The organism is Streptomyces sp. NPDC060049 (genome assembly GCF_042736715.1).
Taxonomy (GTDB): domain Bacteria; phylum Actinomycetota; class Actinomycetes; order Streptomycetales; family Streptomycetaceae; genus Streptomyces.
The window spans coordinates 225,460-272,019 of sequence record NZ_JBHWVV010000011.1; the positions used below are offsets into that span (position 1 = coordinate 225,460).

Below are 46,560 nucleotides of genomic sequence, written 5' to 3' on the forward strand. Positions count from 1 at the left end.
GGTCCGCGTGGGCGGAGTAGAGAGTGCGGGCGTGCCGGGTGCAGCCCTCGGTGGCGCGCATGGCCAGTTCGGCGGCCTCGGCCATCTCGGGGGACGCCACGGCCTCGGCACCGAGGAGCCGGCGCAGCGTGGAGTCGGCGGCCCGCAGTCTGGCGTCGAGGACCTGCTGGGGGGTGGCGGTGTCCCAGACGGCGGGCAGGTGCCGGGCGACGAGGTCGTGGCGGTAGTTGTAGAAGGTGGCGGTCACGGTGCCCGCGCCGACGGCGCCCATGGCGGCGGCCCGGGAGGCGAGGTTGACAGCGTGGGGATCGGTGATCCCGAGGGCTGCGAACTCCTTTCGGAGGTCGGGCGAGAAGTAGACGGTGGCGTGCAGCGGGTTGATCGCCGCGTGCCAGCAGTGGCGGGCGGCGCGCGCGGGAATGGTCATGCCGGGAGACTACCGACTGCTTGGTATGCCCGGAAGAAGGGGTGCCCCGCGGGCCGTCCTCACCCCCGGGAACCTCGCCCCGCGCCCTACTGGCGGACCGTCACGGGACGCGTGGCGCACACGCCCCGTGACGGCCGAATGACGATCATGTGGCAGGAGGGCCCATGGACATGACGTGAGGCGCCGGGCGTGAATACGGTCGAACGGAAGCCACTCCCCTATCCATTGGAGTTCCAAGGTGCACCGCAAAGTCATCGCCCCGAGCGTGCTCGCCGCTTCCCTGCTGCTGGTGATCCCGGCGTCGGCGGCGAGTTCGGGTCCGGGAGCCCCGGGTATCGGCGACCCCTATTACCCGGCCAGCGGCAACGGCGGGTACGACGTGTCCCACTACGACCTGCGCCTGCAGTACCAGCCCAAGACCGATCTGCTGGAAGGCACCGCCACCCTGCTCACCACCGCCAAGCAGGACCTGTCGCGCTTCAACCTCGACTTCGGCCTGGACGTCAGCGAGATCCGGGTCAACGGCGTCAAGGCGAAGTTCGCCAGGTCCGCCGACCACGAGCTGGAGGTCACCCCGGCCTCCCCCCTGCAGCGGGGCCGGCAGTCCAGCGTGGTCGTCAAGTACGCCGGCAAGCCGTCGGAGTTCAAGGTCGACGGCTGGTCGGCCTGGCAGCGCACCCCTGACGGCGGCATCGCCGCGCAGGAGCCCGACTCGGCAGTCTGGTGGTTCCCGAGCAACGACCACCCGCTCGACAAGGCCACCTTCGACATCTCGGTCAACGTGCCCGACGGCACCCAGGCCATCAGCAACGGCGTGCTGCAGTCGCAGAGTTCGCGCCTGGGCTGGACCCGGTACAACTGGCGCTCAAACAAGCCGCAGGCCACGTACCTCGCCACCCTGGCGATCGGCAAGTTCGACGTCACCACCGACAAGACGTCGAGCGGGCTGCCGATCCTGAACGCCTACAGCCAGGACCTCGGCGACAACGCGGGTGCGGCCCGGGCCAGCGTGGAGCGGACCGGCGAGGTCGCGGAGTGGCTGGAGGGGGTCTTCGGCCCGTACCCCTTCAACGCGCTGGGCGGCTACGTCCCGAACGTGCCCAGCGGATTCGCCCTGGAGACGCAGACCCGGCCGTTCTACAGTCCCCGGCAGTTCGCCAACGGCGCGAACGTCTCGGTGGTCGTGCACGAACTGGCCCACCAGTGGTACGGGGACAGCGTGTCCGTCGAGGGCTGGAAGGACATCTGGATCAACGAGGGCTTCGCCCGCTACAGCCAGTGGCTGTGGTCGGAGAAGGAGGGCGAGGGCACCGCGCAGGAGCTCGCCGACTGGGCGTACGGGCTGCGCGGGGCCGAGGACCCGTTCTGGCAGGTCAAGCCGGGCGACCCGGGCCCGGACAACCAGTTCCACGGAGCCGTCTACGATCGGGGGGCGATCGCCGTGCAGGCGCTCCGCAACGAGATCGGCGACGAGAGGTTCTTCCAGATCCTCAAGGGCTGGCCGACCGAGCGCGCCTACGGCAACGCCAACGTCGGCGACTTCGTCCGCTACGCCGAGAAGATCTCCGGCAAGCCGCTCGCACAGCTCTTCGAGACCTGGCTCTACACGCCGGGCAAGCCGGCCCTCGCCCCGTCGGCGGCCGGGTCGCCCGCGGCCCGCACCCTCGGCGCACCGGCCGCGCCTGCGGCGGAGCCGAAGTCCTGGAAGAAGATCGCCGCGACGGACTCCGTCCACGAGGGCCACTGAGCGACGGCCTTGCGGGGCCCGCGCGCCGGTACCCCTCAGAGGGTGCCGGCGCGCCGGCGGGCGCGGGCGGCCCGGGCGATCGGCAGGTAGCGCAGACGCTCCGGCAGCAGGGGTACGAGGACGCGTACGGCCGCGCTGAACAGGCGCAGCCGACGCTCCTGGGACCGGGTCCAATTCAGGCCGATGGCGGCACGGGCATCGGGCGGCATGTAGCCGACGGTGACGAAGGCGCGGAAGTTCAGGAAGGCCGCCCGGAGCACGGGCCAGGTGAGGCGCAGCAGGAGCCGGACCGCCGGCGGGCCCCCCTCGGGGCGGGGCAGCGGCGCATCGGTGGCGACGAGCTCGCGGGCGACCTTGGTCGGCTCAATCTCTTCGGCCAGCATCCGGTGGTAGTACGGCCAGTACTCCTCGATGGTCTGCGGCATGTCGCGGTCGCGGAGGCCGAGGATCCGGCCGACCTGGAGCCACTCCCGGTAGAGCTGTCGCTCCTGGGCGGGGGTGAAGGGGCGCAGCAGGTAGCGCCCGGCGTAGAGGTAGACGGGGAAGCCGGTGGCGTGCACCCACGCGTAGCAGGCGGGATCGAGGGAGTGGTAGCGGCGCCCCCGGGTGTCGGTGCCCTGGATCTCCTTGTGCAGCCGGCGCACCCGGCGTCCCTCGGCGGCGGCGTCCGCTCCGCCGTACACCCACAGCTGGACGGAGCGCAGGGACCGCTCGCCGCGGCCCCACGGGTCGGTGCGGAAGACGGAGTGCTCGTCCACGCCGGCCCCGATCGCGGGGTGGGCGACCTGCAGGGTGAAGGCGGCGGGCAGCATGAGCAGTGCCCGGACGTCGCCGGCGATTGTCCAGAGCACGCCACCGGGCGGCGGCGGCTGCGGATCCTCACGGCCGCCGGCCGTACGGCGCCGCGCGGGGTCCGTCGCGGGGCGGTCCGCCGGCCCCTCCACGGGGTGCTCCGTCGTGCTCATGCGCGTGCCCCTTGGGTGTGGATCTCGCCGTCATCCCAGTATGCCGGGGGTTCGGCCCCTTCCGCCGGGGCCACCGACCGCGCATGCTGCGGCCATGGACCTGTCCCCCTCCGCCTGGCTGGAGGCCGCGATCCCGTACGTGCTGGCGGCCGCGGCCGTCACGCTGGCCTGCGTCGCCGCGTTCGCCCTCGCGGTCTTCGCGGTACTGCGCTCCGTCCAGCGGCGCCGCCCGCCCCGGCGGCTTGGGGACGACGTCTGCCGGGACCCCGCGCCGGACGGCCTGGCCGCCTTCACCTGGACCCCGCCGGCGGACTGACGGCTCCGTTCCGCCGGCGCCCCCACGTTGTCGTGGTCCGGACAGAAAGTCGTGTCACGGGTGTTACCCAGAGGTAACCGTGGCTGCTTGGATGGCGGAGCCGATCTTCCCCCACAGGAACGAGGGAGACCTCCATGCCGCACAACCCGCCCCGCAAGGCCCGCACCGCCGCCACCGTCGTCGCCGCGATCGCCGTCGGAGCGCTCGCCGCCACCACGGCTCCGGCCGCCACCGCCGCGGAGACCGCCGCCGCACCGCGGCTCAGCGTCCTTTCGTACAACGCGTTCCTGATGAGCAAGAACCTGTACCCGAACTGGGGCCAGGACCACCGGGCGGCGGCGATTCCCCGGGCCTCCTTCTTCCAGGGCCACGACGTGGTCGTGCTCCAGGAGGCCTTCGACAACGGCGCCTCGGACGCGCTGAAGTCCAACGCCTCCGCGCAGTACCCGTACCAGACCCCCGTCGTGGGCCGCAGCAAGAGCGGCTGGGACGCGACGGGCGGCGCCTACTCCTCGACCACCCCGGAGGACGGCGGCGTCACGGTCCTCAGCAAGTGGCCGATCCTGCGCAAGGAACAGGTCGTCTACAAGGACGCCTGCGGTGCCGACTGGTGGTCCAACAAGGGCTTCGCGTACGTCGTGCTGAACGTGAACGGCGCCAGGGTCCACGTGGTCGGCACCCACGCCCAGTCCACCGACCCGGGCTGCGGCGCCGGCGAGGCGGCCGAGATGCGCGCCCGTCAGTTCCGGAACATCGACGCGTTCCTGGACGGCAAGAACATCCCGGCGGGCGAGCAGGTGATCGTGGCGGGCGACATGAACGTCGACTCGCGCACCCCCGAGTACGCCTCCATGCTGGCGGCGGCCGACCTGGCGGGCTCCGACACCCGCACGGGCCACCCGTACTCCTTCGACACCGCGCTGAACTCGATAGCGAACTACCGCTACCCGACGGACCCGCGCGAGGACCTGGACTACGTGCTCTACCGCAAGGGCAACGCCCGCCCGGCGAACTGGGAGAACAACGTGGTGAAGGAGGAGTCGGCGCCCTGGACGGTCTCCAGCTGGGGCACCTCCTACACCTACGACAACCTTTCCGACCATTACCCTTTGATCGGTCGCTGACCGGCCCCGACGGGTGCCCGCCGCGATCCGGCGGGCACCCCCGGCCCTACTCCGCGCCCTGGTGCGGCTGCTCGTACAGCCCCTCGATCAGCGCTCCGTACTTCTCCCGGATCACGCGCCGGCGCAGCTTCAGCGAGGGGGTCAGCTCACCGGACTCCGGTCCCCACTCGCCGGTCAGCAGCCGGTAGCGCTTGATCTGCTCGGTGCGGTTGAGCCGGGCGTTGGCGGCCTCGACGGCGCGGGCGACCTCCTCCCGTACGGCCGGGTGCGCGGCCAAGTCCTCGGGCGTGACGGCCTCGATGCCCCGGGCCGCCGCCCAGGCCGGGGCCAGCTCCGGATCCAGGACGAGGAGGGCGACGAGGTAGGAGCGGCCGTCGCCGTGCACCAGCGCCTGTCCGATCAGCGGGTGTTCCTTGACGGTGTTCTCCACCAGGGCCGGTGAGACGTTCTTGCCGTTCGAGGTGATGATCAGCTCCTTCTTGCGGTCCGTCAGCCAGAGGAACCCGTCCTCGTCGAGCCGGCCGACGTCACCCGTCGGGAACCAGCCCTCCCCGTCGGCGGCGCTCTCCACCGACCCGTCCGGGAGCAGGTATCCGCCGAAGACCGTCTCGCCGCGCGCGAAGATCTCCCCGTCGGCGGCGAGCCTCAGCTCCAGCCCCTCGATCGGGCGGCCCACCGAGCCCAGCCGGAAGCCGTCCGGGCTGTTGACGGTGCACACGCCCGAGGTCTCGGTCAGCCCCCAGGCGTCCATGATGGTGATCCCCCAGCCCGCCCAGAAGCGGACCACGTCGATCGGCATCGGCGCGGTGGCGCTCGCCGTCCAGACCAGGCGGTCCATCCCCGCCAGGCACAGCAGCGGGTCCAGCACCCGTTCCTTCGCGGCGGCGTACGAGGCTTCGAGCCCTGCCGGGACCTCCTGTCCGCGCTCCCGGTGGGCCGCGCGGGCCCGCGCCAGGTCGTTCGCGGCCTCGATGGCGAGCCGCTGCTCCTCGGGGAGCCGTCCGAGCACCGCCCGTACGGAGGCGGCCAGCTTCTCCCACACCCGCGGGACACCGAAGAACTGCACCGGGTGCAGCTCGCGCACCGCCGCCGACACGGCAGCCGGGTCGGCGCACAGCCGGACGTGGGCGGCCCGCAGCAGCGGCAGGTAGATGCCGAGGACGCGCTCGGCGATGTGCGCGAAGGGCAGGTAGCAGACGTGCTCGGCGTGCTCGGGCAGGTCCACGTGCCGGTCGAGCCGGACCGCCTGCAGCATGACGTTGCGGTGGGTGAGGCGCACGCCCTTGGGGTCGCCGGTCGTGCCCGAGGTGTAGACGACGGTCAGCGGGTCCTCGGGGCGCGACTCCTGCCATGCCTTCTCGAAGGCGTCGGGACGGTACCCGCGGGCACCGCCGTCGGACAGCGAGCCGTAGGTGCGGTGCGGGCCCGCCTCGGCGGCCTCGGCCACGACCAGCCGCTCCAGAGGGACTCCGGGGTCGGCCAGCAGGGGCTCCCACCGGGCCAGTTCCCGGGCGCCCTCGACGACGGCGAGCCTGGCCCGGCTGTGGCGGGCTATGTGGGCGATCTGCTCGGGCGCGGAGGTCCCGTACACGGTGACGGGGACGGCTCCGAGGTGGACGAGGGCGAGGTCGGTGAGCCAGTGCTCGGGGCGGTTGCCCATCATCAGCAGGACGTGTTCGCCGCGCCCGACGCCGAGGGCGGCGTAGCCGCAGGCGAGGACGGCGACCTCCCGGCGGACGTCGGACCAGCTGAGGGTGGACCAGCCGTCGCCCTCGCGCCACGAGAGGGCGGGCAGATCGCCGTGCTCGGCGGCGTTGCGCGCCAGCAGGTCGGGCAGGACGAGCTCGTGGGGAGGTGCGGGCAGTCGCAGTTTCGTGGGCATGGGCAGCTCCTGGCCGTTTCACATCGTTGGTGCGACAGCAATACTGTTGAACCGCGGTACGGGAACGAACTGTGCCGATGAACGGCGTGCTGATCAGAGAGCGAGGCGGAGACCATGACCACCCAGGCACCCGAGCCGGCGCTCACCGTCGACGAGTTGGCCGCCAGGGCGGGCGTGACCGTCCGCACCGTACGGTTCTACAGCACCCGCGGCCTTTTGCCCCCTCCCGTGATCGGACCCCGTCGGGTGGGCCACTACGGCCCGGAGCACCTGTCGCGTCTGGCGCTGATCGAGGAGCTCCAGCACCAGGGCATGACCCTGTCGGCCATCGAACGCTACCTCGACGCCCTGCCCGACGACCTGAGCGCGCACGATCTGGCCATCCACCGGGCGCTGGTGGCGACATGGGCCCCGGACGCGGCGCTGAAGGCCTCGCGCGCGGAGCTGGAGAAGCGGGCCGGGCGGGCCCTGACGGAGAACGACATCCGGCGGCTGACCGCGATGAACGTGCTGGCCCCGGCTCCGGAGGGCTTCCGGGTGGACGTGGGGCTGCTGCGGCTCGGGGTCGCGCTGCTCGACGTACCGATCGCCCACGAGACGATCCTGATCGCGCGCAAGGTGCTGCTGGAGCACGCGCGGACGGCCGCGCACGAGCTGACCGCGCTGTTCCGCGACGAGGTGTGGGGGCCGTTCACCGAGGGCGAGAGCGACCCGGAGCGGGTGGAGTCGATGAAGGCGCTGTCCGCGCACATGCAGCCGATGGTGGTGCAGGCCCTGGTGACGGCCTTCCAGCGGTCGCTGCGGGAGGAGCTGCGGGCGGCGTTCGTGTCCGGCGAGGCACCCGGCGGGGCGTAGCCGTAGTCCGAAGCCCTGCTTTGGCGGAGCATGCCCGTTCTCAGTACGCTGGAGAGAAGTCTGCGCCCGCCGGCCCTTGCTCTGAGCGGGTCGGCCCCAGCGGCCCCAGCACATTCTGCCGCTCAAGGCGGCGGCAACCCCTGCACGTAACGGGCAGGTACTTCCATGGACCTCAACACCATCAGCGAAGTCGTCCGGCGACCGTCCGGCCGACCCGGCGCCGCCTGGCGCGAGGGCGATGCCTGGCTCGCGGGCGGGACGTGGCTGTTCTCCACCGAGCAGCCTGGCCTGCGCCGCTTGGTCGACCTGACAGCCCTGGGCTGGGATCCCCTCGTGCCGAGCGAAGCGGGCCTCGAGATCGGGGCCACCTGCACCATCCGGGACCTGTACGCCTTCACACCGCCGGCCGACTGGATCGCGGGCCCCCTCATCACGCAGAGCTGCGAGGCGTTCCTGTCCTCGTTCAAGGTCTGGAACGCGGCGACCGTCGGCGGAAACATCTGCATGTCCCTGCCGGCCGGCCCCATGATCACGCTGACGGTCGCGCTCGAGGCCGAGTACGAGCTGTGGGCCACCGACGGGTCGGTGCGCACCGTGGACGCCCTCGACTTCGTGACCGGGAACAACCAGAACGTCCTCGCTCCCGGGGAACTGCTGCGGCGCATCCGCATTCCGGCGCGCGCCCTGCGGGGGCGCACCGCACACCGCCTCTTCTCTCTGACCCGGCTGGGCCGTTCGACGGTCTTCCTCGTCGCTACGCAAACGCCGGGAACGAACGGCCTGTTGCTCACCGTCACCGCCGGCACCACACGCCCGGTGCGCATCGCCTTCGACACCGTGCCCGATGCCCGCGCCCTGCAGCAGAGCATCAACACCATCCCTGCCGACGTCTGGTTCGCCGACCCCAACGGAACCCCGGACCACCGCCACCACCTCACCCTGCACTTCGCCGAAGAGATCCGCCGCGAACTCACTGCTGGGGGCCCGGCATGACCTACACCGTGAACAGCAGGAGCTTTTCCGAGGAACCGGACCCCGGCCAGTGTCTGCGTACGTTCCTGCGCGCACTCGGCCACTTCGGCGTCAAGAAGGGCTGCGACGCCGGCGACTGCGGCGCGTGCACCGTGTGGCTGGACGGCGCTCCGGTCCACAGCTGCATCACCCCCGCCTTCCGCGCGGAAGGCCATGAGGTGACCACGGTCGAGGGCCTCGGATCACCCGGCGACCTGCATCCCGCGCAGCGCCGGTTCCGGGACGCCCCGGGATTCCAGTGCGGGTTCTGCACCGCAGGGATGATCATGACCTCGGCGACGTTCACCGAGGCCCAGAAGGCGGACCTGCCCCGGGCGTTGAAGGGAAACCTCTGCCGTTGCACCGGCTACCGGGCGATCGAGGACGCGGTGAAGGGCGTCACCGGTGTGCAGAGCGCCGCGCCGGGACGGGCCGTCGGGACGAGCGTCGGTGCGCCGGCGGCCGACGACGTGGTGACCGGTCGCGCCGAATTCACGATGGACACCCACAGGGAAGGGATGCTGCACCTCAAAGTGCTGCGCTCGCCCCACGCGCACGCCCGCATCGTCTCGATCGACAAGACCGCCGCGCTGGCGGTCCCCGGCGTGCATCGCGTCTACACCTGGGAGGACGTGCCGCGCAGGCGCTTCACCACGGCGATCCACACCGACCACCTCGTCGATCCGGACGACACCTACATCCTCGACCACACGGTCCGCTTCGTCGGCCAGCGCGTCGTCGCGGTGCTCGCCGACACCGTCGGGGCGGCCGAGGAGGGCTGCCGGAAGGTGGCGGTGGAGTACGAGGTGCTGCCGGCGGTCTTCGACCCCGAGAAGGCCATGGCCGACGGGGCCCCGCAACTGCACGGCTCCGAGGACCCGTTCGCCCGCGACTACGTCCACAACCTCCTGCTGGAGATCCACTCGCACATCGGCGATGTCGACGCGGGCTTCGCCGCGGCCGACGTGATCCACGAGGGCACCTACTTCTCACCGCGCGTGCAGCACGCCCACCTGGAGACCCACGGTTCGATCGCGTGGATGGAGGACGGCCGGCTGAACGTCCGCACCAGTTCGCAGTCCCCGTCGATCGCGAAGGTCAAGCTCGCCTACCTGTTCGCGCTGCGCCCGGACCAGCTCCGCGTGTTCTGCAAGCGCGTCGGCGGCGGCTTCGGCGGCAAGCAGGAGGTCATCTCGGAGGATCTGGCCGCGCTCGCCGCGCTCGACACCGGGCGGCCCGTCTGTTTCGAGTACACGCGCGAGGAAGAGTTCACCACGGCTTCGCCCCGGCATCCGATGAAGCTGACGGTCAAGCTCGGCGCGAAGGCCGACGGTACGCTCACCGCCTTCCAGGTCCGCAACCTGTCCAACACGGGCGCCTACGGCAACCACGGCGGCGAGACCCTGTACGCGGGCGGCGCCGCCGTCATGATCTACCGCTGCCCCAACAAGAAGTACGACGCCTTCTCCGTCTACACGAACACCGTTCCGAGCGGCGCCCTGCGCGGTTACGGAATGACCCAGCCGGCCTTCGCCGTGGAATCGGCGATGGACGAACTGGCCCTCGCCCTGCACATGGATCCGCTCGAACTGAGACGCCGCAACATCGTGCGCCCCGACGAGCCGCTCGTCGCCCTGCACGACGGTCCTGACGACGTGGTGTTCCACGAGGACGGGCTCGGCAAGTGCATCGACCTCGTGGCCGGCGAGCTGGCCCGTACGGCCGACCAGCCCTCCCCCGGCCCCGGATGGCTCGTCGGGGTGGGCGTCGCCAGCTCCCTGCACGAGACCGCGCCCCCGACCGAGCACGTCTCCGAGGCCTGGCTCACGCTCGGCGACGACCTCGTGTACGAACTGGCCGTCGGCACCGTCGAATTCGGGGAGGGCACGTCGACCGCGCACGTCCAGATCGCGGCCAACCAGCTGGGTACGAAGCCGTCGCGGATCCGCCTGGTGCAGTCCGACACCGACCGCACGGGATTCGACACCGGGGCCTTCGCGAGTGCCGGACTGTTCGTGGCGGGCAACGCGGTCCTCCGGGCGGCCAACGCGGTGCGCGACCGCATCCTGGACTTCGCCGCCACGCACACGGGCATCCACGTCGTGATGTGCTCGATGGACGACGACGGCGTCGTCTGCGGGGACGAGCGCGTCTCGCTGGCCACGCTCGTCGCCGAGGCCCGGGCGCGCGGCATCCGGTTCACGGCCGCCCGCAAGGCGTACGGATCGCCGCGCAGCGTCACCTCCAATACGCAGGGCTTCCGCGTCGCCGTCCACCGGGTGACGGGTGAGATCCGTGTCCTGTACAGCGTCCAGGCGACCGATGCCGGTGTGCTCATCAACCCGCAACAGGTCCGGGGACAGGTGGAGGGCGGCGTCGCCCAGGGCATCGGATTCGCACTGACCGAGAACTTCCAGATCGACGCGGACGGCGTCATGGCCAACCCGAACCTGCGCAACTACCGCATCCCCGCCTACGCCGACGTGCCGCGCACCGACGTGCTCCTGGTGGGCTCGTCGGACTCCGTCGGGGCCATGCGGTCGAAGGGGATGGCGGAGTGCTGCATCAACCCGGTGGCCCCCGCGCTGGCGAACGCGGTCCGCGACGCCACGGGCGTCCGCTACCGCGAGCTGCCCCTCACCCCGGAGCGGATCTACGGCCGGCTCGTCGAGAGCCGGTCGGCGCGGACGGGCACGCGACGATGACGACGGAACGGCAGACGGACGCCGCGGCGACGGTCATCATCGGCCGGAGGGTCCGCCCCGGCATGGATCGGCAGTACGCGAAGTGGCAGGACGACGTCAACGCCGCCGCCGCCCGGTACCCCGGACACCTCGGTGTCCAGGTGTCCCCGCCGACCGCCGTGCAACCCGACTGGGTGATCGTCTACCGGTTCGACTCGGTGGCGCACCTGCAGGCCTGGATGAACTGCGCGACCAGGCAACGGCTCCTCGACGCCGGCGAGCCGTACTTCGACGGTCCCGCGACGCAGCAGGTGATCAGCGGTGGCACGCAGCCGACGGATCCGCTCGTGACCGTGGTGGTGACCCACCGCGTCCGTCCGGACACCGTCCACGACTTCCTCGCATGGCAGCGCCACATGAGCCAGGAGGAGAGCAAGTTCGAAGGGTTTCGCGGCACCGAGATCTTCCGCCCCATCGAAGGCGTTCAGGACGAGTGGACCACCCTGTACCGCTATGACAACGCCGAACACCTGGACGCGTGGCTGACGTCGGCGAAGCGGCAGGAGATGCTCGCCGAGGGGGAGAAGTTCGACGACTTCAAACTGCGCACGATCGACAACTCCTTCGGCAGTTGGTTCGCCTTCGAGGAGAACGGCAAGGAAGCCCCGCCGCCCTCCGAGACGAAGACGGCCGTCGCGGTCTGGGTCGGGCTCTACCCGACCGTCGTGATGCTGAGCCTCGTCCTGCATCCGCTGGGCATGCCGCTCTGGTTCGGACTGCTCGTGGGGAACCTGCTGTCGAGCTTCATCATGAGCTTCTTCACGATGCCCCACTACGTGAACCGGCTGCTCAGGCGGTGGCTGTGGCCCCCACCGGACGAACCGCGGGCCAGGACCAACCTCGTCGGCGGCGCCGTCGTCACCGCGCTGCTCGTGTTCTGGGTCGTCGTCTTCTACCTCGTGACGGAGGTGTTCTGGACGCTGCCCTGACGCGGGCCACCGTGGGGGAAGGCGGGCCGGGAGCGCCCGGCCCGCCTTCCCCCTCACGGCGCTAGTCGGCGTACGTCTCGCCGCGCTCGGCCTTCTCCACCAGGGAGGCGGGCGGGGTGAAGCGCTCGCCGTACCTGTCGGCCAGCTCGCGGGCCCGGGCCACGAAGCCGGGCAGGCCGCCCTCGTAACCGTTGACGTACTGGATCACGCCGCCCGTCCAGGCGGGGAAGCCGATGCCCATGATGGAGCCGATGTTGGCGTCGGCGATCGAGGTGAGCACGCCCTCGTCGAGGCAGCGGACGGTGTCCAGGGCCTCCGAGAAGAGCATCCGCTCCTTCATGTCCTCGAACGGGATCTCGTACCCCTGCTCGGTGAAGTGCTCGCGCAGGCCCGGCCAGATGCGGGCGCGCTTGCCGGCCTCGTCGTACTCGTAGAAGCCGGCGCCGCCGCTGCGCCCGGGGCGCCCGAACTCGTCCACCATCCGGTCGATGACGGTGTCGGCGGGGTGCTCGGCCCACGCCCGGCCCTCGGCCTCGAAGGCCTTGCGGGTCTCGTTGCGGATCTTGCGGGGCAGCGTGAGCGTCAGCTCGTCCATCAGGGAGAGCACCTTGGCCGGGTATCCGGCCTGCGCGGCGGCCTGCTCGACGGAGGCGGGCTCAATGCCCTCTCCGACCATCGCGACGCCCTCGTTGATGAACTGGCCGATGACGCGCGAGGTAAAGAAGCCGCGCGAGTCGTTGACCACGATCGGGGTCTTGTTGATCTGGCGCACGAGGTCGAAGGCACGGGCCACGGCCTCGTCGCCGGTGCCCTCGCCCTTGATGATCTCGACGAGCGGCATCTTGTCCACGGGCGAGAAGAAGTGCAGGCCGATGAAGTCCGCGGGCCGCGAAACCCCTTCCGCGAGGCCCGTGATGGGCAGCGTGGAGGTGTTGGAGCACAGCAGCGCGTCCGGGGTGAGGAACTCCTGGATCTCCTGGAACACCTTGTGCTTGAGGGCGGTGTCCTCGAAGACGGCCTCGATGACGGCGTCGCAGCCGGCCAGGTCGGCGGGCTCGGCGGTCGGGGTGATCCGGGCGAGCAGCCCGGCGCGCTCGGCCTCGGTGGTGCGGCCGCGGGACAGGGCCTTGTCGAGCAGCTTCTCGGAGTACGCCTTGCCCTTGGCGGCCGCCTCGGGCGTGACGTCCTTCAGCACCACCTCGATGCCCGCGCGGGCGCAGGAGTAGGCGATGCCGGCGCCCATCATTCCGGCGCCGAGTACGGCCACCTTGGTGACCTTGCGGGGCGCCGCGCCCCGCGGGCGGCTGCGGCCGGCGTTGACGGCCTGGAGGTCGAAGAAGAACGCCTGGATCATGTTCTTGGCGGTCTGTCCGGTGACGAGCTCGGTGAAGTAGCGGGCCTCGATGGTCAGCGCGGTCTCGAAGTCCACCTGGGCGCCTTCGACGGCGCAGGCGAGGATGTTGCGCGGGGCCGGGTAGGGGGCGCCGTTCAGCTGCTTCTTCAAGTTGGCCGGGAAGGCCGGCAGGTTGGCGGCGAACCGCGGGTTGGACGGCGTACCGCCCGGGATCTTGTATCCGGGGACGTCCCACGGCTGCTTGGACTCCGGGTTCGCGTCGATGAAGGCGCGCGCCTTGGCGAGCATCTCCTCGGGCGTGGAGGCCAGTTCGTGGACCAAGCCGTTGTCCAGGGCGCGCCGGGGGTTGTACTGGGTCCCCTGCAGCAGCACCTTGAGCAGCGCGTCGGCGATGCCCATCAGGCGCACGGCGCGGGTGACGCCGCCGCCGGCGGGGAGCAGGCCGAGCGTGACCTCGGGCAGGCCGATCTTGGAGCCGGGCACGTCGAGGGCCACGCGGTGGTGGGATGCCAGGCAGATCTCGTAACCGCCGCCGAGGGCCGCGCCGTTGATGGCGGCGACGACGGGCTTGCCGAGGGTCTCGATGCGGCGCAGGGAGCTCTTGATCGCGGTGCCGGTGTCGAAGGCCAGCTGCGCGTCCTCGGGGCGCAGGCGGATCATGTCCTTCAGGTCGCCGCCGGCGAAGAAGGTCTTCTTGGCGGAGGTGAAGATGATGCCGCGGATGGAGTCGTTCTCGGCCTCGGCGCGCTCGGCGATCGCGGCGATCGAGTCCTTGAAGGCCTGGTTCATCGTGTTGGCGGACTGGTCGGGGTCGTCGAGGACCAGGGTGACGACGCCGGTCTCGTCCTGTTCCCAGCGGATCGTGGTGGACTCGCTCATGTTCGCTACTTCCGTGTCAGGGGTGGGATCAGGGATCAGGACGGATCAGATGCGTTCGACGATGGTGGCGACGCCCATGCCGCCGCCGACGCAGAGGGTGACGAGCCCGTAGCGCTTGTCCTGGCGCTCCAGTTCGTCGACGACCGTGCCGAGGATCATCGCGCCGGTGGCGCCGAGGGGGTGGCCCAGCGCGATGGCGCCGCCGTTGACGTTGACCTTGTCCAGGGAGACGCCCATGTCCTTGACGAAGCGGAGCACGACGCCCGCGAAGGCCTCGTTGATCTCGATGAGGTCGATGTCGTCGATGGTCAGCCCGGCCTTGGCGAGGGCCTTGCGGGTGGCCGGGGCGGGACCGGTGAGCATGATGGTGGGCTCGGAGCCGGAGACGGCGGCCGAGACGATCCGGGCGCGGGGCGCGAGGCCGTTGCGCTCGCCCGCCTCGCGGGAGCCGATCGCGACGAGCGAGGCGCCGTCGACGATGCCGGAGGAGTTGCCCGCGTGGTGGACGTGGTCGATCTTCTCGACCCAGTGGTACTTCTGCAGCGCGACGGCGTCGAAACCACCGAGCTCGCCGATGTCCGCGAAGGACGGCTTCAGCTTGGCGAGGGTGTCGGCGGTGGTGCCGGGGCGGACGAACTCGTCGTGGTCCAGGACGATCAGGCCGTTGCGGTCGGTGACCGGGACGACCGACTTGGCGAAGCGGCCGTCCTTGATGGCGGCGGCGGCCCGCTCCTGGGACAGGGCCGCGTACTCGTCCACATCGCGCCGGGAGAAGCCCTCGATGGTGGCGATCAGGTCGGCGCCGATGCCCTGCGGGACGAAGTCGGTGTCCCAGCCGGTCATCGGGTCGTTGAACCAGGCTCCGCCGTCCGAGGCCATCGGGACGCGGGACATCGATTCGACGCCGCCCGCCAGGACCAGGTCCTCCCAACCGGAACGGACCTTCGCGGCGGCCAGGTTGACGGCTTCCAGACCGGAGGCGCAGAAGCGGTTCTCCTGGAGTCCGGCCACGGTGTCCGGCAGCCCGGCGGCGATCGCCGCGATCCGGGCGATGTCGGAGCCCTGGTCGCCGACCGGACTCACGACGCCGAGCACGATGTCGTCGATGGTGGCGGGGTCCAGGCCGGGGTTGCGCTCGCGCAGGGCGTGGATGAGGCCGACGACCAGGTCGATCGGCTTGGTGCCGTGCAGGGAGCCATTGGCCTTGCCGCGGCCGCGCGGTGTGCGGATCGCGTCGTATACGTAAGCTTCGGTGCTCACTGGTCAAGCCTTTCGGGGGTGCGGAGGCGAGGTCGGGGAGAGGTGGCGCGGGAAGGGGCGGTCCGCGGGGGTCAGCCCAGCAGGGAACGGCCGATGATCTCCTTCATGATCTCGGTCGTACCGCCGTAGATGGTCTGGATGCGGCCGTCGGTGAAGGCCCGCGCGACGCGGTACTCGGTCATGTACCCGTAGCCGCCGTGCAGTTGCAGACAGCGGTCGGCGACGCGCTTTTGCAGCTCGGTGGCCCACCACTTCGCCATGGAGGCGTGGACGTGGTCCAGTTCCCCGTTGGAGTGGTCGGTGATGCAGCGGTCCAGGAACGTACGGGTGACCGCGCACTCGGTGGCCATCTCCGCGATCTCGAACCTGATGTGCTGGAGCTTGGAGAGCGGCCGCCCGAAGGCCTCGCGCTCCTTCACGTAACGGGTGGTGATCTCCAGCAGGTGTTCGGCAGCGGCGATGCCCGCCATGGCGATGCCCATCCGCTCCTGCGCGAGATTGGTCATCAGGTGGACGAAGGCGCCGTTCAGCTCGCCGAGCAGGTTCTCCTTGGGGACGCGCACGTCGTTGAAGAACAGTTCGGCGGTGTCCTGCGCCTTCTGGCCGATCTTGTCGAGGTTGCGGCCGCGCTCGAATCCCTCCGTGCCGCGCTCCACGACCAGCAGCGACATGCCGTGCGCCCCGCCCTCGGGGGTGGTCTTGGCGACCACGACGACCAGGTCGGCGAGGATGCCGTTGGAGATGAAGGTCTTGGAGCCGTTGAGCACCCAGTGGTCGCCCGCGTCCTCGGCGGTGGTCCGGATACCCTGGAGGTCGGAGCCCGCGCCCGGCTCGGTCATCGCGATGGCGGTGATGATCTCGCCGGAGCAGAAGCCGGGCAGCCAGCGGCGCTTCTGCTCCTCGGTGGCCAGGGAGGTCAGGTACGGCCCGATGATGTCGTTGTGCAGTCCGATCGCGAGTCCGGCGGCGCCCGCCCGGGTGAACTCCTCGGCGATCACCGCCGCGTAGCGGAAGTCGGTGTTCCCGCCACCGCCGTACTCCTCCGGGACGGCGAGGCCGAGCAGCCCCTGCCGGCCGGCGGCCCGCCAGGCCTCCCGGCTGACGATCCCGTCCTTCTCCCACTGCTCGTAGTGCGGCAGCACCTCCTTGGCGAGGAAGGTGCGCACGGTCTCGCGGAACGCCTCGTGGTCGGCGTCGAAGATCCGGCGTTGCATGGAAGGGCTCCCTAGGGGTGTCTAAAGCCAGTTCTTGACGGTTTCGACGAGCCGCGCGGGCTCGGGGCCGACGGGCATGACGTTGAGCATGGTCACCCCGGCGGCCCGTTGAGGATGGCCGAGCCGATCTTCATCCGTTCGGTGCGTGCGGCCAGGTACCCCGTGATCGTCGGGGCGTCGAAACCCAGGGCCTCGGCCACCCACACGGCGTCGAGCCCGGCCGCCTCCAGCACCGCCGCCCCGTCGGCGGCCCGGCGCGGGTCCCCGGCGTAGTCGATCAATGGAGGGCTCCATCAGCCCTCCTTGCCCAGCAGCCCCGGCACGTCCCAGTCCGCGGCCACGGACTCCGTGTGCGCACCCGGCAGCGCGGGGCCGCCCACGGCGGCGGTGGGGGTCGCGGAGAAGCGCGGCGCCGGCGCGGGCTGGGTGATCCCGGCGGCCTCGACGAAGGTTCCCCGGGCGGCCAGGTGCGGGTGGCTCGGGGCCTCGCGGAGCGAGAGCACGGGCGCCACGCAGGCGTCGGTTCCCTCGAAGACCGCCGTCCACTCCTCGCGGGTACGGGACTTGAAGCGCGCGGCGACGCTCTCGCGGAGCTCGCCCCAGCGGGCCAGGTCCTTGCGGGCGGGGGCCTGCTCCTTGATGCCGAGGAGCTCCACGAAGGTGTCGTAGAACTGCTGCTCGAGCGCCCCGACCGCCATGTGGCCGCCGTCGGAGGTCTCGTAGGTGCCGTAGAAGGGGCAGCCGCCGTCCAGGAGGTTGGCCCCGCGCCGGTCCTGCCAGCCGCCGGCCGCCATCATCCCGTGGATCATCGCCGTGAGGTGGGCGGTCCCGTCGACGATGGCCGCGTCGACGACCTGGCCCGCGCCGCCGGCAGTGCGGGCGTGCTGGAGTGCGGCCAGCACACCGATGACGAGGTAGAGCGAGCCGCCCGCGTAGTCCCCGACCAGGTTGGCGGGGACGGCCGGGGGCTCCCCCGGCTTGCCGATCATGCCGAGGGCACCGGTGACGGCGATGTACGCGATGTCGTGCCCCGCGGTGCGGGCGAGCGGGCCGTCCTGGCCCCAGCCGGTCATCCGGCCGTAGACGAGCCGCGGGTTGCGGGCGTGGCATTCGGCGGGGCCGACGCCGAGGCGTTCTGCGACCCCGGGGCGGAAGCCCTCGATGAGCACGTCGGCTCGCTCGACCAGGTCCAGTACGCGGGCGGGGCCGTCGGCGGACTTCAGGTCGACGAGGACGGAGCGCTTGTTCCGGTTGGTGATGTCATAGGCCGGGTCGACCGCGAGCCCGCCACCGCCGGGCCGGTCCACCCGTACGACGTCGGCCCCCAGGTCGGCGAGGAGCATGGCGGCGAACGGGCCCGGCCCGATGCCCGCCAGCTCGACGACGCGCACGCCCGCGAGCGGGCCGCTCCCGCCGCCGCCACCGCTCCCGGGCACGTTCCCTGTCACTGCCATCGAGCCCCCAGCATCCCCGTGGCACCACTGCGGCCACTGTGTGACACAACTGATGTAACACCAGTGATGCTAGGAACCTGTTCCACTCAGCACAAGAGCAAGCGCTTAGTCGGTTGGCGCGTTTCCTCCGGCGATCCGCGAGTCGAGTTCCTTGAGGTGCCGCTTGAGGGCGACGGTGCGGTAGCTCTCCTCCACCCACTCGCACAGCACCTCGGCGGAGGGCGCCCCCTTCTCCCCCAGCGGCACGGACACCCAGCCGGCCTTCCCCAGCCCGTATCCGGTCGGCTCCGCGCCGGGCGCGGTCATGGCGTGACCGTGCAGCGCCTCGTCCTTGAGCTTCACGGAGATCCCCGGCGGCTGCGGGCCGTCGGCGTTCCCGAGGAAGACGAAGATCTTCTTGTTGACCTTCACGACACAGTCCTCGGGGCCCCACGGGAACTCCTCCCCGGCCTCCGGCAATCCCCGGGCGAACTCCCGGACCGCCTCCCACTTGCGCACCGCAGCCTTCACGCGAACCTCCACTCGCCACGATTCGCCCGCTCGCACGGACCGTCGGTCCCCACGCTAGCGGCGGGCACCGACGGCGGCCGGACGGCGGTACCGCGCGGGCTCCCGACGAACCCCGGACCGATGCGAACGTGCGTGCGGAAACCCGGGTGATCCACCGGCACGGAGCTAGATAGGGTGAGCACGCTTTCGGCCCTGATCAAGGGCCCGCAGACATTTGGGGGGCTCGGTGTCATATCGCCGACTCGTAGCATCCGCGACCATCCTCGCGGCAGGCATATCTCTCATACCGGGTCTGGCCCACGCGGCCGATCCCGTCAGGCCCGGCGCCCGCGGGGTGACCACTCCCGACGTGGACCTCAAGGAGGCCGCGGCGGCGAACTTCAAGACCTTCACGAGCCCCGCCGAGCGTTCGGTCCGCAAGACCACCGCGCCCGCCGGGGGCAACGCCACCCCGCAGTCCGTGCTCGGCAACGAGGCCCTCACCGTCGGCCTGCAGGCCTACAACACCTCCGCCCACGCGGTGAAGCTCAACACCACGGTCACCAACCTGCCGGGCGTGCAGGCCACCGCCGTCATCGACTGGGGCGACGGCACCACGAGCAACGAGAACGCCCTCGGCAGCACGACCATGACCACCCGGCACAACTACGAGGAGATCGGCGCTTACACCATCACGGTCACCGTGACGGAAAGCGCCCACAACACCTCGGCCAAGAACTCGGTCGCGTTCCTCACCGCGGGCTCGGAGTTCACCCCGTACAGCCCCACGCGACTGCTGGACACCCGGGACGGCACGGGCGGCGCGAAGGCCAAGGTCGCCCCGCACACGTCGACCCGCCTGAAGATCGCCGGTTACGGCACGATCCCGGCGGGCGTCACGGCGGTGGCCCTCAACCTGACCGTCACCAACACCACCAGCGAAGGCCACGTCACGGCGTTCCCCTCGGGCTTCCCGAAGCCGATCACTTCGAACGTCAACTTCGTCCCCGGCCAGACGGTCCCCAACCTCGCGATCGTGCCCGTCGGCGAGGACGGCTACGTCGAGCTGTACAACGGCGGCTGGGAGTCGATCGACCTGATCGCCGACGTCACCGGCTACTTCACCACGGCCGCCTCCAGCGGCTACACCCCGATCGGCCCGATCCGCTTCGCCGACACCCGCGCGGGCCTCGGCACCGCCAAGGGCCAGGTCGCCGGGCAGAAGTCCTTCGGCCTCCAGATCGGCAACAGCCACGGCGTTCCGGCCGGCATCACCGCCGTGGCGCTCAACGTGACCGTCACCAACCCGCGGGACGCCGGCCACCTGACCGCCTACCCGAGCGGGCAGCAGGCACCCACCGCGTCCAACCTGAACTTCACCGCCGGACAGACCGTCGCCAACTCGGTGATCGTCCCGGTCGGCCAGGACGGAAAGATCAACATCCGCAACGGGGCGTGGGCCGGGACCGACGTCATCGTCGACGTCGTCGGCTACTACAGCCAGGCGGGCGAGGGCGCGTACCTGCCCGTCGAGCCGGAGCGCGTGTTCGACACCCGCGACCCCGAGGGCGGCGTCTTCGGAGTGCTGCCGGGCCGCTGGTACATCTGGTGGGACTTCTCCTCCAAGTGGCCGGACGACTCCGCCTACGTGCTGAACACCACGACGACCAACACCCGGGGCCCCGGCTTCCTCGCGGTCGCGCCGGACCCGAACGCCCGCTGGATGTACGACCAGGGCTCGGAGTCCGCGCCCCCGATCCCCACCTCCTCCACCCTCAACTTCACCGCGGCCAAGACGGTCCCGAACCTGGTGCAGGCGAGCACGGGCAACAACGGCATCATCGACTTCTTCAACGAGTCCGATGCCGACATCGACCTGATCGTCGACATGTTCGGCTACTACGACAAGAACTGATCCACCGGCGAGCGGGTGAGCACACAGCGCCCCGGGAGCGGCCGTCAGGCCGCTCCCGGGGCGCTGCCCGTCGCACGGCGGCCACGCGCTAGCCTCAGCCACCACCGACACCGTCTGGGAGGCTCCCGATGAACGCCGATGTTCGACAGGAACCGCGCACCGCCGCACGGGAGTACGACCTCGTGCTCTTCGGCGCGACCGGGTTCGTGGGGGCACTGACCGCCGAGTACCTCGCGGCGCACGCCCCCGCGGGCTGCCGGTGGGCCCTCGCCGGACGCGACCTCGCGAAGCTGGAGCGGCTGCGCGAACGGCTGACCGCCGTCGAGCCGCGCTGCGCGGACCTCCCGCTGCTGCGCGCCGACGCCCAGGACACCGCGGCCACGCGCGAACTGGCCGCCTCCACGCGGGTACTGGCCACGACCGTGGGACCGTACGTCTGGCACGGGGCCGGACTGGTCGCCGCCTGCGCCGAGGCGGGCACCGACTACGTCGACCTCACCGGCGAGCCCGAGTTCGTGGACCGGATGTACGTCGAACACGACGCCCGGGCCCGGGAGACCGGCGCACGCATCGTCCATGCCTGCGGCTTCGACTCGATCCCGGCCGACCTCGGGGCGTACTTCACGGTCGGCCTGCTGCCGGCCGGCGTGCCGCTGCGCGTGGACGGCTTCCTGCGCTCCAACGCCCTCGTCTCGGGCGGCACCCTGACCACCCTGCTCACCGCGATGGGCCGCGGCCCGCAGCACCTGGCCGCCGCCCGCGCGCGCCGGCTGCACGAACCCCGGCTTCCGGGCCGGCGGGTACGGGGTCCCGTGGGCGCGCCGCGCTTCAGCCGGGAGACCGGCGCCTGGGCGCTGCCGCTCCCGACGCTGGACCCCCGGATCGTGGCCCGCTCGGCGGCGGCGTTGGAGCGGTACGGCCCGGACTTCCGCTACCGGCACTACGCCTCCCTACGCCACCTGCCCGTCGCGGTGGGCGCCACGGCGGCGGCCGGCGGGCTGGTCGCGCTGGCGCAGGTCCCGCCGGTGCGCCGCTGGCTCGCCGGCCGCTGGGAGCCGGGCCGGGGCCCGGACGCGGAGCGGCGGGCGCGCAGCTGGTTCACGGTGCGGTTCGTGGGCGAGGGCGGCGGCCGCCGGGTCTTCACCGAGGTGTCGGGCGGCGACCCGGGGTACGGGGAGACCGCGAAGATGCTGGCGGAGTCGGCGCTCTGCCTCGCCTACGACGCCCTGCCCGAGGCCTCCGGGCAGCTCACCACCGCCGTGGCGATGGGCGACGCCCTGCTGGACCGGCTCCGGAAGGCGGGCATCCGCTTCCGGGTGGCGGCCACCGACTGACGGTGGCCCGGACGGTCAGGCGGGCCCTGCGGTGGCTTCGCGCAGGGCCCGCCGGCACAGCGAGTCGGAGTGCCGGGTGGTCTCCGGGAGGCGGAAGCGGGGGCTCAGCGCGAGGGCGTGCGCGCAGGCGTTGTCCAGCGAGACGCGGTGTCCGACGGAGACGTACACGGGCTTGATCCCGTCCTGCGTCCGCAGGGCACGCCCGACCACCTCGCCGTCGGCCGCGCGCAGCGGTGAGGTGTCCCCGCGCCGGGCTCCCGGTTCCTCGTAGGTGAAGGTGAACGGATTCTTCGCGACACCGATGGCGGGCAGCCCGGTGACCACGCCGAGGTGGCAGGCCAGGCCGAAGCGGCGGGGGTGGGCGAGGCCGTAGCCGTCGCAGACGACGAGACCGGGCGTGACGGTCAGCGCGTCCAGCGCGGCGAGGACGGTCGGCAGCTCGCGGAAGGCGAGCAGTCCGGGCACGTAGGGGAAGCTGACGCGGCCGACGGAGGTGGCCTCCTCCACCACGCGCAGGGTGGCCGCGTCGAGCACGACGGCCGCGGCGGCGACGAGGTCGCGCTCGTCGTCGTAAGCGACGTCCACCCCCGCGATCAGCCCTTCGCCGGGCGGGGGGCCGGCCTCGGTCAGTACGACACGGCCGCGCAGTTCGTCTTGTACCGCCGTGGCCTCGGCCTCGTCGGCGGGGGTCTTCGCACTCGTCATAGTGGTGCGAGAGTAGCCTGGCGATCATGTTCGTCATGGAGCTCACCTACACAGCACCCGTCGAAGCCGTCGAAGAGGAGATGGACGCGCACATCGCCTGGCTGGACGGCTACTACGCGGCCGGGATCTTCCTCGCCTCGGGCCGCAAGGTCCCGCGTGACGGCGGCGTCATCCTCGCCGGCGGAATCTCGCGCGCGGAGATCGAGAAGATCGCGACCCAGGACCCCTTCAGCGTGGCGGGCGTCTGCTCCTACCGCATCACCGAGTTCATCGCGACGAAGACGTCGGCGGACCTGGCGACGGTACGGGAGAACCCGGTGGCCTGAGCCGCCCTTCCTGATCTCGCGGGCATGCTTTGGGCCTGTGGAGTGATCGGGAACCGGCCGTACTTCGACCGCTCCGGAGCGTGCCGACCGTCCTGAATTCCCCACACCTCCGTCACTCTGTGCGATCGCACGGTCTGGTTCCGGCCACTCGGTGACACAGCTCACTCCATTTGGCGTGCACGGATTCCCCGAATCCGGCGTCTATCCCGTTGCCGGGCCCCACCCACGGCCCGGCGAAAGATCCGCCGCAAGGGAGCGAGCCTTGATCACTGTCATCGAGCAGGCCGTGCAGGCCCGACTGGTTGCCACCGCGCCGAAGGTCGACACCATCCCGGTCACGTTCTGCTACGACCGGTCGGATCCCTTCGCCGTCCGCATGGCCTTCCCCGCGCCCGCCACCCTGGAGGGCGTCGAGGTCTCGTGGACCTTCGCCCGAGAGCTGCTGGAAGCCGGGCTGGACCGCCCGGCCGGCTGCGGGGACGTGCGCGTGCGCCCGTACGACGCCGACCGGACGACCGTCGAGTTCCACGCTCCCGAGGGCGTCGCCATCGTGCTGATGGTGACCGCCGAACTGCGCCGCTTCCTGGAACGAGCCTCGACCGTCGTGCTGCCCGGCCTGGAGCACCTGTACCTCGACATGGACCAGAGCCTGGCCGAGCTGATGCGCGGCTCCTGCTGAGCCGCGTCGCGGGCGCCTCCCCACAATTCGATTGCGGCCGGCCCTGGGCCGCCCGTAGCTTCGTGGACGCCCCACTGCCGTCGAAACGGAGCAGGACATTGCTCGTCTGAGGTCCGAGACACCGATCCCCCGTCATCCGCGTCATCCGCGTCATCACCGCCGCCACCGTCCACACGGTGGCCGCCGACGGTCAGGTCCGCTGTCTCACCACGTTGCACGCACCATTCACGCAACCTGGAGGCCTCCATGGGTCCTGCTCCCTCATTCATCACGTGTTCCGCCCTGTCCTTCGACTGGCCCGACGGAACCCCCGTCTTCGACGGTTTCCACCTGGCAGTCGGCCCCGGCCGGACCGGCCTGATCGGCCTCAACGGCTCCGGGAAATCCACCCTGCTGAAGTTGATCGCCGGTGAACTGACCCCTTCCAGTGGCCAGTTGACCGTCGCAGGCACGATCGGGCACCTCCCGCAGTCGGTCACCTTCGACACCGCCCTGCGCGTGGACGAGGCTCTCGGCGTCCACGCCGCCCGGGCCGCTCTGCTCGCCATCGAGGCGGGCGAGGCCACCGGGGCGAACTTCGCGGCCGTCGGCGACGACTGGGACGTGGAGGAACGGGCGCTGGCCACGCTCGACCAACTCGGCCTGGGCCGGATCGGCCTGGACCGCACCGTCGGCGAACTGTCCGGCGGAGAATGCGTACTGCTGCGCCTGGCCTCCCTGCTGCTGGCCCGACCGGACGTCCTGCTGCTGGACGAGCCGACCAACAACCTCGACCTGCGGGCCCGCCAACGGCTCTACGCGGCCGTCGAGTCCTGGGCCGGGGTGATGGTCCTGGTCAGTCACGACCGGGAGCTGCTGGAGCGGGTCGACCAGATCGCCGACCTGCACGACGGTGAAGTGCACTGGTACGGCGGCAACTTCACCGAGTACGAGGCCCTGCTCGCGGCCGAACAGGAGGCGGCCGAGCGGATGGTCCGGGTCGCACAGGCCGACGTACAGCGCCAGAAGCGGGAACTGGCCGACGCCCAGGTCAAATTGGCCCGGCGCAAGCGGTACGGCCAGAAGATGAACGACACCAAGCGCGAGCCGAAGATCGTCATGGGCGCCCGCAAGCGCGCCGCGCAGGAGTCGGCCGGAAAGCACCGCATCATGCACGCGCAGAGGCTGGCGCAAGCGCGGGAGCGGCTGGACCAGGCGGCCCTGGCGGTACGGGACGACGCCGAGATCCGCATCGAGCTCCCCGCCACCCGGGTGCCGCCCGGCCGCCGCGTGCTCACCCTGAGCGGGCTGCACCTGGCCCACGGAGCCCGCGTTCCGGGCGAATGGGAACTGCGCGGTCCGGAGCGGATCGCCCTGGTGGGCCGCAACGGCTCCGGCAAGACGACGCTGCTGCGGACGATCGCCGGGGAACTGCGCGCGCAGTCCGGCGAATCGGTGACGCACGTGCCGACGCGGTTCCTGCCGCAGCGCCTCGACGTGCTGGACGACGAGCGCTCGGTCGTGGAGAACGTGGCGCGGTCCGCGCCGCACGCCACGGACAACGCGATCCGGGCACGCCTCGCGCACTTCCTCTTCCGGGGCGCGCGGGCCGACCGGGCGGTGGCCACCCTGTCGGGCGGCGAGCGGTTCCGGGCGACGCTCGCGGCCCTGCTGCTGGCGGAGCCGGCTCCGCAGCTGCTCATGCTGGACGAACCGACGAACAACCTGGACCTGGGATCCGTACGCCAGTTGACGGACGCGCTGGACTCGTACGAGGGAGCCCTCGTCGTGGCCAGCCATGACGTGCCGTTCCTGGAGTCGATCGGCGTCACGCGGTGGCTGCTGCTCGACGGCGAACTGCGGCCCACCTCGGCCGAGGAGGTCCGCGCCTCGATGTGAGCGGGGCTACCGCGGCAACGGCAGTACGGCCCAGGACCTGGCCCATGGGGGGCGGGGGTGAGCCCCGTCCCCGTACGCACGCCGCACAGGTCCGGCGGTGCGTGCCGCACGAGCGGGGACCGTACGGCGCCGCGCGCCCCCCGTAGCGCGGTCCGGGCGGTTCCGTTCACCGCCGGCCGGCTTCCCCGGCGCCGGGCAGTCCTCCACGTGCGCCGCGGCCGCGATCGACGGGCCGGACACCGTACGGCCGGACGGTTCGCCCCGGTGGATGTTGCCGGATTCGCAGATGAAGCCACTGCGCCGCCGCGGGCCGCCGGAGCGGCTCCGCTCGTCGGCGCACTGCCGCCGGCGGGGCCGGCGATGTCGTCCACGCCGCCGCGCGGACCCCTGACCGGTCGGTCCGCCGACCGAGCCCCGGCCGGATCCGGGGAGAGGACGCCGTGGGCGCCACGCGTTCGCCGGCGGCCAGGCGGACGGCCGCGCCGGGGGCGACGGACATCGCCCGGGACGAGGCCTTCCGCGGCGAGGCGCCGGACCGTTTCCGTTTCGGACTCCGCATCGGGGGAAGGCGTCCATCGGTGCCACCGGTTCCGCCGCATACACCACCGACGCGATCGACGTCCTCCACGCGCCGATCTCGGCCGTCAAGGCAGGAACGGCCGACCACCTGTCGGCGTGACTTTCTCCCTTCCGGCGCCCGCCAGACCCCCCTTCCATCTGCATAGATAACTGGATGTAACCGGACAGATGCCTGCCTGGGACTTGGCTGGCCTTGATGTCGCCCTTAACCTACGACTCCGTAGGCTACGGAACCGTAGGTAATTCGCTTTGCACTCAGGAGTACCCGTGACGATCACCTCTCCCCACCTCGGCAGCTCGGAGGCGTGGACCGACGCCAAGCTGCTGTTCGCGCTGGAAGAGGTGGTCGAGAAGGAACTCAACCGCCATCTGGCGGTCACCAAGGACTGGATGCCCCACGAGTACGTTCCGTGGAGCGACGGCCGGAACTTCCCCGGCTTCTTCGAGGACGGCGAGGCCTGGGACCCGCAGCAGTCCAAGGTCACCGACATCGGCAAGATCGCGCTCGTCGTGAACTTGCTGACCGAGGACAACCTCCCCAGCTACCACCACGAGATCGCCACGCTTTTCGGCCGCAACGGCGCCTGGGGCACCTGGGTGCACCGCTGGACCGCCGAGGAGGGCCGCCACGGCATCGTGATGCGCGACTACCTGCTGGCCTCGCGCGCCGTCGACCCGGACAAGCTCGAAGCATTCCGGATGCAGCACATGTCGGAGGGGTTCGAGTCCGACAACCGCCACTCGATGCTCCACTCCGTGGCGTACGTGGCCTTCCAGGAACTCGCGACCCGCATCTCGCACCGCAACACCGGCCACCAGTCCGGTGACCCGGTCTGCGACCGCATGCTGGCCCGCATCGCGCAGGACGAGAACCTGCACATGATCTTCTACCGCAACCTGCTGGGCGCGGCCTTCGAGCTCGCCCCGGACCTCACGATGCAGGCCGTGCGGGACGTCGTGGTCGGCTTCCGGATGCCGGGACACGGCATGCCCGGCTTCGAGCGGATGGCCGCACAGATGGCGATCGGCGGGGTCTACAACCTGCGGATCCACCACGACGACGTACTGAGCCCCGTGATCCGCTTCCTGAAGATCATGGACATCGACGGCCTCGGCCCCGACGGCCAGAAGGCCCAGGACGAGCTGGGGCTCTTCATGAACGGCCTGGACTCCGAGGCCCGCAAGTTCGACGAGCGCCTGGCCGCCCGCGCGGCGCGCATCGCGGCCCGCAAGGCCTGAGGCTCCGCCCGCCCGGGCAGCCGACGACGAAAACCCCGGCAGAGCCCGCTCTGCCGGGGTTTCGCGCTGCGACGCGGCCCGAGGCGTGAGGCCCGCCGCCGCGCCGGCGCGAGGTCAGGGACGGCGGGGGCGCAGCGCCTGTCGTTCGGCCTCCGACAGGCCGCCCCAGACGCCGAAGCGCTCGTCGTTGGCCAGGGCGTACTCCAGGCAGGCGGTCCGGCCTTCGCAGGCGCCGCACAGCCGCTTCGCGTCGCGCAGCGAGGATCCGGGCTCCGGGAAGAAGAAGCCCGGGCCCGTCTGGGCACAGAGGGCGAGCTCGTACCAGGCGGAGGCGCCGGTGGCGGTAGCGGCGGCGGTGGTGTTCATCGACATGCCGCAGAGCCTGTCCGCCGCCGATGGACGTCCGATCAACGCCTGATCAACACGCGGACGCGCTATCGGGAGCACGCCTGCCGCGAGGCCCGGCCGGCGGGCGGGTTCCGCGAACCGGGCCGGCGACGGTTCACCCCTGACGGACCCGACACGGTGGACGCTTAGAGTTATCACATGATTGCTCTGAGTGAGATCAAGAGTGTGCGGCGAGTTCTGGCGGGCACATTTCAGTCATGGTCTCGGACATGCTCGAAGGGCTGCGGCGCCTGGTCCGCCCCCGCCGCACCCCCGTCTTCACCGCCGACTTCACCTCCCCCGCCCAGTGGATCGCCGGCCACTCGTGGGCGTATCCCGACGGCGGCCCGGTCAACCCGGGCGACAACAAGCTGGACCACCTCGTCGCCGACCCCGCCTACAGCCGCGGCGGGGTCTTCCGTGCGACGCCGCGCTCCGACGGCTACTGGGACAGCGGGCTCCTCACCACCGAGGGCAGCGACGAGGACTTCAGGGTGCGCACCGGCGACGTGCTGGAGGCGCGGGTGAAACTGCCGGTGCAGCCGGGCGCGTGGCCTGCCATCTGGACCTGGCGCGACGGCGGCCAGGAGATCGACGTCTTCGAGTACCACCCCGACAACCCGGACCTGCTGGAACTCTCCAACCACATCCGGGAGGCACACCGCTACTACCGGGACCCGGCAATCCGGCCCGGAGGGTGGATCGACCTGAAGGTCGACTTCGGGAGGAGTTCGGTCGTCTGGTGGGTCAACGGCGCCCGGGTCTTCAGTGACGGCAGGGGAGTCGGCCGCGGCTGGTCCGCCTACCTCATCGTCAACCTCTCGGTCTCCGCGGGCAGGTACCACCCGTCGCCGGAGCCCGGAGTCACGGAGTTGTCCTACGAGGTCTCGCAGCTGCGGGTGTACCGGACGCGCTGAGCGCAGCTCCGGGGCGGGGACGCGGGCCGGAGGCCTGCCGGCGACCGTCCGCGAGGATCGCGCGGCGGGTCTCGAGAGCCGCCTTCAGCAGGCACTCGTCCAGCGTCGTCTCGCCGTCGGGCGTGGAGGCGTTGGCGGGGATGTGCGTACGCCGCTCGATCACTCCGTCACAGCCGGCAGCGCGGGGCACCGGCGTCTGACCCCCACCAACGCGGACGACCTGCTCTTCGACGACGTCATGGGGGTGGAGAACGCCCAGCGCGATCACGCGGACTTCGTCAACAAGCTCACCCAGCGCGGCGTCGAGGTCGTCGAGCTGCACGACCTGCTCGGCGAGACCATGGCGGTGCCCGGCGCCAGGACCTGGCTCCTCGACCGGAAGATCACCGCGAACGAAGTCGGTCTCGGCCTCCTCGACGACACCAGGTCCTTCCTGGAGACCCTCACCCCGCGCGAGCTGGCCGACTTCCTGATCGGCGGACGGTCCACCGCCGCGACCAACACGCTGTTGCGCAAGGCCGGTGTCGAGGTCATCACCACCGTCGGTGCCGAACTCGGGCGCGGGCGCGGTGGCGGGCACTGCATGACGTGCCCGCTCATCCGCGACGCCGTCTCCTTCTGACTCCCCCGATCGGTACGGCTAGGCCGTCTCTTTCGGATCTTGCCGGGCCGACAAGATCCGAACGAGACGGCCTAGTCGTCGTGCTTGGCACGGCTCGGCTGGACCCGCTTCGGCTCGCCCGGCATCTTCGGGTAGTCAGGGGGGTACGGCATGTCGCCCAGGCCATGATCCTGTTCCTGGCGGTCGGCCAGCTCCAGGGCGGTGTCCAGGGGGAAGGCGTGCTCGTCCATGTCCGCGTGCAGGTCGCCCAGTTCCGCGAAGCGCGCCGGCATCGTCACGATGTCGAAGTCTCGCGGCTCCGCCGAGTCCAGCTCGTCCCAGCGCAGCGGTGCGGAGACCGGGGCGTGCGGGCGGGGCCGGACGGAGTAGGCCGAGGCGATCGTGCGGTCGCGCGCCGTCTGGTTGTAGTCGATGAAGATCCGCTCGCCGCGCTCCTCCTTCCACCATGCGGTGGTGACCTTCCCCGGCATCCGGCGCTCCAGGTCGCGGCCGATCGCGATGGCGCACCGGCGGACCTCCGTGAAGGTCCAGCGGGGCGCGATCGGCACGAAGACGTGCAGGCCGCGTCCGCCCGATGTCTTGGGCCAGCCGCGCAGGCCCAGTTCGTCCAGCAGTGCGCGCAGTTCGTGGGCGACCGCGACCGCGTGGTGGTAGTCGGTGCCCGGCTGCGGGTCCAGGTCGATGCGCAGTTCGTCGGGCCGGTCGGTGTCGTTCCGGCGCACCGGCCAGGGGTGGAAGGTGAGGCAGCCCAGATTGGCGGCCCACAGGACGGCGGCCGGCTCGGTCGGGCAGATCTCGTCGGCGGTGCGGCCGCTCGGGAAGGCGATGTGGGCGGTCGGAATCCAGTCGGGCAGGTTCTTCGGGGCCCGCTTCTGGAAGAAGGACTCGCCCTCCACCCCTTCCGGGAACCGTTCCAGGGTCGTGGGACGGTCGCGCAGGGCGCGGGTGATTCCGTCGGCGACCGCGAGGTAGTAGGCGGCCACGTCCCCCTTGGTGAGGCCGCGCTCGGGGAAGTACACCTTGTCCGGGCTGGACAGCCTGACCGTCCGGCCGCCCGCCTCCAGCTCGATCGCCTTGCCCGCAGCACCCATGTGCGCCACGGTAGGCGGGCCCGGCCGGGCCCGCACACCGAGCGCGTCCGGGCGTACCACCGCAGAATCGGAGACATGGATCTGCCGGTCATGCCACCCGTGAAGCCGATGCTCGCCAAGTCCGTTGCCAAGATCCCACCTGGCATGCAGTACGAGGCCAAGTGGGACGGCTTCCGCGCGATCGTCCACCGCGACGGGGACGAGATCGAGATCGGCAGCCGTACCGGCAAGAGCCTGACCAGGTATTTCCCGGAGCTGGTGACGGCGCTGAAGGCCAATCTGCCGGACCGCTGCGTGGTCGACGGTGAGATCATCCTCATCCATGGCTCGCGGCTGGACTTCGACCGGCTGAGCGAGCGGATCCATCCCGCTGCGTCCCGCGTGAAGATGCTCGCCGAGACGACCCCGGCCGGCTTCGTCGCCTTCGATCTGCTCGCGCTCGGCGACGAGGCACTGCTCGAGCTGCCGCTCGCCGACCGCCGCTCCGCGCTCACCCGCATGCTCTCCACCGCCCGGCCCCCCGTCCATCTCGCGCCCGCCACCACCGACGCCGCGCTCGCGCAGGAGTGGTTCGAGCAGTTCGAGGGCGCCGGGCTCGACGGGGTCGTCGCCAAACCCCTCGATCTCCCCTACCGGCCCGATGCCCGTCTCATGTTCAAGATCAAGCACGAGCGTACGGCCGACGCCGTCATCGCGGGTTTCCGTTTCCACAAGAGCGGTCCGATTGTCGGATCGCTGCTCCTGGGCCTGTACGACGACGCCGGCACCCTCCAGCACGTGGGCGTCTGCGCCGCCTTCCCGATGAAACGCCGCGCCGAGCTGATCGAGGAACTGGAACCCTTGCGGATGCCCGACCCGCAGGGCCACCCGTGGGCGGCCTGGGCGGAGGAGGCCGCCCACGAGACCGCCCGGCTCCCCGGGGCTCAGAGCCGCTGGACCGGGAAGAAGGACCTGTCCTGGGTGCCGCTGCGCCCCGAGTGGGTCTGCGAGGTGGCCTACGACCACATGGAGGGCGACCGCTTCCGGCACACCGCGCAGTTCCGCCGCATGCGGCCCGACCGGGAGCCGCGGAGCTGTACGTACGCCCAGCTGGAGGAGGTCGTCGGCTACGACCTCGCCGAGGTGCTCGGAACCGCCGGACCCGGCGACGCCGTCACCCCGCCGTGAGTTCCTCCCACTGCGCGCGGCTCGGACCCGCGTCGTGCGGGACGTAGTGCGGCCGCTCCGCCAGCCACCGCGCCACCCTGGCCCTGATCGCCGGATCCGCGTAGGCGCGTTCCGGGGGACCGGCCAGGTGGCGGATCCTGGCCCGGGTGCGCATCACCTCGGGGTCCTCCAGCGCGCACTCGAACAGCGCCGCCGCGTCGCGGGCCGCCCCCGAACGCCCCGCCCGGGCCGCGAACCGCTCCCCGACGGCCTCGTCCGCGACGACCTGGAAGTCGAACCACGGCTTGAGCGTGCGGACCGCCCACCCGTGGTACTGGGCGGCGAACCGGGCCGATCCCGGGTCCTGGTGCGCCGTGCGGGCCACTCTGCTCGCGGCCCACAGCGCCAGCGAAGTGCCCTGCCCCAGGGTCGGGTTGGTGTGCGTGACGGCGTCACCGACGGGCACGAGCCCGCGCACGACCGGGCCGCGCCCGTCGACGAGCGAACTCCAGCGGTTGTCCAGGCCCGCCGTGGCCGTTACGTCCGACAGCGGCTCGGCGCCCAGGGCCAGCCAGGCCGCACCGGGCGGGAAGGCCCGCGCGGCGGCCTCGAAGACCGCGGGGTCGCGCAGCGCGGAGCGAGTGGGGTCCTCGGTGTGCACGAACAGCGCCACCGCGAAGACCCGGTTGTCGGCCGGGAAGACCGCGCAGCCGGCGAAGGCTCCGCCGGACACCGCCCAGGGCCGCCGCGGGCCCTCCTCCCGGCCTTCGGGCAGCCGGTACCAGCGGCAGAAGTAGGCGAGGCCGGTGCGGTGGCGTTCCACGACGCCGGGCCGGCAACCGGCGGCCGCCAGCCACCGGTCGGCGCCGCCGCGCCGGCCGCCCGCGTCCACGACGAGGTCCCCCGCGTACGCTCCCACCTCTGTGGTCACACCCGTCACGTGCACCGGCTCGGGGTCCGTCCCTCCCCCGGCCCCGCCGCTTCCGGCCGTGGCCAGTCCGGTCACCGGCTCCCCGTACCGTGCGACCACCCCGGGTTCGGCGCGCAGCGCCGTGGCCAGCGCGCTCTCCAGCACGATCCGCCGCGCCTGGAGCATGACGAGGTCGTCGTCGCCCGGCCGCGCCGGTGGCCGTACGTCGAACCAGTCCAGTTCGTGCCGCTCCCGCGCCCCGAGCCGGAGCATCTCGGCATGGACGTCGGGCAGTTCGTCGCGCAGCAGGTTGCGCGCGGCACCGAGCAGCGCGTGCGGATGGCCGGCCTGCGGAACGGTCGGCCGGCGCCAGCCGAAGAAGTCCCGGTCGAGTGCGGTGCCGGGGGCTCTCGTATCGCGTTCGAAGAGCTCGGCGGTGTGTCCGTGGCGTGCCGCGAGCAGTGCCGTGGCCTGCCCCCCGACGCCCCCGCCGATAATCAGCACATGTGCCATTGCGCCCCCTGAGCGATGAGCCGTACGACGATCAGACCGCCGGGATCCTGCGCGGGCGGAGCCTGACCGAAACCCGCACAGTTGTCCTATGCGAAGGGTCTGGCCCGCCAGGGGCAGTCGTCGCCCACGTCATCCCGCGCCGCGCCGCGAACCCCGGTCGGCCGAGCCCCGTTTGACAAACGGCGCTCGCCAAACGGCAAATGGAGCCGCCGGGCAAGGCGAGGGAGCGCATCCGCGTCCACACCCGCACCACCACCCGCTCCGAAGGACGCCCATGAGTACGCAGCCCCCCGCCCGACCCGAACGCACCGTGCGCGCCACCCCCCGGCCCAACGCGGTCGTCGGCGTCGGCGTGATCGTGGTCGGCTCGGACGGCCGGGTGCTGCTCGGCCAGGCGCACGACGGCCGCTGGGAGCTGCCCGGCGGCAAGGTCGATCCCGGCGAGGGATTCGAGCAGGCCGCCGCCCGCGAGCTGGCCGAGGAGACGGATCTGAGGGCCGACCCCGAGGGGATGCGGATCCTGTCGGCGCAGATCGAGGCGACCTCCGGCATCACCCGCCTGACCGCCTCGGCCGTCACGACCACCGCCGAGGGCACCCCTTCGGTCACCGAACCCGACAAGATCGCCCGATGGGCGTGGTTCGCCCCGACGGAACTCCCGGAGGCCCTCTACCCCCCGTCCGCGGCGGTCCTGCGCGTCTGGCGACCCGAACTCGCGGCGACCCTGCCGCCCGTGCCCTCACACGACTACCCGATCACGCCGGCCTAGCCATGCCGTGTCGTCAACGGCCTAGCCGGCCGCCGCGGCCGTCACCACGGTGATCGCCGCCATCGCCATCTGCATGTCGCGGATCGCGGCGCGGACGCTCTCGGCCGCCCACTGCCCCTCGGCTATCTCCGCCATCCGCGCGGAGATCTCTTTGCGCGGGCGGCCCGGAAAGGCCAGCCCGTGCAATTTGGCCGAATGCACCAGGGCGATGAGGCCCGCCGTGCGCTCGTCCGGCTCGGTGCCCTTGAGGACGACGGACGCGAGTCGCTCGCGCAGCGCGCGCTCGACCGCGCCGTCGGCCTCCGGGAAGCGGCGCACGGGGAAGACCCCGAGTGCCTTGCGCCGTTCCTCCACCACCACACCACGCCCGCTCAGCCGCTCCACCGCGGCGGCGATGGCCCTGGCCTGGTCCTTCGTCAGCCAGTCGGTCACCCGGCGCTTGCTCCGGCCGCGCATCCAGGTCCGCATCAGGGGGATCCTGCCGTCGAGCAGTTCCTCCCCCGTGGGCGAGGAGTCCACCAGCTCCAGGTACTTGCCCGACACCAGGACGCGTTCCGCTACGACCAGTTCGAGCAGGATGGCGCCCGCCACGGCCCAGCCCACCGATTGCCGCTGCTTGACCGCACCGGACTCGTCGTCCAGTGACAGCAGCGTGATCTCCTCCGCCAGCGTGATCGTCATGCCCGGCTCCCCCGTAGATCCTCAGCCTTCACCTGGTCAGACGCCTTCGCCCACCCGGAAGTTCCCCTCGGATTCGTGTTCCGGTCCCTCTTGGCTCGTTCCCGTCGGCCCGCCCCGCCCGCCCCGCCCCCGTCCTCGCGCGCCTACGGCGGCCCCGCCATCGCCCGCGGGGCGAAGTTGCCGTCGCCCAGGTCCTCCGCGAGCAGGCGCTTCGCGATCGCGTCCGCCGCCGCCCGCAGTTCCGCGCTGCGCGGCCGCCCGCGGTCCTTCTCCAACTGGTCTCCGAGCCACTTGGCCCACGCGCCCGAGATGACGGCCGCTTCCCGCTCCCCCGCCGGGGTGTGCGCGTAGAAGCCGTTCTGCCGCGTCAGGTAGCCCTCCTCCACCATCCGTTCGAAGACCGGCAGAAGCACCTCCGGGGGCAGGTGCCGCCGCGCCGCGATGAATCCGAGGCTCGCGTGGCCGACCGTGCGGGTCATCAGGTCCACCTGCATCACCGTCCACGCGCCCGCCATGTCCAGCCGGGTGTCGGAGGCGTCGACGATCCCGCGCGCCGTCCGCGCCCCCATGGTCCGCACCAGCTTGCCGACCGCCAGCTCCAGCAGCTTCGCCGAATCGCCCGAGGCCGTGGCGGGCGAGCCGAAGCCGTCGCCCATGTCCGTGGAACCTGCCCGGGCGCTGTCGCGCAGCTTGACCTGTTTGAGAAACAGCGCGACGACGAAGCCGACCCCCGCCACCGGCACGGTCCACAGGAACACGGTCTGCAGGGCGTCCGCGTACGCGTCGATGACCGGGCCGGCCGCCGCCGGATCGAGCCCGTGCACGCCCTTCGGGCTCTGTGCCTCCGTGGCCAGCCGCAGCGGGTCCTCTCCGGTGGCCCGTGCCGCCTCCTCGACGGCCGCCGCCAGCGCGGGCGTCAGGGTGTTGGCGTAGATCGTGCCGAAGACGGCGGTCCCGAACGCGCTGCCGAGCGTACGGAAGAAGGTGACGCCCGAGGTCGCGGTGCCCAGGTCCGCGTAGTCCACGGTGTTCTGGACGGCGATGGTCAGCACCTGCATGCACAGGCCGATGCCCACGCCGAGGACGAACATGTACAGCGATTCCCGCCAGACGCCGGACCGCGGTCCCATCCGTGACAGCAGGTAGAGCCCCAGGCCCATCACGGCGCTGCCGACGATGGGGAAGATCCGGTACTGGCCGGTCTTGCTCGTCACGCTGCCGCTGAAGACCGACGCGATCAGCAGGCCGATGACCAGCGGCAGCGTCCGTACGCCCGAGACGGTGGCCGAATCCCCGTCCACGTACTGCAGGTACGTCGGCAGGAAGGTCATCGCCCCGAGCATGGCGAACCCGACGACGAAGCTGAGGACGGAGCAGACCGCGAAGACGGGGTTGCGGAACAGCCGCATCGGCAGCATCGGCTGCGCGGCCCGTGTCTCCACCAGGCAGAACAGCGCCAGCGCCACGGCGCCGCCGACGAAGAGCCCGATGATGAGCGCCGAGTCCCAGGCGTACTCGTTACCGCCCAGGCTCGTGGCCAGGATGAGCGCGCTCGCGCCGGCCGCGACGAGCGCGATGCCCAGGTAGTCGATGACCGGTTTGCCGACGGCGCGTACGGAGGGGATCGTCCGCGCGGCGGCCACCACGACCAGGATCGCGATCGGCACGTTGACGTAGAACGCCCAGCGCCAGGTCAGGTGGTCGGTGAACAGTCCGCCGAGCAGCGGTCCGATCACCGTGGCGACGCCGAAGACGGCGCCGATCGCGCCCTGGTACTTGCCGCGTTCGCGCAGCGGGACCACGTCGGCGATGAGCGCCATCGAAGTGACCATCAGTCCGCCGGCGCCGATGCCCTGGAGGCCCCGCCAGACGATGAGCAGGGTCATGTTGCCCGCCAGGCCGCACAGGAACGACCCGGTGATGAAGACGACGGCGGATATCTGGAAGACCCGTTTGCGGCCGAAGAGGTCGCCGAACTTGCCCACGAGCACCGTCGCGACCGTCTCGGTGAGCAGGTAGGACGTCACGACCCACGACATGTGGTCCCCGCCGCCGAGGTCCGCCACGATGGTCGGCAGGGCCGTGCCCACGATCGTCTGGTCCAGGGCCGCGAGCAGCACCCCCAGCATGATCGTGCCGAAGATGACGTTGCGCCTGCGCCGGTCGAGCACGAGGGGCGGTGCCGCTGCGGATACGGCGGGTGCTGCGCCTTCGGCTGTGGTCACACTTCGCACTCTCACAGCGGCCCCGCCCGGCCGCATGCGGCACTAGCCCGTCCGGGTCGGGGCAAGAGCGGCCGCCGGCGGGCGCGAGGGGGCTACCGGCGCAGGTAGCCCAGCCCCGGATGCTCCGCCGCGTACGCGTCCACCAGTCGCCGGGCCACCACGACCGAGTCCACCAGCGGGTGCAGTGCGAAGGCCTTGACCGCGTCGGCCCGCGATCCGCCGGCCGCGGCCGCGAGGACCTCCCGCTCGGCGGCCTTGACCGAGGTCACCAGGCCGACCGCGTGCAGCGGCAGCGGGTCGACGGCGAACGGGTGGGCCCCGTTGGCGTCGACCAGGCACGGCACCTCGATGACCGCCTCCGCGTCCAGCACGGCGAGCGTGCCGCGGTTGCGGACGTTCAGGATCAGGGTGGCGCGCTCGTCCCGGGCGATGGCCCGCATCAGGGCGAGGGCCACCTTCTCGTAGCCGCCCGACTCCAGGTCGCTCTCGTCGCGCCCGCCGACGCCCGCGACCGCGCGGTTCTCGGACATGTACGTGGCCTCGCGCTCGGCCCGCGTCCGGTCCCAGGCGGCCAGCGCCTCCCCGGCGCCCCGCTCGGGCCGCCCTGCCTCGGCGTAGAAGGCGCGCTGCTGGTCGCGCAGGAACGCCCCGCGCGTCTGCTCGGCCTCCTGGTACGCCCGTACGGTGTCACGGTTGAAGTAGTAGTAGTGCAGGTACTCGTTCGGGACCGCGCCGAGCGAGCGCAGCCAGTCCGCGCCGAACAGCCGGCCCTCCTCGAAGGACTCCAGCGCCCCGGTGTCGGCCAGCAGCCGGGGCAGCTCGTCCCGGCCGTCGATCCGCAGGCCGCGCACCCAGCCCAGGTGGTTCAGGCCGACGTAGTCGATCCAGGCCTCCTGCGGCCGCGCTCCGAGCAGCCGGGCGATGCGCCGCCCGAGCCCGACCGGGGAGTCGCAGATCCCGATGACCCGGTCGCCGAGCTCCTCGGCCATGGCCTCGGTGACCACGCCCGCCGGGTTGGTGAAGTTGATGACCCAGGCCCCGGGGGCGATCCGCGCCACCCTGCGCGCGATCTCGCGGGCCACCGGAACGGTCCGCAGCCCGTAGGCGATGCCGCCCGCGCCGACCGTCTCCTGGCCCAGCACGCCCTCGGCGAGGGCGATCCGCTCGTCCGCGGCCCGCCCCTCCAGCCCCCCGACACGAATGGCCGAAAAGACGAAGTCGGCGCCGCGCAGGGCCTCGTCGAGATCGGTGGTGGCCGTGACGGCCGGGGCGTCCGCGATGCCGTCGGCCTGGTCCGCGAGCACCCGCGCCATGGCGCGCAGCCGGCCGGGGTCCTCGTCGTACAGGGTCACGTGCGACACCCTGCCCTCGGCACGGTCGCCGAGCAGGGCTCCGTAGACGAGCGGTACCCGGAAGCCGCCCCCGCCGAGGATCGTCAGCCGCACGCCCCTACCGCCCTTCGCAATGCCACGTTCCGTGGCACCAGTCTCCCTCGCCGGGCCGGTCCACCGGCTCTCCCCCGCCGGGTCAGTCCACCGGCGACGGCACGGCCCGCAGACGCGGTACCTGGTGCGGCTGCGCGCCCGCGGCGCCCCGGACCGGACCCGTCGGCAGGCCCTGCGGCGCCGAGAGGACCATGGTCATCCGGGTCAGCCCCATCCCGTCGAGCATCCGGCTGGATTCCGCCACCACCCGGCAGCGCACCAGACCCCAGCCCGGATCGGGGTGGCGCACCGTGCGCACGGCCCCGTCCTGCTCGGCCGCCTGCGCCCCGTGCGTGGTCAGCCAGTGCGGTACCCCGTACCGGTAGGCGGCCTCCATGAACGGGTCGCGGGCCACCTCCTGGCGGATGCTGCGCAGGCCCTCGTCCTCCGGTGTCGCGGCCAGCGCGGTCGCGAACCGGGCCAGCAGCGGTACGCACCAGGCCGGTTCGTGGTCCTCCAGCACGGCCGCGGCGTCCGGGTGGAACAGCACGAAGCGCAGGAAGTTGTCGTCCGGCAGGGCGGTCGGGTGCGGGCGGACCGACTGGAAGAGCCGGTCGAACGCCGAGTTGGTCAGGGCCACGTCCCAGCGGTGGTCCACGAGGAAACTCGGGTAGGGCACGGCCTCCATGAGCGCCGCGTAGTCGCACAGGTAGTCGCGCTGTGCCGGATCGTCGGGCAGCCGGGTCTCCTCGGCCGCCCGCCAGGTCGGCGGCGGGTCGCGGTCGACCATGACCCGGAAGAGCCAGAAGCACTGGCGCTCGCTCATCTCCAGGGCCTCGGCCAGGGCGAGCAGCTTGCGGTCGGTCCACTCCTTGACCAGGCCGCGCTCCCAGTTCCCGTACGCACGCACGCTGATGCGCAGGCGTGCGGCCAAGTCCTCCTGGCTCAGCCCCAGTTCCTCCCGGCGCTGGCGCAAAATCTCCTTGCGTCGCTCCGACCGCACGGCGCCGCGTGCGGACTCCTCGCCCGCGAGGCGCTCCCCACCGATGTGGGCGAGGCCGTCGGACGGGCCCACCGCTGCGAGATGTGGCACCGAGAGCTCCCCCTCTTTTTTTACGGTCTGGATCTTCGTTTCCGTGTGGCGATCCTGCTACCGACTTCATTCGAGTGTCAACTATTGTGGCAATTCCAGCCTCTTGACAGCTCATTCCCGCCACAGCTGTGGCAAGTTCTAGCCCTACAGACACAGACCGGATAGATTCCAGAAGCCGACCACGTGCCCGCCCCCCGAACCCGCGCGATCTAGGAGAACCACTGGTGACAGACGGCTTCCCGGCTCCCGTCGCGGTGGCCAACGCGCACCTGGCAGCCACCGTCACGCGCGTCGCCGAACTCGCGGGCAAGATGGGCCGCGACCTGAACCAGGTCTTCGACCTGCGCCGCCTCTCCGAGGCCTCCGGGGTTCCCGCCGACGTGGTGCGGACCCTGCTGGACGGACGGCCTGCAGGTGAACCCGACCTCCAGACCCGGTTCTTGCAGCGGCTCGACCTCCTGCGGCGCACGCGCGTCAAGCCCAATGGCCGCCGCTACACGCAGCAGGAGATCGCGGACGGTGCAGCGATGTCCCGTCAGCAGGCCGGCGCGCTGATCAACGGCGACCGCAGGCCCACGATGGAGCACTGCGACGCGATCCAGCGCTTCTTCGGAGTGCACGCCGGCTTCCTCACCGCGCACGACTCGGACGCCCTCACGGACGCCCTCCAGCGGACCGAGCAGCAGCTGCTCCAGGACTTCGCGGGCCGCGCGCGGGAAACCGTACCGGCCCAGGCCGCTTCGACCGGCGATCCGCTGGCAAGACTCCTGCAGAACCACGGCGTACGCGGCATCGCCTGGCGAGCCGCCCAACTGCCCAGCGACAAGCACCGGGACAAGGTGACCGAATGGCTGGACATGCTTCTCGAGAGCGTCAAACCGAACGAATCCTGACCCAGTCGAAATTCTGGGTCTGATCCTTGAGTCCTGATCCGGATCCGCGCCGACGGGGAGAACGGTGAGCATAGGCAGAGAGCAGCGGCGGTTGTGCGGGGAACTGGTGGCCGGCATCACGCTGACCGCGCCCGTGGAGCCCGTAGACCTCTACGCCGCCCTCTGCGAGGGCATGAGCAAGCACCGCGGCCGCCGGGTGGAGTTCCGGATGGCCTCGTTCCCGCCGGGGACGGCCAGCGGCCTGTGGCTCGACATGGCGGACCGCGATCTGGTGGTCATCGAGGAACGCACCGCACCCGACCATCAGCTGGTGATCCTCGGTCACGAGCTGTGGCACATGAAGGCCGGCCACTGCAGCCACCACGTCGACGGCGCCGCCGTCGCCGCCCGGCTGCTGTCGGACGAGGCCGACATCGGCGAGACCGTCCGGCGCGTCGCCGCGCGCACGCGCGCCGACGTCCAGGAGGAGACCGAAGCGGAGACGTTCGGTTTACTGCTGGGCAGCAGGTGCCGCACCTGGCTCGCCGGTTCGGCGAGCCACCGGGCACCGGCACAGCGTGATCAGTTGGCCGGCCGCATCGAGGCCGCGCTCGGATACCGGGGGCACAGGAACGACCGTTGAGAGGCCAGGACTACTACACACCGGCAGCCGCGATGGCGGTAGCACTCGCCTTCAAGCTGCCGGCGCTCAAGAACAACTGGCGTGACCCGCTCCTGCGATCGGTCTGCGCCCTGCTCACCCTGGCCGGAGCGGTCTTCACCTTCGCCGCCCCGCCCACCATCGAGGCGGTCAACCGCTGGACCGGAATCCCCAACTTCTCCGCCCCGCTCGTCTACTGCCTGATCACCGCCTTCAGCGCGGCCTGCCTGGTGCTGATCGTCAACTGGCGCGGCGGGCCGCCCGAGCAGACCCGGCGCGTCTCACGCCGCTGGATCATCGGCTACTCCGTCGTGATCGTGGCGCTGACGCTGCTGTTCGCCCTCGGTGACGCCCCCGTCGAGCGGCTGCGGGACTTCGACACGTACTACGCCAACACCCCCTTCATGCGGGAGCTGATCGCCCTCTACCTGGTGGCCCACAACGTGGCCGCCTTCGTGATGGTCGCGATGTGCTGGCGCTGGTCGCTCCAGGTGCGCGGCTGGCTCCGGACCGGCCTGATGATCATCGTCCTGGGCTACCTCTTCAACCTCAGCTACGACGCCACCAAGATGACCGCCGTCGTCGCCCGCTGGACGGGGCACGACCTGGACTGGCTGAGCACGTCCGTGGCTCCGCCCGTGGCATCGATCGGGGCGAACATCAGCGCGGTCGGCTTCGTGCTCCCGCTGGTGTTCCAGCGCCTCTCGGACAGCTGGCAGAACTGGTCGACCTACCGGCGCCTCGGCACGCTCTGGCACGAGGTGCGCACCTCGGGGCCCGGCGGCGCCCCCTGCGTGCGGATGGCCTGGTGGTCCGCAGCAGAGCTCCGGATGATCCAGCGCGAGTCCGACATCCACGACGGGTTCCTGCACCTCGGCCCGTACTTCGACCAGAGCCACCGGGACGACGCCCTCGCGCGGGCCCTGGCCGCCGGCTCCGACGAGGAGACCGCCCGGGCCGTCGCCGACGCGGCCATGGTCGCGGCGGCCGTACGGGCCCGGTCGGCCGACCCCGAGGGCCGGGTCATCGGGGCCAGCGAGGAAGGGGTCCCGCCGGCCGCCGACGGTCCGCGTGACCTCGTACGCATCTCCCACGCCCTGCGGAACTCGCCGGTCGTGGCCGAATTCCGGCGGCAGGCGTCCCTGTCGGGCGTCTGAGGACCGCCGCCGGGCCGCGCCCGGTCCGCGGGGGCGCGCCCCGTGGGCGGGCTTCGGCCGGAACAGCCCCGGCCGGATCGGTCCCCGCCGGATCAGCCTCCGGCCGCCAGGGACAGCGCCGGGAACAGGTCCTCGAACGGCGCGGCCGAGTCGATCCCCTCCCGGCCGAAGGGCGCGTCGAAGCTCCACACCATGAACAGCAGGAACACGATCAGCGCGCTGAACAGCCCCGCCAGCAGCAGTTCGCGCCCCGACCGCCGGATCTGCAGGGCGAAGATCAGTCCGACCGTCACCAGTCCGCCCACCACCAGCCCCAGCCACACCACGCCCGGCAGGGTCGACGCGTCGCTCTGCGTCCGCTCGTGCCGGGCGTCGTCGGCGGCCGCGATGTGGTCCAGCAGCGGCTGGTAGGCCTGCGCCTGGAGCTCGTTGCCCGGGTTCTGGTGGGTGACGTCCCCGCGCAGCTTGCCGAGCAGCGCGCCGCCCTCGGTGGACGCGGCCTCCCCGGAGACCAGCCGCGGCCAGTCCACGCTGACGGTGTGGGAGACGTACGCGTTCACCTCGCCCCGGATCCGGTCGCGGACGGCGGCCGGGTAGACGTCCGCCCGCTGGGTGACCTCGTACAGCGACTGGGCCTCGCGGCGCACGCTGTCCTCGGCGGCGCCGCGCGCCTCCCAGACGCCCGCGATGGCCAGGCCGAGCACGATCGCGTAGACCACGCCGACCATCATCACCATGTACTCGATGACGTCGGGGGTCTCGCTGGTGTCCTCGTCGACGGCGACCCGGCGGTGCCGGAGCGCGGTGAAGGCGAAGACGAGGGCGCAGACGAGCGCCATGGCGATGGCCAGGACCAGCCATTCGGACACGAGGGTTCTCCGTAGGTTGAGTGAACGGACGATGCGTTCAGCTGCGGCTCTTGGAACGGGGCCGCAGCGCGACGGCCGCGAGCACGGCCGGGGTCGTGACGACGACCATGAGCATCAGGGTGGACATGCCGTCCGGGCCGCGCCTCGCCAGTGCGGAGGAGTGGTACGGGCGCACGTGGAAGCGGCCCGCGGGCCCGGCCACGGCTGCGCCCGGGCTCGGAGCCGGCGCTGCCCCCGGGCTCGGAGCCGGCGCTGCGCCCGGCGCCGCCCGGACCGCCTCGGCCCCCTCCAGCGGATCCCCCGGTGGCTGCGCCACCCCGGCCACCGCCTCCGCCGTCGGCCCCGGCCCGGGCTCCGGCACCGACCCCTGCGGGGTAACGGGGACAGGGACGGGGACCGGGGCCGGGAACGGGCCCCGTCCCGGGTGGCGCACCGTCGGCCGCACCGCGCCGGGCGGGGTCACCCTCGGCGAAGGCCGCGCGGTGGACGGCGACGGCCGCGCGGGCGGCCCCGGCTCCGATCCGGCGGGAACGCACAGGTCGACCCGGGCGCCGCGCCCGTGGCCGTCTCCGGCGACCGCCACGTGACCGTGCAGCGGGCAGAGCGCCGCCACCAGGCCGGCCCCGGCGAAGTACTGCCAAGCGGTCACCGCGCGTTCTCCCGATTCCGCAGCAGGAATGAGCACTACGCTGAAGAAACGATCAAGACGGTGGTTCGATACGCGCCGGACAGGACTTCCGCCCTCGCGTGAGGCCTCCGCCGTCCCGCCCGGGTACGCCGCAGGGGCGCGACCCCGACGGGTCGCGCCCCTGCGTCAGTTCCTCGCCCGGAAGGCTCAGGCGTCCGGGTTTCCGCCGAACCGCTCCCGGTACGACTCCAGGTCCTCTTCGGTGATCTTCGCGAAGAGCACCGGCGGCACGGTGAAGGGGGTCCCCGCCGGCACCGCGTCGAGGGACGCGGCCTGCTCCGGGGTGATCCACGTCGCCGTGTCCTCGGCGAGCGAGAACGCGGAGCGCATGGCGCGCGCCGAGGCCGGGATGAACGGCTCGGAGACCACCGAGTAGAGGTGGATGAGGTTCATCGCGGTGCGCAGGGTGAGCGCCGCGCCCTCGGGGTCGGTCTTGATCTCCAGCCAGGGGGCCTTCTCCTCCAGGTAGGAGTTTCCGGCCGACCACAGGGCGCGCAGCGCGGCGGCCGCCTTGCGGTACTGGAGGGTGTCCATGTGGCCTTCGTACTCGGCCAGCAGCTCGGTGATCTGCGCGCCGAGCTTGGCCTCGGCCTCACCGGCGGCGTTGCCCGCCGGGACGTCGTCGCCGAAGCGCTTGCGCGAGAAGGAGAGCACACGGTTGACGAAGTTGCCGAGGGTGTCGGCGAGGTCCTTGTTCACCGTGGAGGTGAAGTGCTCCCACGTGAAGGAGGAGTCGTCGGACTCGGGCGCGTTGGCGATGAGGAAGTAGCGCCAGTAGTCGGCCGGGAGGATCTCCAGCGCCTGGTCGGTGAAGACGCCGCGCTTCTGCGAGGTGGAGAACTTGCCGCCGTAGTACGTCAGCCAGTTGAAGGCCTTGACGTAGTCGACCATCTTCCACGGCTCGCGCACACCGAGTTCCGTGGCGGGGAACATCACCGTGTGGAACGGGACGTTGTCCTTGGCCATGAACTGGGTGTAGCGCACGTCCTCGGCCTCGTACCACCACGACTTGAAGTCGCGGTGGGCCGGGTCGGCGTCCGCCCACTCCTTGGTCGAGGCGATGTACTCGATCGGGGCGTCGAACCAGACGTAGAACACCTTGCCGTCGGCGGCCAGTTCGGGCCACGTGTCGGCCGGGACCGGGACGCCCCAGTCGAGGTCACGCGTAATCGCGCGGTCGTGCAGGCCTTCGGTCAGCCACTTGCGTGCGATGGAGGAGGCCAGCTGAGGCCACTCCTCCTCGTGCTGCGCGACCCAGGCCTCGACCTCGTGCTGCAGCTTGGACTGCAGGAGGAAGAGGTGCTTGGTCTCGCGGACCTCCAGCTCGGTGGAGCCGGAGATGGCCGAGCGGGGCTCGATCAGGTCCGTGGGGTCCAGGACGCGCGTGCAGTTCTCGCACTGGTCGCCGCGAGCCTTGTCGTAGCCGCAGTGCGGGCAGGTGCCCTCGACGTAGCGGTCCGGCAGGAAGCGGCCGTCGACCGGCGAGTAGACCTGCCGGATCGCGCGCTCCTCGATGAAGCCGTTCTCCTGGAGGCGGCGCGCGAAGTGCTGGGTGATCTCGGCGTTCTGAGCGGAGGAGCTGCGGCCGAAGTAGTCGAAGGACAGCTCGAAGCCGTCGTAGACCGCCTTCTGGGCGTCGTGTGCCTGCGCGCAGAACTCGGAGACCGAGATGCCGGCGGCCTTGGCGGCGAGCTCGGCGGGGGTGCCGTGCTCGTCGGTGGCGCAGATGTAGAGGACGTCGTGGCCGCGCTGGCGGAGGTACCGGGAGTACACATCCGCCGGAAGCATCGACCCGACCATGTTGCCCAGGTGCTTGATCCCGTTGATGTAGGGAAGCGCGCTGGTGATCAGGTGTCGAGCCATCCTCGGATGCTCCATTTCGTATATGCCGGTACGACGTGACGTGCGGTTCATCGTATCGAACCGCCGAAACGCCACGCCCCGCATTTCTTCGGGGTGGACGGGAGTGCGCGTAACGCAAAAGCGAGGGCTGTGACCTCTCCGTCACGGCCCTCGCGCTGCGGCCATGGTACAGCGGGGTGAGGAGGCGCCGGACCGCCGTCCGGGGCGGGCGAGCACCCGGCCGCCCCGGGCGAGCACCGGCCGCTCCGGATGATCGCTGCCCGCTCCGGGCGGCTGCCGGCCGCTTCGGGCGACCCGGCGCCGGCGCTGTTCGTGACCCCCGGTCAGTCCCGGCCGCCCGCGCCGGCATGGTCACGCGCCGTGCGCCCCCGTCGGGCGGGCGGACCGGACGCACAGGAGGGAGGCATATGCGTTTGCGCTGGTTGAGGCCTTGTGTGATCGACATCGATCATCAGTCGATCATCACCGAACGTAATACTCCCAGGTTGCATCTCTACGCCCTCAGAGTGCGCCCGCGCTGATTTCCTTGCCGCGCACACGGGATGGGGTGGAGCGGTGAGCGATGGCAGCGGGCCGGAGGAGTCCGGTGGCGGAGCCGTGGGTCTGCCGAGCCGGCGACGGCGGCCGACCCCCATGAGCCAATGGGATCCGACGGCGCGCCTGTCGTACTGGGCCTTCCACGCCGACCGGCGCCCGGCCTACATGCGGTTCGCGTTCCTTCAACTGGGCACGGACGCGGCCGCCGAGGAAGCGGTGGACGCCGCCTTCGAGTCGATCATGGTCGAGTGGCTGCGGATGCTGCACATGGACCGGCTGGACGCCTACGCCTGGACGGTGCTCAAGCAGCGGATCGTCGACCGGCAGTACCGCCGCACCCCCTGGCCGGAGCCGGTGGACATCAGCGCCTTCGAGGCCGCTCTCCAGCAGGCCCACGCGGACGCCGACCGGTACGAGGTGCTCGCCGACACCATCCGCTTCTACTCCGCCGTCTCCCGGCTCGCCGAACGGCAGCGCGACGCCGTGCTGCTCCGGTACGGGCTCCAGTGCACGCCCGCCGAGGCCGCCGCCATGATGGGCGTGGACGAGGCCACGGTCCGCTCGCAACTCGGGCAGGCGCAGCGGCGGCTCGCCCGGCTGCTCGACACGGCCGCAGAGTCATGAGCCGCGACGCGAGGCGCGACACGAGGCGCGAGGACGGCGGACTCCCGCCTTCCCTGGAGCAGTTCCTGGCCCGGGCGAGCGTGCGCGACCGCTATCCGCACTACGACCTGGGCGCCGCCGAGGCCCGGCTGCTGCGCGGCGGCGCCTTCGCCAGGGCGCCGAAACCGCCCGGCAACCGGCGCGCGGCGCCGGCACCGTGCCGGCGC

41 protein-coding genes and 1 pseudogene (1 of these 42 only partly in view) are annotated in these 46,560 nt (G+C 71.5%); 22 read left to right on the plus strand and 20 right to left on the minus strand.

Features of this window, described 5'->3' with window-relative positions; all coding sequences use genetic code 11:
- Nucleotides 1-427: the beginning of a hypothetical protein gene (locus ACFWBY_RS22340; RefSeq protein WP_385340739.1), read on the minus strand. 437 nt of this gene lie to the left of the window's left edge; the window shows 427 of its 864 coding nt (coding positions 1-427); it begins with the start codon at nt 425-427; its stop codon lies off the left edge, out of view.
- Between the two features lie 238 nt (nt 428-665).
- On the opposite strand from ACFWBY_RS22340, the gene ACFWBY_RS22345 reads away from it, so the two are divergent.
- Nucleotides 666-2,174, plus strand: coding sequence for a M1 family metallopeptidase (locus tag ACFWBY_RS22345; RefSeq protein WP_385340737.1), 1,509 nt, complete (start codon nt 666-668; stop codon nt 2,172-2,174).
- A gap of 35 nt (nt 2,175-2,209) precedes the next feature.
- Here ACFWBY_RS22345 and ACFWBY_RS22350 read toward each other — a convergent pair whose 3' ends face one another.
- On the minus strand, nt 2,210-3,139 hold the full coding sequence (locus ACFWBY_RS22350) for an oxygenase MpaB family protein (RefSeq protein WP_385340735.1): 930 nt from the start codon (nt 3,137-3,139) through the stop codon (nt 2,210-2,212).
- A gap of 94 nt (nt 3,140-3,233) precedes the next feature.
- Between ACFWBY_RS22350 and ACFWBY_RS22355 the strand changes: the two genes are divergently transcribed.
- Both ACFWBY_RS22355 and sph read left to right on the plus strand, forming a co-directional pair.
- Nucleotides 3,234-3,455: a hypothetical protein gene (locus ACFWBY_RS22355; RefSeq protein ID WP_385340733.1), complete on the plus strand. Its 222-nt coding sequence runs from the start codon at nt 3,234-3,236 to the stop codon at nt 3,453-3,455.
- A 134-nt stretch (nt 3,456-3,589) separates the two neighbouring features.
- Nucleotides 3,590-4,579 carry a sphingomyelin phosphodiesterase gene (gene sph / locus ACFWBY_RS22360; protein ID WP_385340732.1) on the plus strand — a complete coding sequence of 330 codons (990 nt, stop codon included), beginning with the start codon at nt 3,590-3,592 and terminating at the stop codon, nt 4,577-4,579.
- A gap of 46 nt (nt 4,580-4,625) precedes the next feature.
- On the opposite strand, the gene ACFWBY_RS22365 is transcribed toward sph, so the two are convergent.
- Nucleotides 4,626-6,461: an AMP-dependent synthetase/ligase gene (locus ACFWBY_RS22365; protein WP_385340730.1), complete on the minus strand. Its 1,836-nt coding sequence runs from the start codon at nt 6,459-6,461 to the stop codon at nt 4,626-4,628.
- A 114-nt stretch (nt 6,462-6,575) separates the two neighbouring features.
- Here ACFWBY_RS22365 and ACFWBY_RS22370 point away from each other — a divergent pair, with 114 nt between their 5' ends.
- From ACFWBY_RS22370 to ACFWBY_RS22385, 4 genes are all read left to right on the plus strand, one after another.
- Nucleotides 6,576-7,316, plus strand: a complete 741-nt coding sequence (locus ACFWBY_RS22370) for a MerR family transcriptional regulator (RefSeq protein WP_385340729.1) — start codon at nt 6,576-6,578, stop codon at nt 7,314-7,316.
- Nucleotides 7,317-7,481: 165 nt separating this feature from the next.
- Nucleotides 7,482-8,309, plus strand: coding sequence for an FAD binding domain-containing protein (locus ACFWBY_RS22375; RefSeq protein ID WP_385340728.1), 828 nt, complete (start codon nt 7,482-7,484; stop codon nt 8,307-8,309).
- Nucleotides 8,306-11,032: a molybdopterin-dependent oxidoreductase gene (locus ACFWBY_RS22380; RefSeq protein WP_385340726.1), complete on the plus strand. Its 2,727-nt coding sequence runs from the start codon at nt 8,306-8,308 to the stop codon at nt 11,030-11,032. The genes ACFWBY_RS22375 and ACFWBY_RS22380 overlap by 4 nt, the downstream gene beginning before the upstream one ends.
- Nucleotides 11,029-12,000, plus strand: a complete 972-nt coding sequence (locus ACFWBY_RS22385; RefSeq protein WP_385340724.1) for an antibiotic biosynthesis monooxygenase — start codon at nt 11,029-11,031, stop codon at nt 11,998-12,000. Before ACFWBY_RS22380 ends, ACFWBY_RS22385 begins: the two co-directional genes overlap by 4 nt.
- 61 nt (nt 12,001-12,061) lie before the next feature.
- Here ACFWBY_RS22385 and ACFWBY_RS22390 read toward each other — a convergent pair whose 3' ends face one another.
- The 6 genes and pseudogenes from ACFWBY_RS22390 to ACFWBY_RS22415 form a co-directional block, all read right to left on the minus strand.
- Complete coding sequence (locus ACFWBY_RS22390) at nt 12,062-14,233, minus strand: 3-hydroxyacyl-CoA dehydrogenase NAD-binding domain-containing protein (RefSeq protein ID WP_385344882.1); 2,172 nt, start codon at nt 14,231-14,233, stop codon at nt 12,062-12,064.
- A gap of 45 nt (nt 14,234-14,278) precedes the next feature.
- Complete coding sequence (locus tag ACFWBY_RS22395) at nt 14,279-15,493, minus strand: acetyl-CoA C-acetyltransferase (protein WP_385344884.1); 1,215 nt, start codon at nt 15,491-15,493, stop codon at nt 14,279-14,281.
- A 71-nt stretch (nt 15,494-15,564) separates the two neighbouring features.
- Nucleotides 15,565-16,707: an acyl-CoA dehydrogenase family protein gene (locus tag ACFWBY_RS22400; protein ID WP_385344886.1), complete on the minus strand. Its 1,143-nt coding sequence runs from the start codon at nt 16,705-16,707 to the stop codon at nt 15,565-15,567.
- A 107-nt stretch (nt 16,708-16,814) separates the two neighbouring features.
- Nucleotides 16,815-16,988 (minus strand): annotated as a pseudogene (locus ACFWBY_RS22405) (LLM class flavin-dependent oxidoreductase); the annotation flags it as partial.
- 12 nt (nt 16,989-17,000) lie between these two features.
- On the minus strand, nt 17,001-18,161 hold the full coding sequence (locus ACFWBY_RS22410; RefSeq protein WP_385344888.1) for a CaiB/BaiF CoA transferase family protein: 1,161 nt from the start codon (nt 18,159-18,161) through the stop codon (nt 17,001-17,003).
- Nucleotides 18,162-18,266: 105 nt separating this feature from the next.
- A complete protein-coding gene (locus ACFWBY_RS22415) occupies nt 18,267-18,683 on the minus strand; it encodes an MmcQ/YjbR family DNA-binding protein (RefSeq protein WP_385344891.1) in 417 nt (138 codons plus the stop codon).
- Nucleotides 18,684-19,005: 322 nt separating this feature from the next.
- Here ACFWBY_RS22415 and ACFWBY_RS22420 point away from each other — a divergent pair, with 322 nt between their 5' ends.
- Both ACFWBY_RS22420 and ACFWBY_RS22425 read left to right on the plus strand, forming a co-directional pair.
- Complete coding sequence (locus ACFWBY_RS22420; protein WP_385344893.1) at nt 19,006-20,565, plus strand: hypothetical protein; 1,560 nt, start codon at nt 19,006-19,008, stop codon at nt 20,563-20,565.
- 128 nt (nt 20,566-20,693) lie between these two features.
- Complete coding sequence (locus ACFWBY_RS22425; protein ID WP_385342798.1) at nt 20,694-21,899, plus strand: saccharopine dehydrogenase family protein; 1,206 nt, start codon at nt 20,694-20,696, stop codon at nt 21,897-21,899.
- Nucleotides 21,900-21,914: 15 nt separating this feature from the next.
- On the opposite strand, the gene ACFWBY_RS22430 is transcribed toward ACFWBY_RS22425, so the two are convergent.
- On the minus strand, nt 21,915-22,604 hold the full coding sequence (locus tag ACFWBY_RS22430; RefSeq protein ID WP_385342796.1) for an endonuclease V: 690 nt from the start codon (nt 22,602-22,604) through the stop codon (nt 21,915-21,917).
- 26 nt (nt 22,605-22,630) lie between these two features.
- Here ACFWBY_RS22430 and ACFWBY_RS22435 point away from each other — a divergent pair, with 26 nt between their 5' ends.
- From ACFWBY_RS22435 to ACFWBY_RS22450, 4 genes are all read left to right on the plus strand, one after another.
- Nucleotides 22,631-22,930: a YciI family protein gene (locus ACFWBY_RS22435; RefSeq protein ID WP_385342795.1), complete on the plus strand. Its 300-nt coding sequence runs from the start codon at nt 22,631-22,633 to the stop codon at nt 22,928-22,930.
- A gap of 262 nt (nt 22,931-23,192) precedes the next feature.
- Entirely contained in the window at nt 23,193-23,609 is a 417-nt protein-coding gene (locus ACFWBY_RS22440; RefSeq protein WP_385342793.1) for an SsgA family sporulation/cell division regulator, read from the plus strand.
- A gap of 246 nt (nt 23,610-23,855) precedes the next feature.
- On the plus strand, nt 23,856-25,487 hold the full coding sequence (locus ACFWBY_RS22445) for an ABC-F family ATP-binding cassette domain-containing protein (RefSeq protein WP_385342792.1): 1,632 nt from the start codon (nt 23,856-23,858) through the stop codon (nt 25,485-25,487).
- An 846-nt stretch (nt 25,488-26,333) separates the two neighbouring features.
- Nucleotides 26,334-27,305 (plus strand): acyl-ACP desaturase, encoded by a 972-nt coding sequence (locus ACFWBY_RS22450; RefSeq protein WP_385342790.1) that lies wholly within the window; start codon nt 26,334-26,336, stop codon nt 27,303-27,305.
- 114 nt (nt 27,306-27,419) lie between these two features.
- Here the strand turns inward: ACFWBY_RS22450 and ACFWBY_RS22455 are convergent, their stop codons facing one another.
- Nucleotides 27,420-27,677: a WhiB family transcriptional regulator gene (locus ACFWBY_RS22455; protein WP_385342788.1), complete on the minus strand. Its 258-nt coding sequence runs from the start codon at nt 27,675-27,677 to the stop codon at nt 27,420-27,422.
- Between the two features lie 233 nt (nt 27,678-27,910).
- On the opposite strand from ACFWBY_RS22455, the gene ACFWBY_RS22460 reads away from it, so the two are divergent.
- Nucleotides 27,911-28,609 (plus strand): beta-glucanase, encoded by a 699-nt coding sequence (locus ACFWBY_RS22460; RefSeq protein ID WP_385342786.1) that lies wholly within the window; start codon nt 27,911-27,913, stop codon nt 28,607-28,609.
- Nucleotides 28,610-28,751: 142 nt separating this feature from the next.
- Complete coding sequence (locus ACFWBY_RS22465) at nt 28,752-29,231, plus strand: arginine deiminase family protein (RefSeq protein WP_385342784.1); 480 nt, start codon at nt 28,752-28,754, stop codon at nt 29,229-29,231.
- Nucleotides 29,232-29,302: 71 nt separating this feature from the next.
- Here ACFWBY_RS22465 and ligD read toward each other — a convergent pair whose 3' ends face one another.
- Entirely contained in the window at nt 29,303-30,322 is a 1,020-nt protein-coding gene (ligD, locus tag ACFWBY_RS22470) for a non-homologous end-joining DNA ligase (protein ID WP_385342782.1), read from the minus strand.
- A 75-nt stretch (nt 30,323-30,397) separates the two neighbouring features.
- Here ligD and ACFWBY_RS22475 point away from each other — a divergent pair, with 75 nt between their 5' ends.
- Nucleotides 30,398-31,489 carry an ATP-dependent DNA ligase gene (locus ACFWBY_RS22475; protein WP_385342780.1) on the plus strand — a complete coding sequence of 364 codons (1,092 nt, stop codon included), beginning with the start codon at nt 30,398-30,400 and terminating at the stop codon, nt 31,487-31,489.
- On the opposite strand, the gene ACFWBY_RS22480 is transcribed toward ACFWBY_RS22475, so the two are convergent.
- Nucleotides 31,476-32,891 (minus strand): NAD(P)/FAD-dependent oxidoreductase, encoded by a 1,416-nt coding sequence (locus ACFWBY_RS22480; protein ID WP_385342778.1) that lies wholly within the window; start codon nt 32,889-32,891, stop codon nt 31,476-31,478. The two genes, ACFWBY_RS22475 and ACFWBY_RS22480, sit on opposite strands and share 14 nt — an antisense overlap.
- A 274-nt stretch (nt 32,892-33,165) precedes the next feature.
- Between ACFWBY_RS22480 and ACFWBY_RS22485 the strand changes: the two genes are divergently transcribed.
- A complete protein-coding gene (locus ACFWBY_RS22485) occupies nt 33,166-33,660 on the plus strand; it encodes an NUDIX hydrolase (RefSeq protein ID WP_385342777.1) in 495 nt (164 codons plus the stop codon).
- A gap of 21 nt (nt 33,661-33,681) precedes the next feature.
- Here ACFWBY_RS22485 and ACFWBY_RS22490 read toward each other — a convergent pair whose 3' ends face one another.
- The 4 genes from ACFWBY_RS22490 to ACFWBY_RS22505 all read right to left on the minus strand — a co-directional run bounded on the left by ACFWBY_RS22490 (nt 33,682) and on the right by ACFWBY_RS22505 (nt 39,083).
- Complete coding sequence (locus ACFWBY_RS22490) at nt 33,682-34,341, minus strand: GPP34 family phosphoprotein (protein ID WP_385342775.1); 660 nt, start codon at nt 34,339-34,341, stop codon at nt 33,682-33,684.
- 143 nt (nt 34,342-34,484) lie between these two features.
- Nucleotides 34,485-36,566, minus strand: a complete 2,082-nt coding sequence (locus ACFWBY_RS22495; protein WP_385342774.1) for an MDR family MFS transporter — start codon at nt 36,564-36,566, stop codon at nt 34,485-34,487.
- A 92-nt stretch (nt 36,567-36,658) separates the two neighbouring features.
- Nucleotides 36,659-38,011 carry a 6-phospho-beta-glucosidase gene (locus ACFWBY_RS22500; protein WP_385342773.1) on the minus strand — a complete coding sequence of 451 codons (1,353 nt, stop codon included), beginning with the start codon at nt 38,009-38,011 and terminating at the stop codon, nt 36,659-36,661.
- Between the two features lie 82 nt (nt 38,012-38,093).
- Complete coding sequence (locus ACFWBY_RS22505; RefSeq protein WP_385342772.1) at nt 38,094-39,083, minus strand: helix-turn-helix domain-containing protein; 990 nt, start codon at nt 39,081-39,083, stop codon at nt 38,094-38,096.
- 224 nt (nt 39,084-39,307) lie between these two features.
- On the opposite strand from ACFWBY_RS22505, the gene ACFWBY_RS22510 reads away from it, so the two are divergent.
- The 3 genes from ACFWBY_RS22510 to ACFWBY_RS22520 all read left to right on the plus strand — a co-directional run bounded on the left by ACFWBY_RS22510 (nt 39,308) and on the right by ACFWBY_RS22520 (nt 41,773).
- Entirely contained in the window at nt 39,308-39,976 is a 669-nt protein-coding gene (locus ACFWBY_RS22510) for a helix-turn-helix transcriptional regulator (protein WP_214957445.1), read from the plus strand.
- Between the two features lie 64 nt (nt 39,977-40,040).
- Nucleotides 40,041-40,598, plus strand: a complete 558-nt coding sequence (locus ACFWBY_RS22515) for a toxin-antitoxin system, toxin component (RefSeq protein ID WP_204357827.1) — start codon at nt 40,041-40,043, stop codon at nt 40,596-40,598.
- A complete protein-coding gene (locus ACFWBY_RS22520; protein ID WP_385342770.1) occupies nt 40,595-41,773 on the plus strand; it encodes an MAB_1171c family putative transporter in 1,179 nt (392 codons plus the stop codon). The genes ACFWBY_RS22515 and ACFWBY_RS22520 overlap by 4 nt, the downstream gene beginning before the upstream one ends.
- 92 nt (nt 41,774-41,865) lie before the next feature.
- On the opposite strand, the gene ACFWBY_RS22525 is transcribed toward ACFWBY_RS22520, so the two are convergent.
- From ACFWBY_RS22525 to metG, 3 genes are all read right to left on the minus strand, one after another.
- Nucleotides 41,866-42,642 carry a hypothetical protein gene (locus tag ACFWBY_RS22525; protein WP_385342768.1) on the minus strand — a complete coding sequence of 259 codons (777 nt, stop codon included), beginning with the start codon at nt 42,640-42,642 and terminating at the stop codon, nt 41,866-41,868.
- Between the two features lie 37 nt (nt 42,643-42,679).
- Nucleotides 42,680-43,291 carry a hypothetical protein gene (locus tag ACFWBY_RS22530; RefSeq protein WP_385342766.1) on the minus strand — a complete coding sequence of 204 codons (612 nt, stop codon included), beginning with the start codon at nt 43,289-43,291 and terminating at the stop codon, nt 42,680-42,682.
- Between the two features lie 186 nt (nt 43,292-43,477).
- Nucleotides 43,478-45,193, minus strand: coding sequence for a methionine--tRNA ligase (gene metG / locus ACFWBY_RS22535; protein WP_385342764.1), 1,716 nt, complete (start codon nt 45,191-45,193; stop codon nt 43,478-43,480).
- Nucleotides 45,194-45,826: 633 nt separating this feature from the next.
- On the opposite strand from metG, the gene ACFWBY_RS22540 reads away from it, so the two are divergent.
- Both ACFWBY_RS22540 and ACFWBY_RS22545 read left to right on the plus strand, forming a co-directional pair.
- Nucleotides 45,827-46,354 carry a sigma-70 family RNA polymerase sigma factor gene (locus ACFWBY_RS22540; protein WP_385342762.1) on the plus strand — a complete coding sequence of 176 codons (528 nt, stop codon included), beginning with the start codon at nt 45,827-45,829 and terminating at the stop codon, nt 46,352-46,354.
- Nucleotides 46,351-46,560 (plus strand): hypothetical protein (locus ACFWBY_RS22545; RefSeq protein ID WP_385409688.1); only part of this gene is annotated, 210 nt, incomplete at its 3' end. The genes ACFWBY_RS22540 and ACFWBY_RS22545, both read left to right, overlap by 4 nt.

Coding starts and splice junctions, on each gene's coding strand:
- ACFWBY_RS22355 (WP_385340733.1), top strand. CDS start 3,234: ATGGACCTGTCCCCCTCCGCCTGGCTGGAGGCCGCGATCCCGTACGTG.
- ACFWBY_RS22410 (WP_385344888.1), bottom strand. CDS start 18,161: ATGGCAGTGACAGGGAACGTGCCCGGGAGCGGTGGCGGCGGCGGGAGC.
- ACFWBY_RS22475 (WP_385342780.1), top strand. CDS start 30,398: ATGGATCTGCCGGTCATGCCACCCGTGAAGCCGATGCTCGCCAAGTCC.
- ACFWBY_RS22390 (WP_385344882.1), bottom strand. CDS start 14,233: ATGAGCGAGTCCACCACGATCCGCTGGGAACAGGACGAGACCGGCGTC.
- ACFWBY_RS22460 (WP_385342786.1), top strand. CDS start 27,911: ATGGTCTCGGACATGCTCGAAGGGCTGCGGCGCCTGGTCCGCCCCCGC.
- ACFWBY_RS22445 (WP_385342792.1), top strand. CDS start 23,856: ATGGGTCCTGCTCCCTCATTCATCACGTGTTCCGCCCTGTCCTTCGAC.
- ACFWBY_RS22380 (WP_385340726.1), top strand. CDS start 8,306: ATGACCTACACCGTGAACAGCAGGAGCTTTTCCGAGGAACCGGACCCC.
- ACFWBY_RS22400 (WP_385344886.1), bottom strand. CDS start 16,707: ATGCAACGCCGGATCTTCGACGCCGACCACGAGGCGTTCCGCGAGACC.
- ACFWBY_RS22370 (WP_385340729.1), top strand. CDS start 6,576: ATGACCACCCAGGCACCCGAGCCGGCGCTCACCGTCGACGAGTTGGCC.
- ACFWBY_RS22425 (WP_385342798.1), top strand. CDS start 20,694: ATGAACGCCGATGTTCGACAGGAACCGCGCACCGCCGCACGGGAGTAC.
- metG (WP_385342764.1), bottom strand. CDS start 45,193: ATGGCTCGACACCTGATCACCAGCGCGCTTCCCTACATCAACGGGATC.
- ACFWBY_RS22490 (WP_385342775.1), bottom strand. CDS start 34,341: ATGACGATCACGCTGGCGGAGGAGATCACGCTGCTGTCACTGGACGAC.
- ACFWBY_RS22540 (WP_385342762.1), top strand. CDS start 45,827: ATGAGCCAATGGGATCCGACGGCGCGCCTGTCGTACTGGGCCTTCCAC.
- ACFWBY_RS22365 (WP_385340730.1), bottom strand. CDS start 6,461: ATGCCCACGAAACTGCGACTGCCCGCACCTCCCCACGAGCTCGTCCTG.
- ACFWBY_RS22375 (WP_385340728.1), top strand. CDS start 7,482: ATGGACCTCAACACCATCAGCGAAGTCGTCCGGCGACCGTCCGGCCGA.
- ACFWBY_RS22385 (WP_385340724.1), top strand. CDS start 11,029: ATGACGACGGAACGGCAGACGGACGCCGCGGCGACGGTCATCATCGGC.
- sph (WP_385340732.1), top strand. CDS start 3,590: ATGCCGCACAACCCGCCCCGCAAGGCCCGCACCGCCGCCACCGTCGTC.
- ACFWBY_RS22485 (WP_385342777.1), top strand. CDS start 33,166: ATGAGTACGCAGCCCCCCGCCCGACCCGAACGCACCGTGCGCGCCACC.
- ACFWBY_RS22455 (WP_385342788.1), bottom strand. CDS start 27,677: ATGTCGATGAACACCACCGCCGCCGCTACCGCCACCGGCGCCTCCGCC.
- ACFWBY_RS22435 (WP_385342795.1), top strand. CDS start 22,631: ATGTTCGTCATGGAGCTCACCTACACAGCACCCGTCGAAGCCGTCGAA.
- ACFWBY_RS22480 (WP_385342778.1), bottom strand. CDS start 32,891: ATGGCACATGTGCTGATTATCGGCGGGGGCGTCGGGGGGCAGGCCACG.
- ACFWBY_RS22350 (WP_385340735.1), bottom strand. CDS start 3,139: ATGAGCACGACGGAGCACCCCGTGGAGGGGCCGGCGGACCGCCCCGCG.
- ACFWBY_RS22430 (WP_385342796.1), bottom strand. CDS start 22,604: ATGACGAGTGCGAAGACCCCCGCCGACGAGGCCGAGGCCACGGCGGTA.
- ligD (WP_385342782.1), bottom strand. CDS start 30,322: ATGGGTGCTGCGGGCAAGGCGATCGAGCTGGAGGCGGGCGGCCGGACG.